The sequence below is a fragment of the Hydrogenophaga sp. NH-16 genome, from assembly GCF_004006415.1.
Lineage (GTDB): Bacteria > Pseudomonadota > Gammaproteobacteria > Burkholderiales > Burkholderiaceae_C > Hydrogenophaga > Hydrogenophaga pseudoflava.
In genome coordinates this window covers 3,196,234-3,250,934 of the sequence record NZ_CP029344.1, presented here as the reverse complement: position 1 = coordinate 3,250,934, position 54,701 = coordinate 3,196,234, and the positions used below count along the sequence as shown (strand labels likewise).

At 67.3% G+C, this 54,701-nt stretch carries 57 protein-coding genes and 1 riboswitch (2 of these 58 only partly in view); of the genes, 16 read left to right on the top strand and 41 right to left on the bottom strand.

Annotated features, from left to right (window positions below):
- Positions 1–67 carry the 3' portion of a 3'-5' exonuclease gene (locus tag DD542_RS15675; protein ID WP_127806275.1) on the top strand. It extends 536 nt beyond the left edge of the window, so the window shows 67 of its 603 coding nt (coding positions 537–603); its start codon lies off the left edge, out of view; it ends in the stop codon at positions 65–67.
- Here the strand turns inward: DD542_RS15675 and DD542_RS15670 are convergent.
- Together DD542_RS15670 and DD542_RS15665 are read right to left on the bottom strand one after the other, a co-directional pair.
- Positions 48–284 carry a DUF3820 family protein gene (locus tag DD542_RS15670; RefSeq protein ID WP_127806274.1) on the bottom strand — a complete coding sequence of 79 codons (237 nt, stop codon included), beginning with the start codon at positions 282–284 and terminating at the stop codon, positions 48–50. The two genes, DD542_RS15675 and DD542_RS15670, sit on opposite strands and share 20 nt — an antisense overlap.
- Complete coding sequence (locus DD542_RS15665) at positions 281–1,105, bottom strand: alpha/beta hydrolase (RefSeq protein WP_127806273.1); 825 nt, start codon at positions 1,103–1,105, stop codon at positions 281–283. Before DD542_RS15665 ends, DD542_RS15670 begins: the two co-directional genes overlap by 4 nt.
- 92 nt (positions 1,106–1,197) lie before the next feature.
- On the opposite strand from DD542_RS15665, the gene DD542_RS15660 reads away from it, so the two are divergent.
- Complete coding sequence (locus DD542_RS15660) at positions 1,198–1,788, top strand: lysophospholipid acyltransferase family protein (RefSeq protein WP_127806272.1); 591 nt, start codon at positions 1,198–1,200, stop codon at positions 1,786–1,788.
- 143 nt (positions 1,789–1,931) lie between these two features.
- On the top strand, positions 1,932–2,243 hold the full coding sequence (locus tag DD542_RS15655; protein WP_127806271.1) for a hypothetical protein: 312 nt from the start codon (positions 1,932–1,934) through the stop codon (positions 2,241–2,243).
- 45 nt (positions 2,244–2,288) lie between these two features.
- On the opposite strand, the gene DD542_RS15650 is transcribed toward DD542_RS15655, so the two are convergent.
- A complete protein-coding gene (locus DD542_RS15650; RefSeq protein WP_127807412.1) occupies positions 2,289–3,479 on the bottom strand; it encodes a PLP-dependent aminotransferase family protein in 1,191 nt (396 codons plus the stop codon).
- Between the two features lie 83 nt (positions 3,480–3,562).
- Between DD542_RS15650 and nth the strand changes: the two genes are divergently transcribed.
- The gene (nth, locus tag DD542_RS15645; RefSeq protein WP_127806270.1) at positions 3,563–4,198 is read left to right on the top strand and encodes an endonuclease III; all 636 of its coding nucleotides are present in this window, start codon (positions 3,563–3,565) and stop codon (positions 4,196–4,198) included.
- 25 nt (positions 4,199–4,223) lie between these two features.
- Here the strand turns inward: nth and DD542_RS15640 are convergent, their stop codons facing one another.
- The 16 genes from DD542_RS15640 to DD542_RS15565 form a co-directional block, all read right to left on the bottom strand.
- On the bottom strand, positions 4,224–5,486 hold the full coding sequence (locus DD542_RS15640; RefSeq protein ID WP_127806269.1) for a DUF445 domain-containing protein: 1,263 nt from the start codon (positions 5,484–5,486) through the stop codon (positions 4,224–4,226).
- Between the two features lie 36 nt (positions 5,487–5,522).
- Complete coding sequence (locus DD542_RS15635) at positions 5,523–6,083, bottom strand: histidine phosphatase family protein (RefSeq protein WP_127806268.1); 561 nt, start codon at positions 6,081–6,083, stop codon at positions 5,523–5,525.
- Complete coding sequence (gene cobS / locus DD542_RS15630) at positions 6,080–6,895, bottom strand: adenosylcobinamide-GDP ribazoletransferase (RefSeq protein ID WP_127806267.1); 816 nt, start codon at positions 6,893–6,895, stop codon at positions 6,080–6,082. Before cobS ends, DD542_RS15635 begins: the two co-directional genes overlap by 4 nt.
- A gap of 4 nt (positions 6,896–6,899) precedes the next feature.
- Positions 6,900–7,958, bottom strand: coding sequence for a nicotinate-nucleotide--dimethylbenzimidazole phosphoribosyltransferase (gene cobT / locus DD542_RS15625; RefSeq protein ID WP_066154451.1), 1,059 nt, complete (start codon positions 7,956–7,958; stop codon positions 6,900–6,902).
- A gap of 3 nt (positions 7,959–7,961) precedes the next feature.
- The gene (locus DD542_RS15620) at positions 7,962–9,428 is read right to left on the bottom strand and encodes a cobyric acid synthase (protein WP_127806266.1); all 1,467 of its coding nucleotides are present in this window, start codon (positions 9,426–9,428) and stop codon (positions 7,962–7,964) included.
- Positions 9,425–10,423, bottom strand: coding sequence for an aminotransferase class I/II-fold pyridoxal phosphate-dependent enzyme (locus DD542_RS15615; RefSeq protein ID WP_127806265.1), 999 nt, complete (start codon positions 10,421–10,423; stop codon positions 9,425–9,427). The genes DD542_RS15620 and DD542_RS15615 overlap by 4 nt, the downstream gene beginning before the upstream one ends.
- A complete protein-coding gene (gene cbiB, locus DD542_RS15610) occupies positions 10,420–11,394 on the bottom strand; it encodes an adenosylcobinamide-phosphate synthase CbiB (RefSeq protein ID WP_206610680.1) in 975 nt (324 codons plus the stop codon). Before cbiB ends, DD542_RS15615 begins: the two co-directional genes overlap by 4 nt.
- 7 nt (positions 11,395–11,401) lie before the next feature.
- The gene (gene bioB / locus DD542_RS15605) at positions 11,402–12,409 is read right to left on the bottom strand and encodes a biotin synthase BioB (protein WP_127806263.1); all 1,008 of its coding nucleotides are present in this window, start codon (positions 12,407–12,409) and stop codon (positions 11,402–11,404) included.
- Positions 12,410–12,533: 124 nt separating this feature from the next.
- Entirely contained in the window at positions 12,534–13,103 is a 570-nt protein-coding gene (cobO, locus tag DD542_RS15600; protein WP_127806262.1) for a cob(I)yrinic acid a,c-diamide adenosyltransferase, read from the bottom strand.
- The gene (locus DD542_RS15595) at positions 13,093–13,887 is read right to left on the bottom strand and encodes an ABC transporter ATP-binding protein (protein WP_066154463.1); all 795 of its coding nucleotides are present in this window, start codon (positions 13,885–13,887) and stop codon (positions 13,093–13,095) included. Before DD542_RS15595 ends, cobO begins: the two co-directional genes overlap by 11 nt.
- Positions 13,884–14,963 carry an iron ABC transporter permease gene (locus DD542_RS15590; RefSeq protein ID WP_127806261.1) on the bottom strand — a complete coding sequence of 360 codons (1,080 nt, stop codon included), beginning with the start codon at positions 14,961–14,963 and terminating at the stop codon, positions 13,884–13,886. Before DD542_RS15590 ends, DD542_RS15595 begins: the two co-directional genes overlap by 4 nt.
- Positions 14,960–15,856, bottom strand: a complete 897-nt coding sequence (locus tag DD542_RS15585; RefSeq protein ID WP_127806260.1) for a helical backbone metal receptor — start codon at positions 15,854–15,856, stop codon at positions 14,960–14,962. The genes DD542_RS15590 and DD542_RS15585 overlap by 4 nt, the downstream gene beginning before the upstream one ends.
- Complete coding sequence (gene cobU / locus DD542_RS15580; RefSeq protein WP_066154468.1) at positions 15,853–16,428, bottom strand: bifunctional adenosylcobinamide kinase/adenosylcobinamide-phosphate guanylyltransferase; 576 nt, start codon at positions 16,426–16,428, stop codon at positions 15,853–15,855. The genes DD542_RS15585 and cobU overlap by 4 nt, the downstream gene beginning before the upstream one ends.
- Positions 16,421–17,242: a cobalamin-binding protein gene (locus tag DD542_RS15575; RefSeq protein WP_066154471.1), complete on the bottom strand. Its 822-nt coding sequence runs from the start codon at positions 17,240–17,242 to the stop codon at positions 16,421–16,423. The genes cobU and DD542_RS15575 overlap by 8 nt, the downstream gene beginning before the upstream one ends.
- Positions 17,239–18,588 carry a cobyrinate a,c-diamide synthase gene (locus tag DD542_RS15570; protein ID WP_127806259.1) on the bottom strand — a complete coding sequence of 450 codons (1,350 nt, stop codon included), beginning with the start codon at positions 18,586–18,588 and terminating at the stop codon, positions 17,239–17,241. Before DD542_RS15570 ends, DD542_RS15575 begins: the two co-directional genes overlap by 4 nt.
- A gap of 11 nt (positions 18,589–18,599) precedes the next feature.
- Complete coding sequence (locus tag DD542_RS15565; RefSeq protein WP_127806258.1) at positions 18,600–20,426, bottom strand: TonB-dependent receptor; 1,827 nt, start codon at positions 20,424–20,426, stop codon at positions 18,600–18,602.
- A 78-nt stretch (positions 20,427–20,504) separates the two neighbouring features.
- Positions 20,505–20,757, bottom strand: a riboswitch (cobalamin riboswitch).
- A gap of 50 nt (positions 20,758–20,807) precedes the next feature.
- Here DD542_RS15565 and DD542_RS15560 point away from each other — a divergent pair.
- From DD542_RS15560 to DD542_RS15550, 3 genes are all read left to right on the top strand, one after another.
- On the top strand, positions 20,808–21,038 hold the full coding sequence (locus DD542_RS15560; protein WP_066154477.1) for a hypothetical protein: 231 nt from the start codon (positions 20,808–20,810) through the stop codon (positions 21,036–21,038).
- Positions 21,035–21,412: a cell division protein ZapA gene (locus DD542_RS15555; RefSeq protein ID WP_127806257.1), complete on the top strand. Its 378-nt coding sequence runs from the start codon at positions 21,035–21,037 to the stop codon at positions 21,410–21,412. The genes DD542_RS15560 and DD542_RS15555 overlap by 4 nt, the downstream gene beginning before the upstream one ends.
- 320 nt (positions 21,413–21,732) lie before the next feature.
- A complete protein-coding gene (locus DD542_RS15550) occupies positions 21,733–22,548 on the top strand; it encodes a sulfite exporter TauE/SafE family protein (RefSeq protein WP_079366108.1) in 816 nt (271 codons plus the stop codon).
- 6 nt (positions 22,549–22,554) lie between these two features.
- On the opposite strand, the gene rraA is transcribed toward DD542_RS15550, so the two are convergent.
- Positions 22,555–23,067, bottom strand: coding sequence for a ribonuclease E activity regulator RraA (gene rraA / locus DD542_RS15545; RefSeq protein ID WP_066154486.1), 513 nt, complete (start codon positions 23,065–23,067; stop codon positions 22,555–22,557).
- Positions 23,068–23,322: 255 nt separating this feature from the next.
- On the opposite strand from rraA, the gene DD542_RS15540 reads away from it, so the two are divergent.
- From DD542_RS15540 to DD542_RS15525, 4 genes are all read left to right on the top strand, one after another.
- On the top strand, positions 23,323–23,760 hold the full coding sequence (locus tag DD542_RS15540; RefSeq protein WP_066154489.1) for an SWIB/MDM2 domain-containing protein: 438 nt from the start codon (positions 23,323–23,325) through the stop codon (positions 23,758–23,760).
- 161 nt (positions 23,761–23,921) lie between these two features.
- Positions 23,922–25,727 (top strand): adenylate/guanylate cyclase domain-containing protein, encoded by a 1,806-nt coding sequence (locus DD542_RS15535; RefSeq protein WP_164868412.1) that lies wholly within the window; start codon positions 23,922–23,924, stop codon positions 25,725–25,727.
- Between the two features lie 97 nt (positions 25,728–25,824).
- Positions 25,825–26,805, top strand: a complete 981-nt coding sequence (locus DD542_RS15530; RefSeq protein WP_164868411.1) for a phosphatase PAP2 family protein — start codon at positions 25,825–25,827, stop codon at positions 26,803–26,805.
- Positions 26,802–28,799: a hypothetical protein gene (locus DD542_RS15525; protein ID WP_127806254.1), complete on the top strand. Its 1,998-nt coding sequence runs from the start codon at positions 26,802–26,804 to the stop codon at positions 28,797–28,799. Before DD542_RS15530 ends, DD542_RS15525 begins: the two co-directional genes overlap by 4 nt.
- A gap of 9 nt (positions 28,800–28,808) precedes the next feature.
- On the opposite strand, the gene DD542_RS15520 is transcribed toward DD542_RS15525, so the two are convergent.
- From DD542_RS15520 to DD542_RS15505, 4 genes are all read right to left on the bottom strand, one after another.
- Complete coding sequence (locus DD542_RS15520; protein ID WP_127806253.1) at positions 28,809–29,456, bottom strand: cyclic nucleotide-binding domain-containing protein; 648 nt, start codon at positions 29,454–29,456, stop codon at positions 28,809–28,811.
- A gap of 6 nt (positions 29,457–29,462) precedes the next feature.
- A complete protein-coding gene (locus DD542_RS15515) occupies positions 29,463–30,176 on the bottom strand; it encodes a LuxR C-terminal-related transcriptional regulator (protein ID WP_164868410.1) in 714 nt (237 codons plus the stop codon).
- Between the two features lie 131 nt (positions 30,177–30,307).
- Entirely contained in the window at positions 30,308–32,005 is a 1,698-nt protein-coding gene (locus DD542_RS15510) for a thiamine pyrophosphate-binding protein (RefSeq protein WP_127806251.1), read from the bottom strand.
- Positions 32,006–32,024: 19 nt separating this feature from the next.
- Positions 32,025–33,248, bottom strand: coding sequence for an MFS transporter (locus tag DD542_RS15505; protein ID WP_241559571.1), 1,224 nt, complete (start codon positions 33,246–33,248; stop codon positions 32,025–32,027).
- 86 nt (positions 33,249–33,334) lie between these two features.
- Between DD542_RS15505 and DD542_RS15500 the strand changes: the two genes are divergently transcribed.
- Positions 33,335–34,183: a helix-turn-helix transcriptional regulator gene (locus tag DD542_RS15500; RefSeq protein ID WP_127806249.1), complete on the top strand. Its 849-nt coding sequence runs from the start codon at positions 33,335–33,337 to the stop codon at positions 34,181–34,183.
- On the opposite strand, the gene arsC is transcribed toward DD542_RS15500, so the two are convergent.
- The gene (gene arsC / locus DD542_RS15495; protein WP_066154524.1) at positions 34,184–34,540 is read right to left on the bottom strand and encodes an arsenate reductase (glutaredoxin); all 357 of its coding nucleotides are present in this window, start codon (positions 34,538–34,540) and stop codon (positions 34,184–34,186) included.
- A 131-nt stretch (positions 34,541–34,671) separates the two neighbouring features.
- Here arsC and DD542_RS15490 point away from each other — a divergent pair, with 131 nt between their 5' ends.
- On the top strand, positions 34,672–34,908 hold the full coding sequence (locus DD542_RS15490; protein ID WP_066154527.1) for a hypothetical protein: 237 nt from the start codon (positions 34,672–34,674) through the stop codon (positions 34,906–34,908).
- A 10-nt stretch (positions 34,909–34,918) separates the two neighbouring features.
- Here DD542_RS15490 and DD542_RS15485 read toward each other — a convergent pair whose 3' ends face one another.
- From DD542_RS15485 to DD542_RS15440, 10 genes are all read right to left on the bottom strand, one after another.
- Positions 34,919–36,331 (bottom strand): aldehyde dehydrogenase family protein, encoded by a 1,413-nt coding sequence (locus DD542_RS15485; RefSeq protein ID WP_079366229.1) that lies wholly within the window; start codon positions 36,329–36,331, stop codon positions 34,919–34,921.
- A gap of 83 nt (positions 36,332–36,414) precedes the next feature.
- Entirely contained in the window at positions 36,415–39,021 is a 2,607-nt protein-coding gene (gene clpB, locus DD542_RS15480; protein ID WP_127806248.1) for an ATP-dependent chaperone ClpB, read from the bottom strand.
- A gap of 143 nt (positions 39,022–39,164) precedes the next feature.
- On the bottom strand, positions 39,165–39,914 hold the full coding sequence (locus tag DD542_RS15475) for a GNAT family N-acetyltransferase (protein WP_127806247.1): 750 nt from the start codon (positions 39,912–39,914) through the stop codon (positions 39,165–39,167).
- An 18-nt stretch (positions 39,915–39,932) separates the two neighbouring features.
- On the bottom strand, positions 39,933–40,406 hold the full coding sequence (moaE, locus tag DD542_RS15470; protein WP_127806246.1) for a molybdopterin synthase catalytic subunit MoaE: 474 nt from the start codon (positions 40,404–40,406) through the stop codon (positions 39,933–39,935).
- A gap of 2 nt (positions 40,407–40,408) precedes the next feature.
- Positions 40,409–40,660, bottom strand: coding sequence for a molybdopterin converting factor subunit 1 (gene moaD, locus DD542_RS15465; RefSeq protein ID WP_127806245.1), 252 nt, complete (start codon positions 40,658–40,660; stop codon positions 40,409–40,411).
- Positions 40,657–41,946 carry a gephyrin-like molybdotransferase Glp gene (gene glp, locus DD542_RS15460; protein WP_127806244.1) on the bottom strand — a complete coding sequence of 430 codons (1,290 nt, stop codon included), beginning with the start codon at positions 41,944–41,946 and terminating at the stop codon, positions 40,657–40,659. The genes moaD and glp overlap by 4 nt, the downstream gene beginning before the upstream one ends.
- A 46-nt stretch (positions 41,947–41,992) precedes the next feature.
- Positions 41,993–42,526 carry a molybdopterin-guanine dinucleotide biosynthesis protein B gene (gene mobB / locus DD542_RS15455; RefSeq protein ID WP_079366097.1) on the bottom strand — a complete coding sequence of 178 codons (534 nt, stop codon included), beginning with the start codon at positions 42,524–42,526 and terminating at the stop codon, positions 41,993–41,995.
- Positions 42,527–42,546: 20 nt separating this feature from the next.
- Complete coding sequence (gene thrC, locus DD542_RS15450; RefSeq protein WP_127806243.1) at positions 42,547–43,977, bottom strand: threonine synthase; 1,431 nt, start codon at positions 43,975–43,977, stop codon at positions 42,547–42,549.
- A 1-nt stretch (position 43,978) separates the two neighbouring features.
- Positions 43,979–45,301 (bottom strand): homoserine dehydrogenase, encoded by a 1,323-nt coding sequence (locus tag DD542_RS15445; protein WP_079366095.1) that lies wholly within the window; start codon positions 45,299–45,301, stop codon positions 43,979–43,981.
- 101 nt (positions 45,302–45,402) lie between these two features.
- The gene (locus tag DD542_RS15440; RefSeq protein ID WP_127806242.1) at positions 45,403–46,635 is read right to left on the bottom strand and encodes a pyridoxal phosphate-dependent aminotransferase; all 1,233 of its coding nucleotides are present in this window, start codon (positions 46,633–46,635) and stop codon (positions 45,403–45,405) included.
- Positions 46,636–46,773: 138 nt separating this feature from the next.
- On the opposite strand from DD542_RS15440, the gene DD542_RS15435 reads away from it, so the two are divergent.
- From DD542_RS15435 to DD542_RS15425, 3 genes are all read left to right on the top strand, one after another.
- Complete coding sequence (locus tag DD542_RS15435; protein ID WP_066154745.1) at positions 46,774–47,154, top strand: Mth938-like domain-containing protein; 381 nt, start codon at positions 46,774–46,776, stop codon at positions 47,152–47,154.
- A gap of 130 nt (positions 47,155–47,284) precedes the next feature.
- Positions 47,285–47,761 carry a peroxiredoxin gene (locus tag DD542_RS15430; protein ID WP_066154557.1) on the top strand — a complete coding sequence of 159 codons (477 nt, stop codon included), beginning with the start codon at positions 47,285–47,287 and terminating at the stop codon, positions 47,759–47,761.
- A gap of 159 nt (positions 47,762–47,920) precedes the next feature.
- Entirely contained in the window at positions 47,921–49,660 is a 1,740-nt protein-coding gene (locus tag DD542_RS15425; RefSeq protein WP_079366094.1) for a PhoH family protein, read from the top strand.
- A 71-nt stretch (positions 49,661–49,731) separates the two neighbouring features.
- Here the strand turns inward: DD542_RS15425 and dnaB are convergent, their stop codons facing one another.
- The 6 genes from dnaB to DD542_RS15395 form a co-directional block, all read right to left on the bottom strand.
- The gene (gene dnaB, locus DD542_RS15420; RefSeq protein WP_174545240.1) at positions 49,732–51,174 is read right to left on the bottom strand and encodes a replicative DNA helicase; all 1,443 of its coding nucleotides are present in this window, start codon (positions 51,172–51,174) and stop codon (positions 49,732–49,734) included.
- Positions 51,175–51,348: 174 nt separating this feature from the next.
- A complete protein-coding gene (gene rplI / locus DD542_RS15415) occupies positions 51,349–51,801 on the bottom strand; it encodes a 50S ribosomal protein L9 (protein WP_066154565.1) in 453 nt (150 codons plus the stop codon).
- A gap of 13 nt (positions 51,802–51,814) precedes the next feature.
- Entirely contained in the window at positions 51,815–52,096 is a 282-nt protein-coding gene (rpsR, locus tag DD542_RS15410; protein ID WP_066154570.1) for a 30S ribosomal protein S18, read from the bottom strand.
- 12 nt (positions 52,097–52,108) lie between these two features.
- Positions 52,109–52,414 (bottom strand): primosomal replication protein N, encoded by a 306-nt coding sequence (priB, locus tag DD542_RS15405; protein WP_066154572.1) that lies wholly within the window; start codon positions 52,412–52,414, stop codon positions 52,109–52,111.
- Between the two features lie 9 nt (positions 52,415–52,423).
- Positions 52,424–52,813, bottom strand: coding sequence for a 30S ribosomal protein S6 (gene rpsF, locus DD542_RS15400; protein WP_066154575.1), 390 nt, complete (start codon positions 52,811–52,813; stop codon positions 52,424–52,426).
- A gap of 152 nt (positions 52,814–52,965) precedes the next feature.
- Positions 52,966–54,701, bottom strand: the 3' portion of a protein-coding gene (locus DD542_RS15395; RefSeq protein WP_066154577.1) for a sodium:solute symporter family protein. 376 nt of this gene lie beyond the right edge of the window; the window shows 1,736 of its 2,112 coding nt (coding positions 377–2,112); its start codon lies beyond the right edge, outside the window; it ends in the stop codon at positions 52,966–52,968.

The window sequence follows — 54,701 nt, the reverse complement described above, 5'->3', positions numbered from 1 at the left end:
CTACGCGGCCAACGACGCCTGGGCCGCGGCCGTGGTGCACGAGGCGCTCAGGACCCGCGCGCCTTAGGCGGCCGGCTGTGGCGCAGCGGCGTGAGCAGCTCATCCAGGCCGTTGTGGTCGATTTCGTGCATCAGGGCGATCAAGCGCCCCAGCTCGCCCTTCGGGAAGCCCTCGCGCGCGAACCAGTTGAGGTACTGCCCCGGCACGTCGGCAATCGCCCGGCCCTTGTACTTGCCATAGGGCATCTCTACGGTCAGCAAGCGCTCCAGCTCGGTCGGGTTCATGTCGCGGCGTGCGCACGGTCCAGCCAGTCGCGCACCGTGCGGTTGAACTGTTCGGGCTTCTGCTTCATGAGCCAGTGCCCGGCGTCCAGGCCATGGGCCGCGCTGCCCGGCGTGGTGGCGAGTTGCGCCAGCCAGCGCGCGGAATGGAACATGAACGGCTTGCGCTTGCCGAAGAAGAACAGCGTGGGCAGCGTCGGGCCGAACACCTTGTCGACCCGCGCCACGCCGCGCAGGCCACCCAGCGTGCCAAACCACTGCATCGCGTAGGGGTAGTTCATCTGCCAGGCGATTTCGGCCGCAGGGGTGCGACAGCCGATGGTGCGAGCCATCCAGCGCGTCATGCGGTTGGCCAGACCAGGCAGCAGTGGCCCTAGCTTCCAGGCGACGGCCAGCCAGAGCTGGTAGCCCGCGATCATGGCCTTTTCTTTGGCGGTCAACGACTTCAGGTAAGCGCCGGTGTTGGTGTCGCCGATGTCGGCGGCCACCACCCGGGACACCCGGTCCGTGTGCCGCGCGGCATATTCATAGCCAAAGAAGCAGCCCCAGTCGTGCAGCATCAGGGTCACCTTCTGATCGGGGCTGACCTCATCGACGATGGCCGCCACCAGTTGGCACATCTGATCCACCGACACCGGGCGCGGCGGCCGGCCCAGGTCGTAGCCCGGCAGCGCGAAGCGCACGCAGCGGTAGCCGTCCCGGAGCGCTGCCACCGACTCGTCCCACAGCGCGGGCGAATCGGGCCAGCCGTGCAGCATGACCACGGTCGGTCCTTGGCCGTCGATCAGGACCTCGATATCCTGCACGGTCAGCGTCTGCGTCATGTCGCGATCTCCTCGGGTGATTCGAGCGGGCGATGGTAGCTTGGCGCAGATCAAGGGCGGTCGCGCCCGCGTCACCGACAATAGCGCCCGCCATGCACCGCACCATCTTCACCACCCCGGTGGTCGCTCCCCTGCTGCGAGCGATGTCGACCGGCTTCCTGCGGCTCACCGGCTGGACCGTCGAAGGCCACCTGCCGCCCAGTGCCGCCAAGAGCGTCTTCATCGCCGCCCCGCACACCAGCAACTGGGACCTGCCCTACACCCTGATGGTCGCGTTCGCGCTGCGCCTGAACCCCTACTGGATGGGCAAGGCCAGCATCTTCCGTTTCCCGTTCGGTGGTCTGATGCGCTGGCTCGGCGGTATCGCGGTCGACCGCTCGAAGTCCAACAACCTGGTCGTCGCCTCGGCCCAGGCAATCCAGGACGCCGACGGCCCGCTGCAGCTGATCGTGCCGCCCGAGGGCACGCGCAGCAAGACGCGCTACTGGAAGACCGGCTTCTACTACATCGCCACCACCGCCCGGGTGCCCATCATCCTGGCCTACATGGACTACGCGACCAAACGCAGCGGCCTGGGCCCGGTGTTCGAGCCGACGGGCGACATCGACGCCGACATGGTGCGCATCAAGGCCTTCTACCAGCCGTTCCAGGGCAAGAACGCCACCCAGTTCACCGGCGACTGAGCCGCCCGATCTGTAACACGACTACAAAAGGTTTCATGAGAATAGGCGAAACCTTCCCGCAAATTGGGTAATCTGGCCGGGTGAGCCGCCAGCATTCCGTCTTCCAAGGGCCTCTATCCACCCTCTCGACCCTGTCAAGCACCTTGCGCGAAGGCCTGGGGTCGCTGCTGGGCGTCGAGAAGGTCCGCCACAACGACGCCGACGTGGCGCGCATCCGCCTTGCCATGCTGCGCCTGCATGGTGAGGACGGGCGCCTGAACAACCCCCGGCTGCACCAGCGGCTGCAACACACCCGCGATGCGGAAGGCCTTTGGTATGCACGGGCCGAGCTGTACGCCGATCTCTGCCAGCGCCACAACGAATCGCACGCGATCCGCGCGCTGGAATCGCTGCGCCCCATGTTCCGGGGCACCCTGCCCGACAGCCTGCTCCGGTCCCGGATGCCCGGGGCCTGAGCCCGCCGGCGGCAGACCCCGCGGCCTATCCGCCGGCAATCAGGCTCAGACGGCAGAACCCAGCCGGCCCACGCCTTCTTCGATCTTGTCCAGCCCCACCGTCGCAAACGACAGGCGCAGGGTCGCGTGGTCGGGGTTGTTCGCGTAGAAGGGCGCACCCGGCACAAAGGCCACGCCCTTTTCGATGGCGCGTTTGGCGAGTTCACCGCCATCGGCCACCTTGCCGCCCGCGCCCGTGAGGCGGGCCCAGACGAACAGACCACCCTGTGGCTGCACGAACTCAATCGCGTCGCCCAGTTCGCGGCGCAGGGCGTTGCCCATGGTGGCGGCGCGCTCGGCGTAGACCGCGCGCACCTTGGCCAGGGTGGCGGGCATGCGGCCGGCCTTGAGGTACTGCGCCGCCGTGGCCTGGGCGAAGGTGCTGGTGTGGGCGTCGCTGAACTGCTTGCACATGGTGGCCTTGGCCAGCAGTTCGGCCGGGCCGACCATCCAGCCCACGCGCAGGCCGGGGCTCAGCACCTTGGACAGCGAGCCGCAGTGCACCAGGCGCTCGCGGCTGCCGGGCACGCTGGCGCTCAGGGCCAGCAGGCTGGGCGGTGGCACATCGCCGAAGTACAGGTCGCCGTAGGGGTCGTCTTCCACCACCAGCACGTTGTGCTGCACCGCCAGTTCCAGCACGCGCTTGCGGCGCTCCAGGCTGAGCATGGCGCCGCTGGGGTTGCCGAAGGTGGGAATCAGGTAGATGAATCTGGGCTTGTGCTCCACGATGAGCTGTTCGAGTCGGTCGGTGTCCACGCCCTGCCCGTCCACCGGTGCCGTCACGAGTTGGGCGCCGTACAGGCGGAAGCACTGGATGGTGGCCAGGAAGGTCGGGCCTTCGACGATCACCTTGTCGCCGGGGGAAATGAGGGTCTTGCCCAGCAGATCCAGCGCCTGCTGGCTGCCGGTGGTGACGATCAGGTCGTTCGCCGTCACGCCCTGGCTGCCCTTGCTGGTCATGAAGGCGGCGAGCTGTTCGCGCAGCGGGTTGTAGCCCTCGGTCGCGCCGTACTGCAGGGCGCCCCCGGCTTCTTCGGTCAGCGCAGCATTGACGGCTTCGCGGATGCCGTCCACATCGAACATGGCGCTGTCGGGAAAGCCCCCGGCAAAGCTGATGATGCCGGGCTTGCCCAGCAGCTTGAAAAGTTCGCGGATGGCGGAGGTTTCGACGTTGTTCAGGCGGTCGGCAAACGGGATGGCAAAGCTCATGCGGATGTCTCTGAAGAGGAATTGAAAGGTGTCGAAATGGTAGCGCCCAGCCCGGAACTACACTGCGCGGCATGACACCCGCGCAGATCGAAACCTTCTTCGCCACCCTCCAGGCCGCCAACCCGCAGCCCGTCACCGAACTCGAATACACCAGCGTGTTCGAGCTGCTGGCCGCCGTTCTGCTCTCGGCCCAGGCCACCGACGTGGGCGTCAACAAGGCCACACGCCGGCTGTTCCCGGTGGCGCACACGCCGCAGCAGATCCTGGACCTGGGCCTTGAAGGGCTGGAGTCGTACATCAAGACCATCGGCCTGTACCGCAGCAAGGCCAAGCACCTGATGGAAACCTGCCGCATCCTGGTGGAGCGCCACGGCGGACGGGTGCCGCGCACCCGCGAGGCGCTCGAAGCCCTGCCCGGCGTGGGCCGCAAGACCGCCAACGTGGTGCTCAACGTGGCCTTCGGCGAACCGACCATGGCGGTGGACACGCACATCTTCCGCGTCGGCAACCGCACCGGTCTGGCGCCGGGCACAACGCCGCTGGCGGTGGAGCAGCAGCTGCTGCAACGCATCCCGGCTAGGTACCTGGTGGACGCCCACCACTGGCTGATCCTGCACGGGCGCTATGTCTGCCAGGCGCGCAAGCCGCTGTGCCACCAGTGCGCCGTGTCGGCCTGCTGCGACTTCAGACCCAAGACGACGGGCTGAGGCCCGCCTGCCCAGGTACCGGCGCTCACAGCAGTGCCTGCGTGAGCGCGTGCAGCAGCAGCCCCACCAGCGCGCCCACCAGGGTGCCGTTGATGCGGATGAACTGCAGGTCGCGCCCGATGTGCTCTTCCAGCACGCGGCTCATGTCCTGCGCATCCCAGACCTGCACGCGCTGCGCCACGAAGCCGACGATGGCTTCGCGGCTGGCCTCCAGCACGCGCAGCAGCACCTGGTGCGCCTGCGTGTTGAGCCAGTCGCGCAAGGAATCATCGGCCAGCAGTTGCCGGCCCGCCGCGTGCGCCACCTGCGCGCAGCGGGCTCCCAGGTCGGACTCGGGCCGGGCCGCTTCCTCGCGCAGGCGCTTCAACACCTCGTGCCACCAGGCCTCGATCGGCTGACTCCACTGCGGCTGGTCCAGCCAGGCATCGCGCCAGACCGCCACCCGCTGTTGCCAGTCGGCATCGGTCTGCAGGCGCTCGATGGCGTCGGCCATCCAGTCGTCGAAACGGCGGCGCAACTCGTGCTCCGGGTCGGCCGCCACGTCGGAGAGCGTGTGCGTGAGCGCGGCCACCAGCTTGCGCGTGGCCAGGCGGGCGGCCATCTGGTCCAGTCCGACGTATTTGAGTTCCTTGAGCTCCCGCGCGATGCGATCGGTGAGCTGCTCCTGCACCGACGCCTGCTCCGCCCATCGCGCCATCTGCTGCAGCAGACCGTCCAACCACTGCTGGTGATGCCCGTCGCGGGTGAGCGCCGCCAGCGCCTGGCCGCCCAGCGTGGCCACGTCCACCTGCCTCAACAGACGCTGCGCCAGGCCGGCGATCCATTGCCGGACATCGCTCTGGTCCAGCGCGCCGAGCACAGCGGGGATGGACTGCTGCATCCACCGTCCCACCCGCTGGGCCGATTCGGGCTGTTCCAGCCACTGCCCCAGCTCCTGCGCCAGGTCCCAGCGCGCCAGCATGGGCTGCACATGCTCGGCGGTGAGGAAGTGCGTGCCGAGAAACCGCGCCAGCTGCGCGCCCAGACGGTCCTTGTTGGACACGATGATCGCCGTGTGCGGAATGGGCAGTCCCAGTGGATGGCGGAACAGCGCGACAACCGCAAACCAGTCGGCCAGCGCCCCCACCATCGCGGCCTCGGCCGCTGCCGCGACATAGCCCCATGCGACATGGCGCGGCTCCATCAGCGTGGCGCCCACGTACACCCCGGCCGCCAGCAGCAGCAAACCCAGCGCCAGGGCCTTCATGCGGTCAACCGGGCTGAACGACGCGAAACGGGAACCATCCATAGACCCGAGTGTGCCCTCTCGCGGCCGACCTGCGCCTCAGACCTCGAGCACCATCCACTCGCCCGTCTGGGGTGCGTCACGCGGCCATTCCCTGGCGGATGCGATGGGGCGGCGCTCGTGCTGCGCGAGATGCATCGCCGAGCGGATCACGCCCGCGTGGGTGATCCACAGCGCCTCGCCGCCCTCGCCAACAGTCGCGCGGGTGTCGTCCAGCGCGTCGGCCACCCGGTCCATCAGCTCGTGCACGCTCTCGGCGCCGCCGAAGCGGTGCAGGGCGAAGTCGGCCATCCAGGTGTCGAACGCAGTGCGGGGCACGGCGTCCCAGGCGATCTGCTCCCAGGTGCCGAAGTCCATCTCGCGGATGCGAGGGTCGGTCTGTGCCACGCCCAGGTCGGGGCGGTGCGCCCGCAAGGCCTGGTGCAGCTGCTGCGCCCGCCCCAGGTCCGACACCCGCACCGGCAGGCCGATCGGCAGCAGCGGTGCGATGGCCTGCGCCGCCTCGGCGGTCAGGGCTTCGTCGGCCGGCACGTCGCTGGCGCCGTAGCACAGGCCCGGCGGCAGCACCACCCGCGCATGGCGCAGCAGCCAGAGCTTCATGGCACTGCGGCGGGCAGGGACAGCGACAGTGCGAACAGGAACGCGATCTCGCTGACCTGCTGCGTGGCACCCAGGCCGTCACCCGTGAAGCCCTGCAACCGTCGGCGCAGCAGCCGGCCCATCCACAGCAGCCCCAGCAGCGCGCCTAGCACCGCCTGCGCCCAGCGCACCGACGGCAGCAGCGCCACCGCCAGTGCCATGGCCAGCGCCCACCAGAGCACGCCCACCGCCAGCGCGCCGCGCCCGATGCTCTCGGCCAGCGGCTTGGATTTGGAGTTGGGCGTGTCGCCCACGTGCTGCATCGTGTGGATGACGAACAGCGGCATCAGGCGCGAGGTGACGTGGCCGGCGAACAGCGCCACCGCGGCCAGCAGCGCCCCGCCCGACTGCGCGATCAGGGCCAGCACCGCCACCTTCGAGAACAGCGCCAGCACCAGCGCAATCGCCCCGAAGCTGCCGATGCGCGAGTCTTTCATGATCTCCAGCGCGCGCTCGCGGTTCGACGAACCGCCCAGGCCATCGGCGAGGTCGGCCAGCCCGTCCTCGTGGAACGCACCGGTCAGCAGCACGCTGAACACGGTGCTCAGCAGCGCCGCCACCCAGGGCGCGGCAGGCTGCGCCGGCAGCCACCACCAGACCGCGGCAAACACCACCGCAGTGGGCAGCCCCACCACCCAGCCCACGCCGGGGAAATGCGCCGCGCTGGCGCGCAGCATGGCCGGCGAAAAACCCACCCAGTCCGCCAGCCGCCCGGTGACCGGGATGCGGGTGAAGAACTGGACGGCAATGAGGAAATGACGGATGAAGGCCATGCCCTCAGCGTACCGCCGTTTCGGCGCTGTCCTGCCGCGACACGCCGGCCGAATCGAAGCTGGCCATCTCGCGCAGGATGGCGCAGGCGCTCATCAGCAGCGGCCAGGCCAGCGCGGCGCCGGAACCTTCGCCCAGGCGCAGGCCCAGGTCCAGCAGCGGCTCGGCCTTGAGGTGCGCCAGCATCAGCGCGTGACCACGCTCGCCCGACTGGTGGGCGAACACGCAGCGCTGCAGTACGGCCGGCTGAAGCGCGCTGGCCACCAGCACGGCCGAACTGGCGATGAAGCCGTCCACCACGATCACGCGCCGCTCGGCCGCGGCCTGCAGCACCGAGCCGACCATGGTGGCGATCTCGAAACCACCGAAAGCGGTCAGTGCGTCCAGCGGGGCTTTCGCATCCGGGTGGCGCGCCAGCACCTGGCGCAGGATGCCGATCTTGCGCTGCACCGCGGGAGCGTCCAGCCCGGTGCCCGCGCCCGTGCAGTCCACGATGTCGAGCCCGGCCAGGCGGCTCATCAGCAGTGAGGCCGCCGAGGTGTTGCCGATGCCCATCTCGCCCAGCAGCAGCGCGTTGCCCGGCAGGTCCTTCACCAGCGCGGCGCCGCTGGCGATCGCGACATTGCACTGGGCGGCGCTCATCGCCGGGCCCTCCAGCGCGTCGGCGGTGCCGGGCGCCACCTTGTTGATGACCAGGCCGGGTCGCGGCGCAAAGTCGTGCCGCACACCGCAGTCGACCACCGTGAGGCCGATGCCGTTCTGGCGGGCCAGCACGCTCACCGCCGCGCCGCCGGCCAGGAAGTTCTCGACCATCTGCCAGGTCACGTCGCTCGGGTAGGCCGAGACGCCGCGTGCGGCCAGGCCGTGGTCACCCGCGAACACCACCAGCTGCGGGTCCCGCAGCTCGGGCGCCTCGCTGCCCAGGATGAGGCCGATGCGCTGCGCCAGGCGCTCGATCTGGCCCAGGGAGCCGACCGGCTTGGTCTTGTTGTCCAGCAGGTGCTGCAGGCGCGCGGCCAGCTCGGTCTGGGTGACGTCGTCGAGGACGGGGATTGGGAAATGCATGGTTCAGTCCTTGTGAATGAGGGCATCGAGCACACCGGGCTCGACATGTTGTTCAAGAAAATCAGCCAGCCCGTCGAACACGGTGTCCAGCGTGGGCACACGGGCGCCGAACAGCGCGCGCAGCACCGCCGGGTTTTCGAACAGGCCGTGCAGGTAGCAGCCCAGCACGTTGCCCGCCGCGTTCTGCCAGGCCAGGCCGGGCATCACTTCGCGGGCGATGTCGCCCTTGGCGGCCATGGCCGGGTGCTGCGCGGTCTGCCCGTGGTGGATTTCGTAGCCGGCGGCGGTGACACCCGAGAGCGCCTGCCACGCGCCACCAAGTTCACCGAACGCCGCCGTCGTCCGGCGCACGGTTTTCTCGGCGTCGAAGGCCGTCACCAGCGGCAGCAGGCCCAGGCCGGGTGCGTTGCCGTCGATGCCATGGGTGTCGATCAGCGCCTCGCCCAGCACCTGCAGCCCGCCGCAGATGCCCAGCACCGCCCGGCCCTGTGCCGCGTGATGGGCCACGGCCTGGTCCAGCCCCTGCGCGCGCAGCCAGGCCAGGTCGGCCGCGGTCGATTTGGAACCGGGCAGCACGATCCAGTCCGCGCCCGCGCAGTCGGCCGGCGTGCGCGCCCAGACCAGGCGCACGCCCGGCACGTTCTTGAGCGGCTGGAACTCGTCGAGGTTGCTGATGCGCGGCCAGGCAATCACAGCGATGGTGGTCTGCACCGCACCCGCCGCGCGTGTCTTGTCATCGAAGACGCCATCTTCCTCGGGCAGGCCGTGCTGCCACCACATGGGCAGCGTTGCCACCACCGGCACGCCGGTCAGGTCTTGCAGCATCTGCGGCGCGGGCGCCAGCAGGCTGGCGTCGCCCCGGAACTTGTTGAGCACGAAGCCTTTGATGAGTGCGCGCTCGTCCTCGGGCAGCAGGGCCCAGGTGCCGTAGAGGTGGGCGAAGGCGCCGCCGCGGTCGATGTCGGTCACCAGCAGGCAGCGCGCGTCGGCGTGGCGCGCGACGCGCATGTTCACGATGTCGCTGGCGTGCAGGTTGATCTCGGCCGGCGATCCCGCGCCTTCGATCACTACCACGTCGTTTTCTTCGCGCAGCGCGTCCAGCGCCGCCGCGATGTGCGGCCAGACGGTCTCGCTGCGGCCGCGCCAGGGCATGTCGCTGAGTGCGCGGTGCACCTCGCCCATCAGCACCACCTGGCTGCGCGTGTCGGCCTCTGGCTTGAGCAGCAGCGGGTTCATGCGGACGTCTGGGTCGGCTTTCGCGGCGAGCGACTGGAAGTACTGGGCGCTTCCTATCTCGCCTTGTGCACCCGCCACCCCGGCCACCACCCGCGCGTTGTTGCTCATGTTCTGCGCCTTGAAGGGCGCCACCTTGAGGCCTTGGCGGGCGTAGTGGCGGCACAGCGCCGTCGTCAGCCAGCTCTTGCCGGCGCCGCTGGTCGTGCCCAGCACCATCACACACACCGCGGTCATTCCGAGGTCTCCACGTTCGTTTCAAGCGCACATAAGGCCGCTTCCAAAGCGGCCAGCGCGTCGGGGCGCTGCGCGCTCAGCCGCCACCAGCCCGGCAGGCCGAACGAGGTGGCGTCGCGCAGCTTGATGCCCCGCTCACGCAAGGCGGCGGCCTCAATGGGTTGCGGCGGCCTGGCACTGCCGTAGGCGGTGTCGCTGGGCGTGCAGGTCCAACCGTGTGCCGCCAGCATGGCGCGCAGGGCACCCGCCCAGTCGGCCAGCGTGTGGCGGCTCGCGGCCACCCAGTCTTGCACCCCGGACGTGGTCCAGGCCAGCAGCATGGCCTCACCGTGCGCACCGATGGGCCAGGACGCAGCGAGCGCGTCCAGTTCGGCGACGTCGGCGTGCGCACCCAGCGGCGCAATGGCGTAGGCAGCGCGCACACCCGTCATGCCCAGGGCCTTGTTGGGCGACCAGAGCTGCCACACGCGGTCGAGTTGCGCAGCATCCAGCGCACTGTGCCCCCGCAGCCGCAGCGGTGCGTAGGCACGGTCCAGCACCACCGTGCGCGGCGTGTGGTTCAACAGGGCCCGCACCACCTCGGCCGATTCGCCCTGCCCCAGCGGGCTGCCGGGGTCGCAGAGCCAGGCCAGCGGTGCCTGCCCGGGATCGTTCACCCGTTCCAGCCCCCAGGCCGACGCCGCATGGGCGTAGTCGCCGTAGGCATGCGGCGGCGTCCAGAAACGGCGGTCGCCCAGGCGCCAGCGCCAGGCTGTCAGGCGCTGAACGCATTCGCTGGCGCTGGCGGCCAGCAGCACGCGCCAGGGCGCCACGCCGTGCAGGTCTGCCAGCGCGGCGCGCAGCCGGGTGTAGGCCGGGTCGGGGTAGTGCACGGCATCCGCGCGTTGCACCGCCTGCAGCGCCATCGGGCACGGCCCGCAGGCGTTGGCGTTGCTGGAAAAGTCCCAGCGCGCGACGCCCTGGGCGTCCGGCCCACCGTGGAAGCGCGCCGTCATGGCTGGCCCCCCAGCGACAAAGCCAACACACCGCCCGCCAGCAGCGCCAGCACCGCCACCACCTGTCCACAGCGTCGCAGCGCGCGCGCCGTGTCGGTGGCCAGCGGCGCCCTGCCCTGGCCGTTGAGTTCGTACACGTCGGGTTTGGCCAGCCGGATGCCCAGGCCCACGGCCAGCGCGCCCATGGGCCAGCCGCCGTTGGGCGACGGCGTGAGGCCGGCGTTGGCCACCACGGCCGACCAGCCGCGGCCCACGGTCGGCAGCGCGATCAGCAGCGCGGTGAGGCGCGCCGGCAGCCAGGACAGCGCGTCGTCCACCCGCGCGGCCCACTTGCCCGCCCAGGTCCAGTCGCGGCCTCCGCGTTCGCCCCGGTAGCCCCACATGGCGTCGGCGGTGTTGGCGAAGCGGTAGAGCGCCGCACCCGGCAGGCCGGCGATGGCGAACCAGAACAGCGGCGCGACCACCGAGTCGTTGAGGTTTTCGGCCAGCGTGGACACCGCCGCCTCACGCACCTGCGGTTCGCTCAGGGCGGTGACGTCGCGGCTGACGAGCCAGCCCACGCGATGGCGCCCGGCGGCCAGCGATTCGGCCAGGGCCGCTTCCACCGCCCGCACCTCGTCGCGCAGCATGCGCCAGGACAGCATGGGTTTGAGCAGCACACCCAGCAGGGCCACCTGCGCCAGCGGATGCAGCTCTTCCATCGCCCACCCGGCGGCGAACGCCAGCGCCACCACCAGCACCGCACCGGCACACCAGCCCAGCGCACCGCCCCAGAACTCCACCATCGGCCGCGCAGGGGCACCGGCCGCACGCGACACCCGCCGCCCGACCGCACCCAGGAAGTGCCCCATGGCCACCACCGGGTGCAGCCGCACCGGTGGTTCGCCGAACAACCGGTCCAGCGCCAGCGCGACCAGCACCGCGCCAGCCAGCACAGCGGCATCGGGGGTGGGCAGGCCGGCGAAGTCCATCAGAAGATCAGGCGTGGGCGCGGGTGGTGTGCATGCCCATGCGCTTGAGCAGATCCTGGTCCGCCTCCACATCGGCGTTGCCGGTCACCAGCAGCTTGTCGCCGTAGAAGATGGAATTGGCACCGGCCAGGAAGCACAGCGCCTGGGTCGATTCGGCCATCTGCCGGCGGCCGGCCGACAGGCGCACCTTGGCCTTGGGCATGGTGATGCGGGCCACGGCGACAGTGCGCACGAATTCGAGCGGGTCCAGATCGGGCTCGTCCGCCAGCGGCGTGCCCGGCACCTTGACCAGGTGGTTGATCGGCACCGACTCGGGGTACGGCGCCAGGTTGGCCAGCTGCGCGATCAGGCCCGCGCGGCCGGCGCGCGATTCGCCCATGCCCACGATGCCGCCGCTGCAGACATGGATGCCGGCCTCGCGCACATGGCCCAGGGTGTCCAGGCGGTCCTGGTAGTCGCGCGTGCTGATGACGTCGCCGTACAGCTCGGGCGCGGTGTCCAGATTGTGGTTGTAGTAGTCCAGGCCCGCGTCCTTCAGGCGCTGCGCCTGGTCACCGGAGAGCATGCCCAGGGTGCAGCAGGCCTCCAGGCCTTCGTCCTTGACCACGCGCACCAGCTCCTCGACCTTCTCAAGGTCGCGGTCATTCGGCGCGCGCCAGGCCGCGCCCATGCAGAAGCGCGACGCACCGGCCGCCTTGGCGCCCAACACGGCTTCGCGCACGTCCTCGGCGGTCATCATCTTGCTGGCCGCCACACCGGTTTCGTAGTGCACCGACTGCGGGCAGTAGCCGCAGTCCTCAGGGCAGCCACCGGTCTTGATCGACAGCAGCGTCGCCAGCTCCATGTGGGTCGGGTCGTGGTGCTCGCGGTGCACGGTCTGCGCGCGGTGCATCAGCTCGGGCAATGGCAGGTCCAGCAGGGCCTGCACGTCGGCCACGGACCAGCGGCCTTCGGTGGCCGGCACGGCCTTGGCCGGGCGGTGCAGGGTCACGGGGGATTCAACAACGTTGTTCATGAGTTCTTCGCTCCAAAAAGGTCCATCTTGATCGCCGTGTCTGGGTCAGCACACGCCGTGGAACCGGCTTTGCCGGGCCACTGGCGTGGTCCCCTGGGGGAAGACGCGAAGCGGCGCAGGGGGGTCAATCTTCTATGCCGCGCTGCGCCGGGATGCCGGCGTTGAACGCGTGCTTGATTTTGGTCATTTCTGTCACGGTGTCGGCCAGCTCGACGATCTCGGGCGGGCAGCGGCGGCCCGTCAGGCAGACGTGCACATGGCTGGGCCGTTCGCGCAGGGTCTGCAGCACACCGTCCAGCGGCAGCCAGCCGTAGATCAGCGGGTAGGTGATCTCGTCCAGCACGACGAGGAAGTGCTCGCCGCCCATGATCGTGGCGCGCGCCTTCTCCCAGCCGTCGCGCGCCAGCTGGGCCGAGTGCTCCAGGTCCTGGCTCTTCCAGCTGAAGCCGTCGCCCAGCCCCTCGATCGGGATGCCAATCTGTTCGAACATGCGGTGCTCACCGAAGCGCGCCGTCGGCACCTTCATGAACTGGTAGATCTTGACGGCCTTGCCGCGGCCATGGGCGCGCAGCGCCAGGCCGAAGGCGGCGGTGCTCTTGCCCTTGCCGTCGCCGGTGTTGACGATCACGATGCCGCGGCGTTCGCCCTCGGCTTTCTCGTAGGGTTTTTCGCTCGGCGGGGTTTCAATCTGCATGGTGTGAAGTCTTCAAGGGGTTGATCCGCGGCAGCGCCACCCACTGCCCTTGCAGCGCGTGCACCTCGATGCGGTGGTCAAAAACGGCCTCCAGCGCGCGGTGCGTGGCGGCGTCGGCACACGGTCCCTGGTGCGTGACGCGGCCTTGCGCCATCACCACCAGTTCGTCGGCGTGCAGGGCCATGCCCACCTCGTGCAGCACGCTGACCACTGTCTTGCCACCCTGCACCAGCGCCTGCACCAGTTCCAGCCAGTCGGCCTGGTGCGGCGGGTCCAGGTTGGCCAGGGGTTCATCCATCAGCAGCACCTGGGCCTCTACGGCCAGTGCGCGGGCCAGCAGCACGCGCTGGCGCTCGCCGCCCGAGAGCTGGCCCAGCGCTCGGGCGCGCCAGTCCCAGGCCTGGGTGGCGCGCAGCGCGCGCTCCACCGCGGCGCGGTCTTGTGCGCTGGGCGGGCTGAGCCAGGCCTGGTGCGGCAGGCGGCCGAGCATGGCCACGTCCCACACCGTCAGGTCGTCGGCACTGGCCTCGTTCTGCCCCAGCCACGACAGCTGGCGGGCGCGCTGGCGGTGCGGCCAGTCGGCCAGCGGCCTGCCCAGCAGGGCCACCGCACCGCTGTGCGGCAGCAGGCCTGCCAGACACCGCAGCAGCGTGGATTTGCCCGCGCCGTTGGGGCCGACGATGCTGGTCCAGCGCCCATGGGGCAGGTTCAGCGAGATGCGGTGCAGGATCGGCTCGTCGCCCAGGCGGGCGCTCAGGTCGCAGGTCTGGATGGCGAGGCTCACAGCCCACCTCCGCGCGAGATGCGCGTGTTGCGCTGCATCAGCCACAGCAGGTAACCACCACCCAGCACCGCGGTGAGCACGCCCACCGGCAGTTCCTGCGGCGCGATCAGCCAGCGCGCCAGCGTGTCGGCCGCCATCAGCAGCGCGCCGCCCATGCAGCTGGCCAGCAGCATCAGGCGGGCGCTGGTGGTCTTGACCAGCGAGCGCACCAGGTGCGGTGCGGCCAGCCCCACAAACGCGATCAGCCCGGTCTGCGCCACCGCGGTGCCGGTGGCCAGGGCCAGCACGGCCACCAGCGCGGCGCGCATGGGGCCCAGTGGCAGGCCCAGGCTGCGCGCGGTGGCGTCGCCCAGGCTCAGGCCATCAAGCACGCGCGCCAGCAGCCATGCCGCCAGCGTGCACAGCACCCACACACCGGCCATCAGCACGCAGGCGGTCCAGCCCACGAAGCTGGTCGAGCCGAGCATGAAGGCCTGCATGGCCTGCAGCGATTCGGGCGAAAACAGCAGCACCAGGTGCGTCATGGCGCCCAGCACCACGCCCACCACTACGCCGGCCAGCAGCAGGCGCAGCGTGTGTTGCACGCCGCGCGAGAGCACCAGGGTGATCAGCACCGCCAGCACCGCGCCACAGAAGGCCGCGCCGGTCAGGCCCAGGCGCACCAGCGCGCTGCTGGAGAACACGCTGACCGCGACGCCGCCGTTCATCATGCTGCCGCCCAGCATGCCGGCGCCGCCGCCCATGGCCGCGAGTGCCAGCGCCACACCGAGGGACGCGCCCGAGGCGCTGCCGAGCAGGAAAGGGTCGGCCAGCGGGTTGCGGAACAGGCCCTGCGCCACCGCACCGGCAAGGCCCAGCAATGCGCCTGCGGCCCAGGCCCCCAGGGTGCGCGGCAGGCGGATCTCCCACACGATCTGCTGCGCCATGGCGGTGGCGGCCGGGTCGGCCTGCGGGTCCAGCAGCGGGCCGACCAGGTTCTCGAAGCCGGCGCTGCCCACACACACGCCGAGCGCGGCCAGCGCCGCAGCCGCCAGCAGAAGGGCCGCCACCAGCCAGGACGCCCGGCGAGCGTTCACGAACGCGCCCCCGCTTTCTTCGCCGCCTTGTCGGCCAGGCAACGCGCCATCAGGCGGGCGCCCTCGGCCATGCGCGGCCCGGGGCGCACCAGGGTGTCGGACTCGTCGGTGGTGAACACGCACAGGCGCTGCTCGCGCATCGCGCGCATGCTCATCCAACCCGGGCGCTGGGCCATGCCGTCCACGCTGCGCTGGCCGATCATGATCAGGTCCGGGTCGGCGCGCACGATGTACTCGGGGTTGAGCTTGGGGAACGGACCGAGCGAGGCCGGCACGATGTTCCTGGCGCCCAAACGGGTGAGTGTCTCGCCGATGAACGAGCCCTCGCCCGCCGCGTACGGCCCGGGGTTGACCTCGAAATACACCCGCATGCCGCGCGCACCGGCCGGCAGCGACTGGGCCGCCGCCATCACCGCGGCATCGATGGCGCGCCAGATGCGCTGCGGGTCGGGCACCTCCAGCAGCTGACCGATCTTGAGCATCACCCGCTGTACGTCGGCGTGGGTCTTGGGCTCCAGGGCCACCACCTTGATGCCCAGCGCGCGCAGGCGATCCCCGGCGCGGGACGAGGTGGCCATCAGCACCGCGTCGGGCCGCAGCGCCACGATCATCTCGATGTTCGGGTCCAGCCCGCCGCCCACCTGGGGCAGCTTCGTCAGGCTGGCCGGGTAGGTGGAATAGCGGTCCACGCCCACCAGGCGCTGGCACTGGCCCAGCTCGCACACGGTCTCGGCCAGCGAGGGCAGCAGGCTCACGATGCGCTGCGGCGAGCGCTCGAAAGTCACCACCACGCCGTTGTCGTCGGTGATCTGCAGGGCCGCCTGTGCGGTGCCGCTGATCAAGACCATCAAGGCCCCCAGCAGCGCGAGCCATGCGTTGCGCATCCGGTTCATGTCCTGTCCTTCAAAGTCAGCGGCAGCCCTGCCGCCATGAGCGTCACGCGCTCGCAGGCCGCGGCCACCTGCTGGTTCAGCCGGCCCAGCGCGTCCACAAATGCGCGTACCTCGCGCCCCATCGGAATGACTCCCAGCCCGATCTCGTTGCCCACCAGCACCAGCGGCCCGGGCGCCGCGGCAATGGCCGCACACAGGTCTTCGCCCGCCGCGATCACGGCCGCTTCGGGGAGCGCCTGCGCCGGGTCGGCCGGCATCGTCAGGTTCGTCAGCCACAGCGTCAGGCAGTCGACCACAATGAGCGTGTTCGCGTCGCTGTGCCGCGTCAACGCCTCGGCCAGCGCCAGCGGCTCCTCCACCGTCGCCATGCCCGGCACGCGCAGCGCTCGGTCGGCCTTGTGGCGTTCGATGCGCTCGCGCATCTCATCGTCCCAAGCCTGGCCGGTGGCGATCATCACCGCGCGGTGCGCGGGCGACACGTCCAGCCACTGCCGCGCGAGCGTCTCGGCGCGGCGCGACTTGCCGCTGCGCTGGCCGCCGAGGATGAACGTGCTGCGCGCCACGTCAACCATGGGCCACCATCCAGGCCTTGACGATGCGGTGCATCTGCTCCACCCCGTCGGTCAGCGCCGCCGGGCCGGGCTGCAGGATGTCGGCCGACTTGATCTCGAACAGCTGGCCGTTCTTCACCGCGGGCACGTTCTGCCAGCCGGGGCGTGCGGCCACCTTCTCGGCGCGGAACTTCTTGCCGCACCAGGAGCCGATCACGATGTCCGGCGCGCGCGCCACGATCTCCATGCCGTCCGCGATGATGCGGTGCTTGCCCAGCGACTGCACCGCCAGTTCGGGGAACACGTCGTCGCCACCAGCAATGCCCAGCAGCTCCGACACCCAGCGGATGCCGCTGATGTGCGGCTCGTCCCACTCTTCGAAGAACACGCGTGGCCGGCGCTTGCCAGAGGCGACCAACGCAGCGACTTCGGCAAGGATCATGTCCAGCCGCTGACGCATGGCCGCTATCCGCGCCAGACCTTCGTCGGCGCAGCCCACCATGGCGGCGACCTGGAACAGCATCGAAAAAATTTCGTCCACGCTGCGCTGGTTGAACACCGTCACCTGCACGCCAGCGCGGATCAGCGCAGCGGCGATGTCGGCCTGCAGGTCGGAGAAACCGAACACGCAGTCGGGCCGCAGTTCGAGGATCTTGTCGATCTTGGCGTTGAGGAAGGCACTGACCTTGGGCTTCTCGTCGCGCGCCCGGCGCGGCCGCACGGTGTAGCCGCTGATGCCGACGACGCGCGCCTCCTGCCCCAGCAGGTACAGCCACTCGGTCGTCTCTTCGGTCAGGCAGACGATGCGTTGCGGTCCGGGCAGCACGGTCTTCATGCGGTCTCCGCCAGAAACAGTTGTGCCGTGGCCTCGGGGTTGGAAGCAAACCATGCGTGGAAATAGCTCGCACGCACCGGGCCCTGGCCGTACACGGCCTCGGGTCGACCGAACCTGCCGCCCGGCACGGTGTGGGCCACGGGCGCCAGCGGCGACGTGGTCAGCGAGTAGTGGAAGGTGTGCCCCCGCAGCTCGCCGAGCGCCGTGTCCCAGCGCTGCGGGCCGAGGGCGGCCAGGCGCGGCTGCATCGCCACCTCGCCAGGCAGAAGGCCCCACATCGGCACCCGCGAGCCATCGGCCAGCGTCAGCCCCTCGAACAGCGGCATCATGCCGCCGCACTCGGCCCAGACCGGCTTGCCGGCGGCGACATGCGCGGCCAGCGCGGCGCGGCAACGCGTGCCCTTCCCCAGCGCGTCGGCGTGCAGTTCGGGGTAGCCGCCGGGCAGCCAGACCGCGTCGCAGTCGGGCACCGCCTCGTCGGCCACCGGCGAGAAGAACACCACGTTGGCCCCCAGCGCGCGCAGCGTGTCGAGGTTGGCCGGGTAGGTGAAACAGAAGGCCGCGTCGCGCGCCACGGCCACGGTGCGCCCGCGCAGCAGCGGCGCCACCGGACACTCGGCTTGCGCGTCAAAGGGCACGGCCCAGCGCTGCCAGCCGGCCACATCGAGCTGGCCCAGCGGGGTGGCTGCCATGGCGTCGGCCAGCGCGTCCAGCCGCGCCATCGCGTCAGGAAGTTCGGACGCCACGGTCAGGCCGAGATGACGCTCGGGCAGCGAAATGCCCGCGTCGCGCCGCAACCCACCCAGCCAGCCGGCGTCGATGCCGCCCGGCGCCGCGCCCAGGTCATCGCCGCGCACCGAGGCCTGCAGCATCTTCTCGTGGCCCTCACTGGCCATGCGGTTGGCCAGCACCCCGGCCCAGGGCAGGCCCGGTCGGTAGTGCCGCAGGCCGTGCACCAGCGCCCCGAAGGTGCCGGCCATGGAGCCGGCGTCGATCACCGCCAGCACCGGAATGCCCAGCTTCACCGCCAGATCGGCCGCACTCGGATCGCCATCGAACAGCCCCATCACCCCTTCGATCAGGATCAGGTCGCTGTTCGCCGCGGCCTCGTGCAGCCGGGCACGCAGGTCGGCCTCGCCGTTGAGCCAGAGGTCCAGGTTGTGCACCGGGTGGCCGCTGGCCAGCTGGTGCCAATGCGGGTCCAGAAAGTCCGGCCCACACTTGAACACCCGCACCCGCCGCCCGGCCCGCGCGTGCAACCGCGCCAGCGCGGCCGTGACCGTGGTCTTGCCCTGACCGGAGGCCGGCGCGGCGATCAGCAGGGCGGGACAGCGGGCGGTCGTCATCGCACCGGCACTCAACGGGGCGACCAGCTCAGGCCCAGGTAGAAGCTGCGGCCCGCCGTGGCATAGCCCAGCACCGACTCGTAGTCCTTGTCGGTAGCGTTGTCCACACGCGCCAGCAGCCGCCAGTCGCGGGCGATGTCGGTGCTGGCCGTGAGGTTCAGCAACGTGTGGGCCGCCAAGGGCTTGGTGTTGGCTTCGTCGTCGTAGCGCTTGCCCAGGTGCTGCACCTCTGCGCCCAGGCGCCAGCTGCCCACGGGCGTGTCTGCGGTCAGCGTGGCCTGCGTTTCGGCACGGCGCGCCAGCAGCTTGCCTGTTTCGGCGTTCTTCGGACGCATCAGGTCCAGCGAAGCGCCCAGGGCCACTTCGCCGAGCGTCGTGCCGCCGGCCAGCGTCACGCCGGTGTAGGTGGCGCGGCCGGTGTTGCCGTAGCAGCCGGCGAAATCGCCCACGCCGTTGACACAACTGCCCGGACCGGCCAGGTAGTCGATCAGGTCTTTGACGCGGTTGCGGTAGACCACCACGGAGGCGCGGCTCGCAGCCTCCTGCCAGCGCAGCCCCGCTTCCATGTTGCGCGCGGTTTCGGCCTTGAGGTCGGGCGTGCCGTAGATGCTGAAGCGCTGGAACAGCGTGGGGGCACGGAAGGCCGTTCCCACCGAGCCGGTGAGCTGCAAGGTCTTGGACAACGCGTAGCCGTAGGCCAGAGAGCCGGTGGTGTGGGCGCCAAACTCGCTGTCGTCGTCGCGCCGGGCATTGAGCTGCAGCGTGTGGTCGCCGGCATGCAGGCCGTACCCCAGAGCGAGGGCATTCTGGTGCCGCTCGGTGTCGACCGGCGTGGTGCTGGCATTTTCCAGCTGGTCCTTCCGCCGCTCCAGGTCCACCGTGAGCTGGCCCGGCCCCACGCGCATCTCGTTGCGCAGCAGCCAGCTGTCCACCGTGGTGTCCGTCAGGTAGGTCGAGGGGGCAGTCTCGTAGCGGTCGGTTCCGCGGCTGACCCCCACGCGGGTGCTCCACACCTCGCTCCAGCGGCTGTTCCAGTTCACGCCCACAGTCTGCAGGCGCTGCCTGGCCTGGTCGTCCTGCCCCGGCATGTAACCGTCGTAGCCGGCCTTCTGGCGGTTGTCCAGCAGCGTGGCCTCCAGCTTCTGCCCCTCGGAAAGCTTCCATCCCAGGCGACCTGAGAACGACTCGTTGCGATACCCGTCGCGGTCGGGGTTGCCGGAGGGCTTGGCGTTGAAGCCATCGCTGCGTTCGGTGCCCAGACCGAAGGCGTAGTCGACCACACCATCGCCACCGCGCAGCGCGGCGTTCAGTTCGTAGGTGCTGTTCGACCCCACGCCGATGCGCAGCGAAGGGAAGAAACCCTTCTCCCCGTGCCGCGTGAAGATCTGCACGACACCAGCCATCGCATCCGAGCCATACACCGCAGCCGCCGGCCCGCGCAGCACCTCGATGCGGTCTACCTGGGACAACGGGATCGCATTCCAGGTGGCCCCGCCCGTGGATTGGGAGTCGATGCGCACGCCGTCGACGAACACCGCCGTGAAGCGGCCCTCGGCGCCTCGCACATACACACCCGTGGTGGACGCGGGACCGCCGTTGCGGTTGACGGTCATGCCCGGCAGACGCTCCAGCACGTCGGAGACCGACGCGGCACCCAGGCGGTCAATGGCGCCGCGGTCGACCAGGGTCACGTCCGCCACCACATCTGTGATGGGCAGCTCGGACCGGGTCGCAGACACCACGACGGTAGGCAGGGAGGACTGTGCGAGAACAGGAAAAGCGATGGCGCATGCCATGGGCAGCGCGACCAGGCGCACCGGAGCAGAACGGAAAGACATGAATGAAAACAAACGATGGTTGCCCTCGCCGTCTTCCCCGACAGCGCATGGGCGTCACGGCAACGGACCTGGTTCAGGACACGTCACCACCGTGTTGGCCGGTATCCGGGCTGGCAGAACGACCTCCACCGCCTTCCCGGAGCGCCGGTCGAAACCGGTTGTCCAGTGGCTGTGGGGTGAAGGCAGGGACCGGGCGAAAGCCCGGATCCCGTCTGCTTACCGTTGCGGGGGCAGCGCAGGTTAGGTCGGTCGGCGTGGACTTCCCCTCCTGCTTCCCGTTGAACTGCAGCATGTGAACCACACCGCGAGCACCAACGGAATCCATTGTAAGCCCGTGCTCCTTGCGGCAACCCTACAATGAGTGTCTTACCAGTTGTCACCATGGCCGATCCCAAGCAAATTGACCTGATCGCCGAGCGCGTGGAACGCCTGCTCCTTCGCCATGAAGAACTGCAGCGCACCAACGCCCTGCTGATGGAGCAGGTGGCCTCGCTCAAGGCAGAACGTGACTCCATCAAGTCGCGTCTGAACGCTGCGCGTTCCCGCATCGACGCGCTGCTGGACCGGTTGCCGGTTGGAATCGAGCCCCCCTCCCACAAGGACTCCGAATGAACAAGCCGGCCTCCAAGCAGATCGAGGTTCAGATCATGGGCCAGAGCTATCTGCTGGCCTGTCCGGCGGGGGGCGAGCAATCTCTGCTGGACGCCGTGGAGCGTGTGGACACCGCCATGTGCCGCATCCGGGACGCCGGCAAGGTCAAGGCCCGCGACCGCATCGCCGTGCTCGCATCCCTCAACCTGGCGTTCGAACTGTCCCAGAAGGAAGCCGAGGGGTTTTCTTCCTCGTCCTTTCTCCCTCCAGAGCCGACACCCTTGCCGGGCTCCAATCCCCAGGGCGAGTTGCCCGACGCTGCTGCGCTGGCGCGCGCGGAGGAACTGGTGCGGCGCCTCGACCAGGCGCTGGGCAGTGACGGCCAGTTGATCTGAATCAGGAACCGGCCCTCAACTTTTCCGACGGGCGAGCCCATCCATAGGGCCGCCAGCCCCTACAATTTGCCCTGTCTGCAGTGCGTGCCGGGCTTTATATTTCCTTGAACCAATGCTCCATGAGCCCGGGCTTGGTACATAACGTGGCTGGTGTGAGCGTCTCGCGTCAGATGAACCCGAAGCCCCGTTGCCCTCGCCCACCTGAACCCCCGGTTCAGGATGACGGTCCGGTGGCACTTGCAGACACCTAATTCCCTTCGCTGCGGCCCCACGGATGTTTCCTGGGGCCGCACTCTTTTCTGCCCTCCGGATTTCCGCCCATGAGCCTTGAACCCCTGCTGATCGTCGAACTGGCCCTTCTGGGGGTGTTCACCGGGTTTCTGGCCGGCCTGCTGGGCATCGGCGGCGGCATGATCATGGTGCCGTTCATCAGCGCCATCCTCGCCCACCGTGGCGTCGCGCCCGGCCTGGCGGTGAAGATGGCCATCGCCACCTCCATGGCCACCATCATCTTCACCTCGATCTCCAGCGTTCGCGCGCACCACAAGCGCGGCGCCGTGCGGTGGGACATCGTGCGGCGTCTCGCACCGGGCATCGTTATCGGTGCCGCGGTCGCGAGCCTCGGGGTCTTTGCGGTCCTCAAGGGCGGGGCTCTGGCCTTGCTGTTCGCGCTGTTTGTGGGCTTCTCCGCCACCCAGATGCTGCTGGACAAGAAGCCGCAGGCCTCGCGCACCTTGCCGGGAACGGCCGGCCAGCTGGGTGCCGGGGGGGTGATCGGTTTTCTGTCGGGACTGGTGGGTGCCGGGGGCGGCTTCGTCAGCGTCCCGTTCATGACCTGGTGCAACGTTGCCATCCACAATGCCGTTGCCACCAGCGCAGCGCTCGGTTTTCCCATCGCACTGGCGAACGCCGCCGGGTACGTCATCTCGGGCCAGGGTGTGGCCGACCTTCCGGCGGGTTCGCTGGGCTACGTGTACCTGCCGGCACTAACGGTGATCGCCATGACCAGCGTGCTGATGGCGCCGCTCGGTGTGAAGGCCGCACACGCGCTGCCGGTGAAGTCGCTCAAGCGGGCCTTCGCGCTGATTCTCTACGTGCTCTCGGCGTACATGCTCTACAAGGGTCTGACGGCCTGAAGCCCGTCAGACGCCACGGTGCAATGGCCGGTCGGCAATCACGGTGCCATCCTCGTCGGCGTACAGCCATTCACCCGGACGCACGGTGACGCCCTGAATCTTCACCGCCACGTCGCGCAGCCCCTGGTTGCGCCGCTCGGTCGGCAGCGGCATCGAGGCCAGCGCGCGAATGCCGGTCTCGCACACCGCCAGTTCGGCCACGTCGCGGACGCACCCGTCCACCACCACGCCGGTCCACCCGTTGCGCGCGGCGGCGGCACCCAGGTTGCCGCCCAGCAAGGCGCGCCGCAGCGAAGCCCCGCCGTCGACCACCAGCACACGCCCATCTCCCGGTCCTTCGACGAGGGCCTTCACCTGGCTGTTGTCATCCAGGCACTGCACGGTCACGACCGGTCCGGCGAAGCGGCGATGGGCACCAAAGTCACGGAACACCGGCGGCAGCACACGGAAGGCGCCGCTGACGTCGCCCTTGTGTTCGTCGCACAGATCGCAGGTCGAAAAATCGATGGAAGAAGTCATGGTGAGCCACTCTCGAAAACAGGTTTTTCGGAGCCGAAATTGGAGCACGCTCTTTGTCGCTGGTTGGGGTGCGGCATGCAATACCGGGCGCAGTGTTGTTTTCGGGGCCAAAAAACCCCATTTTCCCTCTTGCGCAGCACAAAAATACCGCACCTCCACCTTGGAAGGACCATGCATCTCCATTAGCATGCGAGTCACCAGTGAGAGAGCGCGTTCTCCTCTGGCGTCAAACCACTTCTAGAAGGAATCCTCAACATGGCAACTGCAAAGAAAGCTCCTGCGAAGAAGGCCGCTCCGGCCAAGAAGGCCGCCGCTCCTGCAAAGAAGGCTGCACCCGCGAAGAAGGCCGCCGCTCCTGCGAAGAAGGCCGCCGCTCCTGCAAAGAAGGCTGCACCCGCGAAGAAGGCCGCCGCTCCTGCAAAGAAGGCCGCACCAGCCAAGAAGCGCACCCCCAACGCAGCCTTCATGAAGGCCATGACCCCCAGCGCCGCACTGGCCGCCATCGTTGGCAACAGCCCGCTGCCCCGCACGGAAGTGACCAAGAAGGTCTGGGAATACATCAAGAAGAACAAGCTGCAGGACGCTGTCAACAAGCGCATGATCAACGCTGACGCCAAGCTGAAGGAGATCTTCAAGAAGGCCCAGGCCTCGATGTTCGAAATGACCAAGATGATCAACGAACACCTGAAGTGATCAGGACGCAAAGGGGCCCAGGTGCTCCTTGCACGGAGAGCCGGCGCTGCCGGCTCTTTTTTTTGACCCTGGCCGGTCCGTACCCGGCCCTTTCAGATGTGAGAAACTGAAACAGCACTTCCCCTTTTCGAGGTATGACAAGCCAGCCGCACCCCAGCACCATGGGCTCTCACGGCGATTCGGCTCCGTCTCATGAGGTGCCGCCTCTGCCGCTGATGCAGAACAAGGTGGTGCTGGTGATGGACCTGGTGGAATCCGTGAGGCTGATGGCATCGAACGAAGCGTCCGTGGTCCACCAGTGGCGCGGGTTTCTCCAGCACGCCCGTGAAGAGGTTCTGCCAAGACATGGCGGTCGCCTGGTCAAAAGCCTGGGCGACGGCATCCTGGTGGAGTTCGACGAACCGTCTCAGGCTGTCAAGGCCACCCTGCGCCTGCACCGCTATTTCGACGACGCCAATCGCGGGCGCGATGACGACAGCAAGTTCTGGCTCCGCGCAGGGCTGAACGCCACCCACCTGTACATCGACGACCACGACGTGTTCGGCCATGGAGTCAACCTGGCCGCCCGCGTGGCGGGGCTCGCAGGCCCCGGGGAAACTGTCATCACGGCCAATGTGCACGACACCCTGGTGGACGGCGTCGATGGTGACATGGAAGACATGGGGGAGTGCTACCTCAAGCACTGGCCGGAGCCCGTCAGGACCTGGACGCTCTCCCCGCCCTCAGGAACAGGTGTCACCCTCAAACCGCCCGCCCCTGCCGCCAGACCGGAGGACTTCCGGGCCACCATTGCCGTGTTGCCTTTCCTGTCGCGGAGCAATGCCCCCGAACACTTTGTGATCGGCGACCTGCTGGCTGACGGTGTCATCGTCCTCCTCTCGCGCAGCCAGCACCTGCGCGTCATCTCGCGGCTGTCAACCGCCGTGCTCAGAGGCCGGGACGATGTCAACCAGACCGCAAGCCAGCAGCTGGACGCCCACTTCGTTCTGTCCGGCAGCTACGTCTCGCTGGGCGACCGTGTGCTGGTGACCGCGCAGTTGAGCGACACCCGGCACAACGAGGTGATCTGGGCCGACCGGCTCACCGGCGACGTGATGGACGTGGTGCAGCAGGAAAGCGAGCTGATCAACTCGCTGGCGTCCACCTGCGCCGACCAGCTGCTGCACTCGGAAGTGCAACGCACCCTCACGCAAGCCCTGCCCCGGCTGGACAGCAGTGCCCTGATGCTGGGTGCCATCAACCTGATGCACCGATCCACCCGCCGGGATCTGGAGCGCAGCCAGCAGCTGCTGGAGGCCCTGGTGGACCGTCACAAGCGCTCGGTGGCTCCCTGGGCATGGCTGGCCAAGTGGCACATCATGCAGGTGGTGCAGGGCATGGCTGCAGACCCGCATGCGTCGTTCCAGCGTGCGATCGACATTGCCGACCGCGCACTGGACCTGGTGCCCGACAGCGGACTTGCGCTCGCGGTCAAGGGGCACGCGATGTGCCATCTGGGCAATGACGTCGATGGATCGAACCATCTTCTGCTGGAGGCCACGCACGCGAACCCCAACGACCCGATGGCATGGCTCTACCGAAGCGTCTGGTCCACCATGTGGGGCACCCCCAAGGAATCCGTCACACAGGCTGAAAACGCACTGCGACTGTCGCCGCTTGATCCGCAGAAGTACTACTTCGAAATGATGCTGGCCGGCTGCCACCTATCCACCAGCGACTTGAATCAGGCCATCCACTACAGCCGCTCCTCGCTCAACAAAAACCGGTATCACCTGCCCAATCTGAGGATCCTGCTGACCGCGCAGTTCGAATCCGGACAGACTGAGGAAGCAAAAGAGACGTTTGCTCTGCTTCGATCACAGCAACCGGACCTTACGGTGACCCAGTATCTGTCTTCCGGAAGTCTCAGCCCGCTGCGACAACGCACGGCGCGCGTTCTCGAGTCGCTGGGCCTACCCAAAAACTGAATCGAACCAATGAGGAGATGACATGAGTGCAGGAGTGAGTGCAGGTGTAAGTGCCGGGGTCAGTGCAGGAGTCAGTGCAGGAGTCTCCGGGGTAGGCGTGGTCTCTGCCGATGCATTGACCATCAGCCGCGCCGCCATCGCCGGACCGTTCGCCGGCGCGGTGCTCCACCCCACCATTCCCGGCTTCAACCAGGACCAGAACCTGCGTCTCTGGGCCGATGGTCCGCGGATGACCACCTGCTTCGAAGAACTGGTCGAAGGTCTTTCCATCGCCGCCTCGGCGAGCACGAAGCAGGCCGACCTGAAGTTCGCCAACCTCGGCGCGACCACGATCAAGAACCGGACGCTGGTGCAGCTGCAGGGGCCCTCCAAGAACCTGCTCAAGCAGCAGCTGGATCTGGTTGCGGCCTACGCAGACCTGCGCGGTGACCGGGCCGCCGAGGTGCTGGACCAGCTCACCGCCCCGGTCGGCTACTGGTCCGCCGTGCTGGGGCTGACGGCCCACCGGCACAAGAAGACGCTGCAGCTGATCGAGATCGCGCTCGGACTGTGCGTGCATGTCGAGATGCGCCTCAAGCACATCTTTGCAACACTGCGGCCGGTGGAGTTGTCCCCACAGATCCAGCCCATGATCCCCACCCCGGGGCACGGCAGCTGGCCCAGCGGCCATTCGACAGAAGCGTTCGCGGTGGCCACCCTGCTGGAGTCGTTCATGGACCAGACCCGCCCGGGCAAGAACGATGGTCAGAACAGCCGGACGCAACTGCAGCGCCTGGCGGCGCGCATCGCGGTCAACCGCACCGTGGCCGGGGTGCACTACCCGGTGGACAGCGCCGTCGGCCGTCTGTTGGGCACCAGCCTCGGCGAGTTCTTCGTCGCCCGCGCCACCGGTGGCAGCGTTCGACTGCGAGGCTTCGACAGCGACAAGTTCGTCGAGGTGGATGGCGCTCCCAAGGACTTCAAGCTCAGCGATCCCATGGACGCGGGCGCCTACAGCGTGGGTGGTCCGGCGATCCCGCTGCCCCAGGCCGATGCCCTGGGCTGGCTGTGGCAGGAGGCCCTGAAGGAGTGGTCATGAGCGGGGCGCGCGCTCCCCAGCCCTGGCAGCCGCTGCCCAAAGGCGAGGTCACCGGCACAGACTGGTCTCTGCCCGGCAGCATCGAGGGCGCCGACCCCTACCTCGCGTGGGCGGAAGCTGACCATTTTGAAGGCTACCGGCTGGGCGAAGGCCTGGCGGCCCAGCCCAGGTGGCTGCCGATCATCATCGAACTCCACTCCGGTTTCGGCATCCAGGACCTGCTGCAGGCGTCCGACATCAAGTGGCTGCAGGTGCCCAAGGCCTACCTGCTGCTGCCCGGGCTTCGTTTCTGCACGGCACGCGCACGCAAAGGCTTTTTCAAAGAGATGCGCAAGCGCTCAGACCTGGCCGACATCGTTCGGCGCTACGAGCTCGGCCTTCCCGTAGAGGAGCACACCGGGCCGCTGACCGACCCGGCCTTGCCAGGCGACGCAGTGCCCCCATGTCCGGATCGCGTCGGAGGAAAGGTGATCGGCATCATCGACGGCGGTCTTGCAATGGCCAACGCCGCCTTTCTGAAACCCGACGGACAGCCGAGGGTGCGCCACTTCTGGCGCCAGGACGAATTCGACGGCCCGCACGGACCGGGCATGGGCCGCCACCTGCGCAGCCGCCTGGACCCGCGGCGTGCCGGCCCGACGCCATCCGTCATGGGCTACGGCCATGAGCTGACGGCGGCCGACATCCGCGCAGCCATGGACCAGTTCACGCGCAATGGTGCAGTGGACGAGGACGACCTGTACGACTACCTGCAGTGCTGGGACCTGAAGCATCCGGTCAATCACGGCACGGTGGTGGCCAGCCTGGCCGCCGGCCCCTGGCTGGCCACCGCCCGCATGAGCAGTGCGGCCCACACCCCGGACATGACTCCGTCCCCCGACGAGGCCAGCCGCGCGCCCCTGATCGCGGTGCAGCTGGACTGGTCCAACGTCATCGACACCTCGGGTGGGGCGATGAACGTCAGCGTGCTGGACGCTCTGATGTTCATCCTGAACCGGGTGACCGCCGACGCCAAGCTGGTGGTCAACATCAGCTGGGGCACGCTGGCCGGCCCCCACGACGGCACCTCGGTGCTGGAAGCGGCCATCGATCATCTGCTGGCGCTGTGCACGCCCGAGCGGCTGCAGGTCTTCATTCCCGCGGGCAACGGCTACCAGGACCGCACCCATGTGAACCAGACGCTGCTGCCAGGGGGTGCGCCCGCCGAACTGCACTGGCACATCCAGCCCGACGACCGCACCCAGAGTTTTCTCGAGTTGTGGCTGGGCGACCCTGACCTGCCCGAGGAGGCGCTGCAGGACATCAGCATTGAGGTCACGCTGCCCGGCGGGCAGGTGCTCGGGCCCATGACCGTCGGCAACGCGGGTTGCTGGCCCTCGACCACCTCACCCCAGCTGGCGCTGGTGTTTCCAAGAAAGACCGCATTGGGTCGGCACGGCACCTGCGCCCTGCTCGCCCTGTGCCCGACGGCCTCGCTCTACCCCGAGAACCGACTGGCCCCGGCTGGTGTCTGGCAGGTAACGGTACGCAATGGCGGGTTCAACCCCGTCGTACTGGATGCTTACGTGGAACGGGACGACGTGGCACAGGGCACCTACACCGGCGCCCGCCAGTCCGCCATGCTGGACCGGTTCTACGACACCAGTGGCAACGTCGACAGCTTCGTCGATCACCCCGACAACCCGACGCCGATCCGGCGCAGCGGGGTGTTCAACAGCATCGGAACGGGGCAGCGATCCGTCTCTGTTGGCGGCGTCCGCTTCGCCAGCAGCGCCTTCGATCCTGCCGCGCGCTACAGCCCCAGGCTGCCAGACCCGGACGCCAGCCGCCTGCCCCAGCGCCACGGGGTGAAGAAGGTGCCGGACGAACTGGCTGTGAGCGACGAGAGCACAGCGTTGTGGGGGGTGCTGGGTGCTGGCAGCCGCAGCGGCTCATCGGTGCGCATGTATGGCACCAGCTGTGCGGCGCCCCAGATCGCCAGAAAGCGGCTCTGATTCTGGTCGTCACCAGCGCGCCGGCAAGGCCTTGAGCAGCCAGATCCAGCGCTCGCGAACGGCGATGTAGCCGCCGGTTTCCAGGTCCTTGAGCAGGCGGGACACCATTTCGCGCGAACACGCGAGGTGTTGCGCCAGCTCCTGGTGGGTCAGGCGCTCCGCAAGCCGGCGCTCGCCAGAGACTTCGGGCTCCTGAGCCAGCTGATTGAGCAGTCGCACCAGGCGTCCATAAACGTCAATGAGGGCCACATTGCCAGCACTCTCGGTCGCCAGCCGAGCGCGGCGGATCAGCCGGGCCATGAGTTCCAGTGCGAACTCGGGGTGCTGGGCAATGTAGTTCAGCAGCACGGCGCGGGAGATCACGGAACAGGTGGTTGCATCGACCGCCTCCACGTTGGCCGAGCGCGGGCCACCGTCGAGCGACATTTCGCCCACATATTCCAGAGGGCCGTAGAAGCCCAGGGTCAGTTCCTTGCCGTTGCCGTCACCGAGGAAGGCCCGCAGACGCCCCTGCAGGACGATGTAGATCGTGTCCCCGGACTCACCTTCCTGGATCAGCAGCGCGCCGTTGCGGTAGCGCCGCTGCACGCCCAATGCCGCCAGTGCCTGGATGTGGGAGGAAGGCTCTGTGCTGGCAGGTAGGAAGGCGGCGGACATCCGGGCTCATGGTTGGGCAAACTCCATGGCATTGTGCGGCATCGCGGAGATCACCCGCAAGGCGGGGACCATGGGCGGCAGGCTGTGCACCTTCTGCATCAGGGCGCGGATGCTGCCGCAGCCGGTCTTTTCGCGCAGCGCCTTGATCTGGCTGCGCACGGTGGATTCGGCCACCTTGTGGTCGGACGCGATCTCGGGAATCGAGGCACCGCGGCACAGGGCCAGGAGCACCGCCTCTTCGCTGGGGCTCAGATTCTGCGAGCGGGCGAACATGCGCAGCGCCAGGTTGTCGCAGGCGTTCTTGCGAGAGAGCAGCACCAGAACGGTGGGCGCGTCGAACTCCAGCGGGTGGCTCAGCGGCACGAAGGCCAGCGACAGCTCGTGTTCGCCCTGCTTGAGTTGCAACAGGCGGCGCTGGCCGCGCAGCGCGTGTTCCAGGGCGCTCTGGATCTGGGTGGTGAGCTCGGTGTTGCGCCCCAGCAGGGAGCGCGCATGGGTGACGATCACCCGACCGGTCGACATTTCGTGCCGCGCCAGGTGGTTGGCATGGCGGATGTGGCCCTGGGCGTCGATCACCAGCAGGCCGTAGTCGACTTCGTCCAGCACCCGCAACAGCAGGTCTTGCCCCAGGCTGTCCGGCACCGGCTGCGTTCGCTCGGCGCGGAAGTACAGGTCGCTGGTGGTGCGGTCCATCAGGTGGCGTTGGGCGGTGGTTTCCATGGCGCTTTCCTCGTGTGTTGCAGATGGAGAAAGCTTAGAAACCGGCACCCGTCTTGAGGCGTGTGCCATTGCCCACCGGCCTGTGACCTATTCACAAATCTTGTTGCCAAAAAGCAACCAATGCACCCCTCTCAGCGGGATTTGTTCCGGATCGCCGAGAGGGTTCCTCGGGTGGTGATGACCTCCGGATCGAGCATGACTTCGATCAGGGAGCCGCCGTCGGCAGCCAGTACCCGCAGCAGGGCCGCCTCGAACTCTGCCGTGTGGGTGATGCGTTCGGCCGCGTAGCCATAGGCCCGCGCGAGCGCGCAGAAGTCGGGGTTCCTCAGGTCCGAGCCACTCACGCGCGCCGGGTACTCACGCTCCTGGTGCATGCGGATGGTGCCGTAGGTGCCGTTGTTGAGCAGCAGCACGACCGACTTCGCACCGTGTTGCACCGCCGTGGCCAGCTCCTGCCCGTTCATGAGGAAGTCGCCGTCGCCCGCAATGGTGAAGGCGGTGCGGCCGGTGAGGATGGCGGCGCCGATGCCCGCGGGCACGCCGTAGCCCATGGCGCCATTGGTCGGTGCCAGCTGCGTCTTGTGCCCCTTGGCCAGACCGTGGTAGCGGTAGAAGCGGTGCAGCCAGCTGGCGAAATTGCCTGCGCCATTGGTCAGCACCGCGTCGGCCGGCAGGTGCTTTTGCAGCGTGTGGATGAGGGCGGGCATGTCGATGCTGCCGGGCAGCACGATGCCGCCGTTGGTCACCTCCACGTTGGCCTCGTAGTCGGCGTGGCAGTCGGCCGTCCAGGCCAACCAAGGCAGGCTGGGCGGTGCGGTCAGCACCTCCAGCGAACGCGCCGCCGCGTTCATCGTGGCCTGGATCGCGAGCGTGGGCTGGTAGACCCGGCCCAGCTCCTCGCCGCTGGCATGGATGTGCACCAGCTTCTGCGTTGGCACAGGCGCTTCCAGCAGGGTGTAGCCGCCGGTGGTCGCCTCGCCCAGGCGCGGACCGATGGCTAGGACGAGGTCGCTCTCGCGGATGCGCCGGGCCAGCGCCGGGTTGATACCCAGGCCGACATCGCCCGCGTACAGCGGGTGGTGGTTGTCGAAGCAGTCCTGGAAGCGGAAGGCGTTGGCCACCGGCAGCTGCCAGTTCTCGGCAAAGCGCTGCAGCGCGGCGGCGGACTGCGGCGTCCAGCCCCCGCCGCCGGCGATCACCAGCGGACGCTCGGACGCCAGCAGCAGCGTGCGCAGCTCGCGCAGCGCACCGGGGTCGGCCCAGGCCTGCACCGGCTCCACGCGCGGCAGCGGGTTAGCGTCCACCGTCTGCGTCAGCATGTCCTCGGGCAGCACCAGCACCACCGGGCCGGGCCGGCCGTTCATGGCGGTGGCGAAGGCGCGCGCCACGTATTCGGGGATGCGTCGCGGATCGTCGATGCGCTCGACGCGCTTGGCCATGCCTTTCGTGCTCGGGCCGAAGAAGGCGTTGTAGTCCACCTCCTGGAAGGCCTCGCGGTCGCGCGCGTCGCTGGCCACGTCGCCCACGAACAGCACCATCGGCGTCGAGTCCTGGAACGCGGTGTGCAGGCCGATGGAGGCGTTGGTCGCGCCCGGCCCTCGTGTCACGAAACACACGCCCGGCCGGCCGGTCAGCTTGCCCTGGGCCTCGGCCATGAAGGCCGCCCCACCCTCCTGGCGGTTGATCACGAAGCGGATGCGGTCGGCGCGGTCGTGAAAGCCGTCGAGCACGGCGAGATAGCTTTCGCCCGGCACGCCGAACGCGTGGGTCACGCCCTGGGCGATGAGGCAGTCGACGAGCAGGTGTCCGGCAAGTTTTGGTGTGGTCATGCCGGAATTGTGCACAGACTCAGCGGCCTGTCCGGCGGCCCACGCCGATGGCGGCATAGACGGACACCAGCAGCACCAGCGCCGCGCCCGCCAGCGTCAGCGCGTACCAGCCCCGGTCCATGAACACGCCAAAGATCATCGGAGAGACCGCGAAACCGACGTCCAGCCCCGAGTACACCGTGCCATAGACGCGCCCGGTCGCGCCCTTGGGCGTCGCCTTCTTGATCATCATGTCCCGGCTGGGGCCGCCCACGCCGATTGCAAAACCGGTGGCCGCCAGGACCACCATGGTGCCGGTGCCATTGAGCCAGCCGGTGGCACAGACCAGCAGCAGCAAGGCGCCGGCGGTCATCGCCCAGGCCACGACGCGATCGCTGTGTTTCGAGGTGGCGGCCACAAAGCCGCCGACGAACATGCCCACCGCGCCGCACAGCATGTAGGCGCTGACAGTGAGCGTGGCCGCCTCGACGCTGACCCCGTGCAACTGCTTGAGGATGGACGGCGCATAGCTCTGCACCACCGCCAGCGTCATGGTGGACAGCAGGAAGAAGGCGAAGCACCACCAGACCACGGGCAGCTTCATGAACGCAAGGTCGGAGCCCTTGGGTGCATCAGCATGGCGCACATGCACCTCGGTGCGCAGCCGGGCGCGCTGCCAGAACAGCAGCGCCAGCACCGCCACATAGAGCAGGGCCGCGCAGCGGTAGGCGGTGCGCCAGTCGCTCAGCGCCGTGATACCCACAAGAAAAGCCGGCGCCAGCGCCCAGCCCAGGTTGCCGGTCAGGCCGTGGGCGCTGAAGGCGTAGCCCAGCCGCGGCGCCGAGACGCGCTGGTTCAGGATGGTGAAGTCGGCCGGGTGGAATGGCGCGTTGCCCAGGCCCGCCAGCACCGCCACCATCACCAGACCGGCGTAGCCGGTGGCCATGGACGCTGCCAGCGAGGCCAGCAGGAAGCAGCCGATGGCGGCAAACAGCACTGGGCGCGCGCCGATGCGGTCGACCACGAAGCCGGACATCGCCTGGCCGGAACCTGAGATCACGAAGAAGATGCTCATCAGCAAGCCGACGTCGGAGTAGCTCAGGCCGAAGTCGCGCATGAAGATCGGGAACAACGGCGCCAGCAGCAGGTGCGAGAAGTGGGAGGTGCCGTGCGCCAGACCGACCAGGCCGATGACGGCGGCGTCGTGCTTCAGGGGAACGGGGTTGGCCGGCGGGGGCACGGCGTCGAGAGTGGCGGTGTTCATGCGGGGCATGGTACGGGCTGACGCAGCGGCCGATATGCGATAGAAAGACAACCATCATCGAATTTCAGCCAAATCCGGGAGCCCCCATGAACAGACGCGAGCGCCGCGCCGTGCCCGTCGGCGACACCGACCCGTTCCGCCCTTCGCCGGAGCGGCCGGTGCGCTGCAGGGCCAGGGCCATGGGCCACGACACCCAGTTCGAACCGCACCACCACCCCTGGGGTCAGCTGGCCTACTGCGCCAGCGGCCTGTTGCAGGTCACGGTGGCCGACGCCGCGCCGAACCAGACCAGCGGGCTGGAGACCACCACCATCGTCCCGCCGTCGCGCGCCGTCTGGATCCCGCCGGGCGCCCGCCACGCGGTCAGCATGCTGGAGTCGTCGCAGCTCTACACGCTCTACATTGATCCGTCGGTGGTGACCGCCGAGTGGCGCCGCTCCCGGGTGCTGGTGGTCTCGGCCCTGCTGCGCGAACTGGTGCTGGGCATGGAGTTGCCGCACCACGCCGGAGACGAATTGCGGCAGCGCGCGTTGTCCACCCTGGTGCTGGCCGAACTGGCGCACGCGCCGACCCAGCCGCTGGGCGTACCGATGCCCGACCCGCAGCGCGGTGACAGGCGCCTGCGCGCCTTGTGCGAGGCGGTGCTCAACGCGCCGGCGCAACACGCGACGCTGGCCGGCTGGGCCGCCCACAGCGGCGCCAGCGAGCGCACTCTGGCGCGCCTGTTCCGGGACGAGCTGGGCATGGGCTTTCAGCGCTGGCGGCAGCAGGTGCTGCTGGCGCACGCGCTGCCGATGCTGGCCAGGGGCACGCCGGTGAGCCAGGTGGCCGCCGCCGCTGGCTACGCCAGCGACAGCGCCTTCAGCGCCATGTTCCGCGCCGCACTGGGCCAGCCGCCGTCGCGCTTTGGCCCGATGACGGCGGGACCCGCCTGATCAGAGCACCTCTTGCAGCCGTTCCTTCGGGCGGCAGAGCACGGTGCCGCGCGGCGTCACGACGATGGGCCGCTCGACCAGCACGGGGTGCTGCACCATCAGGTCCAGCCATTCGGCGTCGCTGCGTTCGGGGTTGGCTTCGGCCAGCCCGGCATAGAGGTCGCCCTTGCGGCGCAGCAGTTCGCCAGCGCTCATGCCCATGGCCTTGAGCAGCGCGGTCAGCTGCTCCCGGGTGTAGGGCTGCTTGAGGTAGTCGATCACCTCTGGCTCGACCCCGGTCTCGCGGATCGCGGCCAGCACGTTGCGCGAGGTGCTGCACTGGGGGTTGTGGAAGATGGTGATGGAAGAAGGCTTCATCGCGGTGCTCCGTGCGTTTCGCGGCCGAGCATAACGCCCGGTGGCGGTGCAGCGGCGGGCGTCACACCCCTGTCATCTCGGGCCCGTATCTTGCTCGACGCACACACAAAACGCGCCAGCAGGGGAAGACGATGAACGCACCACAACGCATTGCCAAGACACCGAAGGCCTGGGAGGCGCTGTCACGCCCCGACCTGGTCGGCCGCCGCGCCCACAGCCTGCTGCTCATGGCCAACGGCCGCCGCAGCGAACGCGAGCTGTCGGCACTGCTGGGTGGCGATGTCAGCGATCTGGCCGCGGGTCTGCTGCAGCAGGGCTACCTGCAGCCAGTGCCGCTGATGCTCTACGGAGACAACGACAGCGCCTGAGCGGCGCCACTCAAAGCCAGCGTTTGAGCAGCCCCATCACGCGATCGAACGTGGCGCCGTAGGGTGGGTAGAACAGGCTGGCCGCCGCCCAGCGCGACTGCACCAGCACCGGCTTCTGCTGCGTGAACCGCAGGAAGCCCGTCTCGCCGTGGTAGGCACCCCAGCCGCTCTCCCCCACCCCGCCAAACGGCAGGTTTTCGTGGGCAATGTGCAGCAGCGTGTCGTTCACCGTGACGCCGCCGCTGACCGTGCCGCGCAGCACCCGGTCGCGCGCGGCACCGTCCTGGCCGAACCAGTACAGCGCCAGAGGCCTGGGACCGGCGTTGACCGTGGCGATCGCCTGGCCCAGATCCGTATAGCTGAGCACCGGCAGCACCGGGCCGAAGATTTCCTCGCGCATCAGGCGGGCCTCGGCGGGTGGCTGAAACACCAGCACCGGTGCCATCTGGCGCTCATGGCCCGAACCGCTGCGCTGGGCCACCTCGACCACACGGGCGCCCTGGGACTGCGCCTCCTTGACCATCGCCAGCAGCCGCGCGTGGTGCCGCTCGCTGATGATGCTGGCGTAGTCCGGGTGCGCGGCCCCACAGGGGAACAGCCGCGTCACGGCGGCGGCAAAGGCGCGCTCGAACTCGGCTTCGCGCCCCTGGGGCAGCAGCACGTAGTCGGGCGCGATGCAGGTCTGGCCGCCGTTGAGCAGCTTGCCGTGCGCGATCTTGATGGCCACCGCGTCCAGATCGGCCGAGGCGTCCACGATGCAGGGCGACTTGCCGCCCAGCTCCAGCGTGGTCGGCGTCAGGTTGGCCGCGGCGGCGGCGGCCACCTTGCGCCCCACGGCGGTGGAGCCGGTGAAGAACAGGTGGTCGAACGGCAGGCTGGCGAACTCGTGCGCCACGTCCGGCCCGCCCAGCGCCACACACACCTCGTCGGCGGAAAACGCCTGGTGCAGCAGGGTCGCGAGCAGCGCCGAGGTGTGCGGTGTGAGCTCGCTGGGCTTGAGCATCACGCGGTTGCCCGCGGCCAGCGCAGTGGCGGTCGGCCCGAGCGTCAGCTGTAGCGGGTAGTTCCAGGGACCGATGACACCGACCACACCCAGCGGCTGGCGCTGAATCTGGCCGCTGGCGGGTTGCAGGTAGATGGGTGTGCGCACGCGGCGCGTTTTCATCCAGGCGCCGGTGTGGCGATCCAGATCGCCCAGCAGCGAGCGCAGCACGAAGAAGTCCGCGACTTCGGTGAGCCGGATCGAGCGCACGCCGAAATCGGCCTGCACCGCCTCGGCCAGCGCCGCGCCGTGCGTGTCGATCAGGGCCCGCATGCGGCGCAGGCGGTCCAGGCGAAGCGCCAGCGGCACGTCGATCTGCGCGCGGCTGGCCTGGAACTGCGCGTCGAACAGCGCACGCAACGGAAGGTCGGGGGGCGTCAGGGTCATCGGGTCATCATAGGAGCGCGCCCCGAGCGGCGGTAGAGGCGGCGCCCCATGCCGGGGCACCGCCTGTCGCCTGGGGCTCAGTCGTAGGCGATCGCGTCCGAGAACTCGAACACCCCGGGGTTGCGCACCGGGTCCACACCCACCGGAATCACCGATTTCGGCGGGTACCTGCCCTCCAGCAACAGCTTCGAGAGCGGGTTCTCGATGCGCTGCTGGATCGCGCGCTTGAGCGGCCGGGCACCGAACACCGGATCGAAACCGACCTTGGCCAGCTCGCCCAGCGCAGCGGGCGACACATCCAGCCGCAGGTCCATCTTCTGCAGGCGTGCCTGCAGTGCCTTGAGCTGGATGCCCGCGATGGCCTCGATGTGCTTGGCGTCCAGACCGTGGAACACCACCGTCTCGTCGATGCGGTTGAGGAACTCGGGCCGGAAGTGGTTCTTGAGCTCGCCCCAGACCGCGTCCTTGATGTCCTCGTAGCTGTCGCCCACCATGGCCTGGATGAGGTGTGAGCCGATGTTGCTGGTCATCACGATGACCGTGTTCTTGAAGTCCACGGTGCGGCCCTGGCCGTCGGTCAGGCGACCGTCGTCCAGCACCTGCAGCAGCACGTTGAACACGTCCGGGTGAGCCTTTTCCACCTCGTCGAGCAGCAGCACGGAGTACGGCTTGCGGCGCACGGCTTCCGTCAGGTAACCGCCCTCCTCGTAGCCCACGTATCCGGGCGGCGCGCCGATCAGGCGGGCGACCGAGTGCTTCTCCATGAACTCGCTCATGTCGATGCGCACCAGGTGCTCCTCACTGTCGAACAGGAAACCCGCCAGCGCCTTGCACAGCTCGGTCTTGCCCACGCCGGTGGGGCCCAGGAACAGGAAGGAACCGGTCGGGCGGTTCGGGTCGGACAGGCCCGAGCGCGAGCGGCGGATGGCATTGGCCACCGCGCTGATCGCTTCGTCCTGGCCCACCACGCGCTCGTGCAGCTTGGTCTCCATCTGCAGCAGCTTGTCGCGCTCGCCCTGCATCATCTTGGACACTGGAATACCGGTTGCGCGGCTGACCACCTCGGCGATCTCTTCCGCGCCCACCTGGGTGCGCAGCAGCTGGCGCGCCTGGTTTTCGCCTTTGCCGGCCTCATGGGCCTGGGCTTCCTTGAGCTGCTTCTCCAGCTCCGGCAGCTTGCCGTACTGCAGCTCGGCGACCTTGTTGAAGTCGCCCTTGCGCTTGAGTTCCTCGATCTGCAGCTTGACGCGCTCGATTTCCTCGCGCACGTGGGCACTGCCCTGCGCCTGGGCCTTTTCGGCCTTCCAGATCTCTTCCAGGTCGGCGGCTTCCTTCTGCAGTTCGACGATTTCTTCGTCGATCAGCGCCAGGCGTTTCTGCGAGGCCTCGTCGGTCTCTTTCTTCATCGCCTCGCGCTCGATCTTGAGCTGGATCAGCCGACGGTCCAGCTTGTCCATCACTTCGGGCTTGGAGTCGATCTCGATCTTGATCTTGGCCGCCGCCTCGTCGATCAGGTCAATGGCCTTGTCGGGCAGGAAACGGTCGGTGATGTAGCGGTGGGACAGTTCGGCCGCGGCCACGATGGCCGGATCGGTGATGTCCACGCCGTGGTGAACCTCATACTTTTCCTGCAGACCGCGCAGGATGGCAATCGTCTGCTCCACGGTCGGCTCATCGACCAGCACCTTCTGGAAGCGGCGCTCCAGCGCGGCGTCCTTCTCAATGTACTTGCGGTACTCGTCCAGTGTGGTCGCGCCGATGCAGTGCAGTTCGCCGCGCGCCAGCGCCGGCTTGAGCATGTTGCCCGCGTCGATGGCGCCTTCGGCCTTGCCGGCCCCCACCATGGTGTGGATTTCGTCGATGAACAGAATGATGCGGCCCTCGTCCTGCGCCACTTCCTTGAGCACGGACTTCAGGCGCTCCTCGAACTCGCCGCGGTACTTGGCGCCGGCCAACAGGCCCGCCATGTCCAGCACCAGCACGCGCTTCTCGCGCAGGGTTTCGGGCACCTCGCCGTTGACGATGCGCTGCGCCAGGCCTTCGACGATGGCCGTCTTGCCCACGCCGGGCTCGCCAATCAGCACAGGGTTGTTCTTGCTGCGGCGCTGCAGCACCTGAATGGCGCGGCGGATTTCGTCGTCACGGCCGATCACCGGGTCCAGCTTGCCAGCGCGGGCGCGCTCGGTCAGGTCCAGGGTGTACTTCTTGAGCGCCTCGCGCTGGCTCTCGCCTTCGGGCGAATCCATCTTCTGGCCGCCACGCACGGCTTCGATGGCCGCTTCCAGGCTCTTGCGCGAGAGGCCGTTCTCGTTGGCGATGCGGCCGATCTCACCCTTCTGGTCGGCCACGGCGAGCAGGAACAGCTCGCTGGCGATGAAGGCGTCACCACGCTTGATGGCTTCCTTTTCGGTCGCCTGGAGCAACTTGATCAGGTCCGGTCCAGGTTGCACCTGTTCCTGGCCCTGCACCTCGGGCAGGCGGTTGACCGCCTCCTCGGTGGCCTTGGTCAGACCCGGCACATTGACGCCCGCGCGCTGCAGCAGCGACTTCGGCCCATCGGCCTGGCGCAGCATGGCCAGCAGCAGATGGGCCGGTTCGATGTAGGCGTGGTCCTTGCCCAGGGCCAGGCTCTGGGCTTCGCCCAGGGCTTCCTGGAACTTGGTGGTGAGTTTGTCGAGACGCATGTTGTGATGCTCCGAAATGCTTGAACTGACGGGCATGTGGCGCTGACCGCCATCATTTCAAGACCTTGCGCCGGTCGGGGTCAAGCGGCATTGACCCGCATCAAAGCCCCGCTGCGCCCCGTGCAGCGGGGGCGCGAGGGGGCTTACCCTGCTCTCCAGTAGGCGTAAGACCAGGCGGTGGCCATGCCGGCGCGGCGGTAGAGCGCCAAGGCGGGCTCGTTGGAAGCGTCCACCTGCAGAAAGGCCCGGGTGATGCCCCGCCGCTGTGCCTGCAGCGCCATCGCGTGGATCATCCGCCCCGCCAGCCCCCGGCCCCTCTGGCGGGCGGCCGTGCGCAGGCCGTGCATGCTCAGCCAGCCCTGGGCATAACAGGCGGCGCCGCAGGCCAGGGTTTCGCAGCCCTGTCGCAGGCTGGCGAACAGCGTGCCCTCGGCGCGGGACAGCGCCTTCGAGCGGCTCGCGCCGTCCACCGGGTCCATGCCCTCGCCCAGAAACATGGCCATCCAGGCCGCATCAGGTCGCGGGTCCAGCGACACCCCGTCGGCGTTCGGCGCCAGCGCCAGCAGGCCATCCAGCACACCGGTCTGGGTCAGGGTGGGTTGTTCGCGCCGGAAGCCCTGGGCCCTGAGCTCGGGCCACCAGGGCTCAAACGCCGGCACCTCGGGCAGGCGCAACACCGGCCGCAAGCCGGCATCCCGGTAACGCTGCGCGATGGTGCCGATCAGCGCCGGGGGGTGGGCGCCATGGTGCAGTGGCACCGCGCTGTGGGCCCGGCCGACCGTGCCGGGGTCCATGGGTAGCAGCCAGCCGTCGATGGCATCGACCTGCTCGGGCGCCACCGCCGTGAGCGTGGCGCGTTCGATGGATTCGATGTCGGCTGCGGTCAGCGGCATGGACACCTTCACAGCCCGTCAGGCGTTGTTCAAGGCGATGCCCCACTTGGCCAGTGCGGCGTCGTCGCTGACCCGCGCGTCGACCCAGCGCGCGCCCTCGGGCGTCTGTTCCTTCTTCCAGAACGGCGCCTGGGTCTTGAGGTAGTCCATCAGGAACTCGCAGGCCTGGAAGCTTTCGCCGCGGTGGGCCGAGGTCACGGCCACCAGCACGATCTGGTCCAGCGGCTGCAGCAGGCCGACACGGTGAATCACCCGGGCGCACAGGATGTCAAAGCGCTTGAAGGCCTCGTCGATCATCTGCTCGATGGCTTTCTCCGTCATGCCAGGGTAATGCTCCAGCTCCAGGGTGCTGACGCTCTGGCCGTCGTTGCGATCCCGCACGGTGCCCACAAACGTGCAAACCGCACCGACGCCTTTGTGGTCGGCCCGCAGCCGGGCGACCTCGGCGGACAGGTCGAAGTCTTCAGTCTGGATGCTGACCCTGGCGTTCATGCTCAGCCTCCGGTGACGGGTGGGAAGAAGGCCACCTCGGCGCCGTCGGTCAAGGCGGCCGACTCGTCGGCCATGGTCTGGTTGACCGACACGCGCACCGCACGGCCTCGCCCCAGCACCTCGGCGTGCGCACCGCCACGTGCAATCAGTTCGTCGCGCAGCGCGGACAGCGTGGCCGCAGCGGTTTCGACGGATTCGCTGCCGGAGCCAATGGCCTCGCGGATGGAGGCGAAATAACGCAGCTGGATCTTCATGCGAGCAGGTCCGAAAGAGAGATGTAGTTCACGAGGTCGCCACGGGCGATGGTGCTGCCGGCCGGGTTGTCCACCAGGCCATCACCCCACACAGTCGAGGTCAGCACGCCCGAGCTCTGGTTGGGGAACAGGTCCAGGCCACCGTCGGCATTGCGGCGCACCCGCAGGAATTCGCGGCGCTTGTCGGCGCGCGGCAGGTCGAAATCGGCGCGCAGCTTCACGGTCTTGAAGGGCGGCTGGTATTCGGATCCCGCAGCCCCCTGCAGCTTGAGCAGGAAGGGCCGCACCAGCAGCAGGAAGGTGACGTAGCTCGACACCGGGTTGCCGGGCAGGCCGATGAAGTGGCAGTGGCCTTGAGCGTCTGCGCCGGCCCCTGCGTCGCGCCGCACTGTGCCGTACGCAAACGGCTTGCCCGGCTTCATGGCGATCTGCCACAGGTCCAGGCTGCCCAGTTGTTGCACAGCGGGCTTGATGTGGTCTTCTTCGCCCACCGACACCCCGCCGCTGGTGAGGATCAGGTCGTGGTGGTCGGCCGCAGTCTTGAGGGCTGCCAGCGTGGCCTCTCGCCGGTCGGGCACGATGCCCAAATCACTGACCTCGCAGCCCAGCCGTTCCAGCAGCACGCGCAGGAAGAAGCGGTTGCTGTTGTATATGGCGCCCGGTTTCATCTGTTCGGGCGGCACCTCGCCGGGCATGACCAGTTCATCACCGGTCGAAAACAGCGCCACCCGCGGCTTGGCGGTCACCCGCAGCTGCGCCGCACCGATGCCAGCGGCCAGGCCCAGGCTTGCTGCCGACAGGCGCGTGCCGCGCGGCAGCACCACGGCACCTCGTGTCACGTCTTCGCCGGCGCGGCGGATCCACTGGCCGGGCTCGGGGATGGCGTCGATGTGCACGGCATGGAAATCGCCGCCGACCTCACGCGTGTCTTCCTGCATCACGATGGCGTCCGCGCCAGGGGGTACCGGCGCGCCCGTGAAGATCCGGGCACAGGTGCGGGGCTCCAGCGGCTGCGCCGCGTGGCCGGCGGGGATTCTCTGGCTGACCGGCAGCACAACACCTTTTTCGGTGATGTCGGCCACGCACACGGCGTACCCGTCCATGGACGAGTTGTCCTGCGGCGGCACGTGCAGCGCCGACACCAGGTCCTCGGCCAGCACACGCCGGTCGGCCAGCACGGTGGCCAGGGTTTCGGTGGCTGCGAGCGGTGTCGCGCGAGAAAGCAGGTCGGCCAGCGCGGCGTCCAGCGCCATCAGGGGTTTGCGGGCAGGTTGGGAAGCGTTCATGGTCTTGGAGGCACCGCCCCGGCCGATAGGGTCAACGCAGTGGCGATCAAACGTAGGCTTCGGGGTCGTAGTCGAAACGGTCCCCATTGTCGACCAGCCAGGCCGCCACCGCATCGGGGTCGTCCAGATCCAGCCGCGGACGCAGGGTGTCCTCGGGCAAAGCATCGGCCAATGGCAGGGCGATGGCCGCCACGAAGGGGTCGTCCGGGTACCGGACCGGTTGGGCGGTGGCTTCGCGCCAGACCTCGATCTTGAGCAGGTTGCTGTCGCGCCAGCCCTCGACCAGCACCCAGTCCACCCCGGGGTGCAGCGCCGGGATCAGGTCGTGCACCGAGCGCTCCTGGGGCCGTTCGAAGCTGCGCTGCAGCACCAGCCGCTCGGGCGATGCAGCCAGCACCTCGTAGGCGCCTGCCTCGCGGTGGCGCCAGGTGTCCTTGCCGGGCTGGTCGGTTTCCAGCCCGCAGTGCGCGTGCTTCATGACCGACACGCGCAGACCCCGCGCCTTGAGGGCCGGGATCAGGCGTTCGATCAGCGTGGTCTTGCCTGCACCCGACGTTCCTGCGAAACCGACGACCCTCATGGGACCTTCCGGGCGGCCCGTCAGACCGGGCAGTGGTCGGTGATGTAGCGCTTGACCGCGACCGCGTCCGCACCCATCACCTGCACGCGCTTGGGCAGGGCTTCGATGCCGTCGAACTTCGCCGGCCGCTCGGGGTCGCGGCCCAGGGCCTCGCGGATGGTCTCGGCGAACTTGATCGGCAGCGCCGTCTCCAGCACCACCACGTTCTCGCCCGTCTGGCGCAATTCGCGCGCCACCTTCACGCCGTCGGCGGTGTGGGTGTCGATCATCACACCGTATTGCTCGAAGGTGCCCTTGATGGTGGCCAGGCGGTTGGCGTGCGTGCTCTTGCCGCTGGCAAAGCCGTAGCGGCTGGCGGCCTGGGCGAACAGCGGGTCGCGGCCCAGGTCGAAGCGGCCATGCAGGCGCAGCTCGTCGTCGAACAGCTGCTTGGTGCGCGCGGCGTCACGCCCCAGCAGGTCAAACACGAAACGCTCGAAGTTGCTGGCCTTGGAAATGTCCATGGACGGGCTGGACGTTTCGTAGGTGTCGGCGCTGCCGCGCACGCGGTAGGTGCCGGTGCGGAAGAACTCGTCAAGCACGTCGTTCTCATTGGTCGCGACGAACAGGCGACCGATCGGCAGGCCCATCTGGCGCGCGACATGGCCGGCGCAGACGTTGCCGAAGTTGCCAGAGGGCACGGCAAAGCTCACCTTTTGTTCGTTGGACCTCGTCGCGTAGAAGTAGCCGGCAAAGTAGTAGACCACCTGGGCCAGCAACCGCGCCCAGTTGATCGAGTTGACCGTGCCGATCTTGTACTTGCGCTTGAAGTCCAGGTCGTTGGACACGGCTTTGACGATGTCCTGGCAGTCGTCGAACACGCCTTCCACCGCGATGTTGTGGATGTTCGGGTCCATCAGGCTGAACATCTGCGCCTGCTGAAAAGCGCTCATGCGGCCGTGCGGGCTGAGCATGAACACGCGCACGCCCTGTTTGCCGCGCATCGCGTACTCGGCCGCGCTGCCGGTGTCGCCCGAGGTCGCGCCCAGGATGTTGAGCTGCTCGCCGCGGCGCGCCAGTTCGTACTCGAACAGGTTGCCCAGCAGCTGCATGGCCATGTCCTTGAAGGCCAGCGTGGGGCCATTGGACAGGGCTTCGAGCTGCAGACCGTCTTCCAGCGTTGTCAGCGGCACGATCTCCTCGGTGCCGAACACCTCAGCCGTGTAGGTCTTCTCGCACAGCGCCTTCAGGTCGGCGGCGGGAATGTCGTCGATGTAGAGCGACAGCACCTCGAAGGCCAGAGCGGCATAGCCTTGCTCGGCCAGCACGGCGCGCCAGCGGGTCAGTGTGGCGGCGTCGACCTGCGGGTAGGCCTCGGGCAGGTAGAGGCCACCGTCGGGCGCCAGGCCTTCGAGCAGGATTTCGCAGAAGCGCTTGCGGTCCGGGTGGCCGCGGGTCGACAGGTACAGCATCTCAGTTCAGCTCTTCCTTGCGGATGCGGGTGATGGGCGCCAGCACGCTGGGCAGGCCCTGCATTTGCGCGATCACATCGTTCATGGTGCCTTCGCGCGTGTCGTGCGTCAGGATGATCAGGTCGGTCGAGGTCGCCCCCTCTCCACCCACTTCGTCGGCCTCGCGCTGCAGCACCGCGTCGATGCTCACACCGGCGCCGGCCAGCAAGCCGGTCACCTGAGCCAGCACGCCGGCCTGATCGGCCACGCGCAGACGCAGGTAGTAACTAGTCACGACCTCGCTCATGGGCAGCACGACGGCATCACTCATGGCATCGGGCTGGAAGGCCAGGTGCGGCACGCGATTGAGCGGATCGGCGGTGTGCAGGCGGGTGATGTCCACCAGGTCGGCGATCACGGCCGAGGCGGTCGGTTCGCTGCCGGCACCCTTGCCGTAGTACAGAGTGGTACCCACGGCATCGCCGTTCACCACCACCGCGTTCATCGCACCCTCCACGTTGGCAATCAGCCGTTTCGCCGGCACCAGACTGGGGTGCACGCGCAGTTCCACGCCCTTGTCGGTGCGCTTGGTGATGCCCAGCAGCTTGATGCGGTAGCCCAGCTGCTCGGCATAACGGATGTCGGCCGCACCCAGCTTGGTGATGCCTTCCACGTAGGCCTTGTCGAACTGGACCGGAATACCGAAGGCGATGGCGCTCATCAGCGTCGCCTTGTGGGCGGCGTCGACCCCTTCGATGTCGAAGGTCGGGTCGGCTTCGGCATAGCCCAGGCGCTGGGCTTCTTTCAGCACCACGTCGAAGTCCAGGCCCTTGTCACGCATCTCGGACAGGATGAAGTTCGTCGTGCCGTTGATGATGCCAGCGATCCACTGGATGCGGTTGGCTGTCAGGCCTTCGCGCAGCGCCTTGATGATGGGGATGCCACCTGCCACGGCCGCCTCGAAGGCCACCATCACGCCCTTGGCCGACGCAGCCGCAAAGATCTCGGTGCCGTGCACGGCCAGCAGCGCCTTGTTGGCGGTGACCACGTGCTTGCCGGCGGCAATCGCTTCGAGCACCAGGGCCTTGGCGATGCCATAGCCGCCGATCAACTCGATGACGATGTCGATGTCGGGGTTGGCGATCACGGCGCGGGCGTCGTTCACCACCTTGACGTCCGGACCCACGATGGACTGTGCACGCGCCACGTCCAGGTCCGCCACCATGGTGATCTCAATGCCACGACCGGCACGGCGCTGAATCTCTTCCTGGTTGCGCTGAAGCACATTGAACGTGCCGCTGCCCACGGTGCCGATGCCCAGCAGGCCTACTTGGATGGGTTTCATGCTTGACTCATTTCCAACAAAAACTCGGGCGCTGTCCGCCCTGTCCGATAGTGACAGCCGGTCGCTCGGGCATTGATGACATTGCCCGGCACCATTGATGATCAGTCGTCTGTGCCGTGGCGATGGCGCCACTGTTCCAGGAACTTGGCCAGGCGGTCGATGGCCTCGCGCAAATCGTCTTCGTGCGGCAGGAACACGATGCGGAAATGCTGGTTGTCCGGGTAGTTGAAGCCCGACCCCTGCACCAGCATCACGCGGGTCGCCCGCAGCACTTCCATGAAAAACTGCCGGTCGTCCTCGATCGGATAGACCTTGGGATCGAGCCGGGGAAACATGTACAGCGCCGCCTGCGGCTTGACGCATGTCACGCCCGGGATCGCGGTGATCAGTTCGTAGGCCAGATCGCGCTGGCGACGCAGGCGCCCGCCTTCCTTGACCAGGTCGTTGATGCTCTGATATCCACCGAGAGCCGTCTGGATCGCCCACTGCCCCGGCACGTTGGAGCCGAGCTTGAGGTTGGCCAGCATGTTCAGGCCTTCGATGAAGTCCTTGGCGATCTCCTTCGGACCCGACAACACCATCCAGCCGGCGCGATATCCGCAGGACCTGTAGGCCTTGGACAGCGAATTGAACGTCAGGGTCAGCACATCAGTGGACAGACTCGCCATCGCGGTGTGCTTCACACCTTCGTACAGCACCTTGTCGTACACCTCGTCGGCCAGCAGCACCAGACCGAACTCACGGGCCAGCGCCACGATGCCCTTGAGCAGCTCGTCGCTGTAGAGCACACCGGTGGGGTTGTTCGGGTTGATGACCACGATTCCCTTCGTGCGCGGCGTGATCTTGGCACGCATGTCCGCCAGGTCCGGCTGCCAGCCGTTGTTTTCGTCGCAGCGGTAGTGCACCGGTGTGCCTCCGGAGAGGCTGGTTGCTGCCGTCCACAGGGGGTAGTCGGGCGACGGCACCAGCAGTTCATCGCCGTTGTCCAGCAGCGCATTGGCCGCCATCACAATCAGTTCGCTGGCACCATTCCCAAGGTAGATGTCGTCCAGCGTCACGCCCTGCACACCCTGCTGCTGGGTGTAGTGCATCACCGCCTTGCGCGCGGCGAAGATACCCTTGCTGTCCGAGTAACCCGCCGAGTTCGGCAGATTTCGGATCATGTCCTGCTGGATTTCCTCGGGGGCGTCAAAACCGAACGGCGCCAGGTTGCCGATGTTCAGCTTGATGATTTTCTGGCCCTCGTCCTCCATCTGCTTGGCCGCGTCGACGATCGGGCCCCGAACGTCGTAGAGCACATTGGCCAGCTTGGCGGATTTCTGGATCGGTTTCAAAGTCCCTCCGGACAGATGAGGCAAGGTGTGGACGGTTACGGGCAGGCGCACGCTAAGATCGCGACCTCTTCGGGGAAAACCCATAATTTGACCACAGTTCTCCTGCGCACCTCGTCCCCGACAGACGCCACCGACCCGATGAAACTTCATGCAGACAAGCCTGACCAGTTGTCAGTCACCGCCCATGGCGACGGATGGATCGCGGTCAATGGCGAGCGGTACAGCTCCAGCGTGGTGCTGCTGGCTTCGGGAACCGTTCGCCCCTGGGGCGTGGCACGCCTTGATGAACTCACTGCCGAGCATTTTTCGGAACTCATAGGGGGCGATGGCCCTCCTCCTGAATTGGTGCTGCTCGGGTCCGGCACCAGACTTCGTTTTGTGGCTCCCGCCCTGCTGCGGCCGCTCATTGAACAACGCATTGGCGTGGAAACCATGGACACCCCGGCCGCCTGCCGAACCTTCAACATCCTCGCAGGCGAAGGCCGGCGCGTGGTGGCGGCCCTGCTGATCGAAGCCTGACGCCCGAACCCGCGTTCGGGGTAAAATAGCCGATTGTTTTCCCACCGCTGCCAGAGAGCGGCTGTCGCCCAGGGAGGGCGACGGGAAGACCAACGCATCTCCACCAACCTACGTCAGGGGTCCACGCAGCATGGCAGTCGTTGTCAACAAACCCATTCCCGAATTTGAAGCCATGGCCACCGGCGGCATCAAGGTCAGCAACCAGTCGCATGTGGGCCAGACGGTGGTTCTGTATTTTTACCCCAAGGACAACACGCCTGGTTGTACCACCGAGGCCATGCAGTTCCGCGACAAGTACAAGGATTTCGTCAAGGCGGGTGCACAGGTGTTTGGTGTTTCCCGAGACAACATGAAGTCGCACGACGACTTCAAGGCCAAACTGGAACTTCCGTTCGAGCTGATTGCCGACACGGAAGAAAAGATGTGCCACATGTTCGGCGTGGTCAAGAACAAGATCATGTACGGCAAGAAGGTCAAGGGCATTGAGCGCAGCACCTTCCTGATCGGCGCCGATGGCGTACTCAAGCAGGAATGGCGTGGCCTGAAGGTTCCGGGCCATGTGGAAGAAGTGCTGAAGGCTGTCAAGACCCTTAAGAAGGCCGCCTGAACGCGATTCGGGAACGTCATTTCAGTCGTGCATAATGGGTTCATGACCCAGGTCAGACCGATTGAACATACGCCTCTTCGATTGCCTTGCGTCACGCAAAGCCGCCCGGTTTTCCTGGCGGCTTTTTCGTTTTCCGGTCCGCGCTGAACCCTCGCCCACATGCCACTGCCCCCCGCTCCATCCAAACGTGCCGCCTTGCTTGCTCCTGAGGCCTACAACCTGAAAGCCGGCGAGGACAGCTTCGACGAATTCCCAGCCTCTGCGCCTGCCGTGCCTCCACATCAGGAGTCTCGCCAGGCCAAGGCTTCGCCCCCCTCTGCCCCAGCAGACGCAAAAAAGAAGCCGAAAGCCGCGGCGCCCAGCACTCGCACAGCATCTGTGCCCTCCATTGTTGAGAAGGTGGTCGCAGCTACACCGTCGACACTGAGTACAGACAGACAGCCGACGGCGGCAGAAGTCTCGGCCGAACCGGTGCGCCGCCGTGCGGCCAAAACAACGGCGTCCAGCGGCCCGGCCCGGCTGTTTGTGCTAGACACCAACGTTCTGTTGCATGACCCGATGAGCCTGTTCCGGTTTGAGGAACACGACATCTTCCTGCCGATGATCGTGCTCGAAGAGCTCGATGGTCACAAGAAAGGCATGACCGAAGTCGCGCGCAATGGCCGCCAGACCAGCCGCACGCTCGACGCACTCGCAGCCCAGACCGGCGGCGACATGACCAAAGGCCTGAAGCTCTCGGCCACCGGCAATGCCTCCGCTCGTGGCCTGCTCTTCTTCCAGACGGAACCTCTGGACACACAACTGCCGACCAGCCTGCCCCAGGGCAAGGCAGACAACCAGATTCTGGGTGTGGTGCAGGCGCTGCGCGACAAGCACCCGCAGCGCGAAGTCATTCTGGTGTCCAAAGACATCAACATGCGGGTCAAGGCCCGCGCCCTCGGTCTCGCCGCGGACGACTACCAGAACGACAAGACGCTGGACGATGGCGAGCTGCTGTACTCGGGCGCTCTGGCGCTGCCGCAGGACTTTTGGACCCGCCAGAGCAAGACCATCGAAAGCTGGCAGAGTGGTAGCCATACTTTCTACCGAGTGAGCGGGCCGGCGGTCACACAGTTCCACATCAACCAGTTTGTCTATTTTGAAGCGCCGGGCGAGCCCTCCCTCTACGCGCGAGTGACCGAGATCCGCGACAAGACAGCCGTTCTCAAGACCCTCAAGGACTACACGCACCTCAAGAATGCGGTCTGGGGCGTCACCAGCCGAAACCGCGAGCAGAACTTCGCACTCAACCTGCTGATGGACCCGGAGATCGACTTCGTCACCCTGGCCGGCACCGCCGGGACCGGCAAAACGCTGATGGCCCTAGCCAGCGGCCTCACCCAGGTACTGGACGATCGCCGCTACACTGAGATCATCATGACCCGTGCCACCGTCAGCGTGGGTGAGGACATCGGTTTTCTGCCTGGGACCGAGGAAGAGAAGATGGGCCCCTGGATGGGGGCACTGGACGACAACCTCGAATTTCTGGCCAAGGGCGATGCCGGTGGCGCTGGCGAATGGGGACGAGCCGCCACCAACGAACTGATCCGCAGCCGCATCAAGGTCAAGAGCATGAACTTCATGCGCGGCCGCACCTTCATGAACAAGTACGTCATCATCGACGAGGCGCAGAACCTGACGCCCAAGCAGATGAAGACCCTGATCACCCGCGCCGGCCCGGGCACCAAAATCATCTGCATGGGCAATCTGGCCCAGATCGACACGCCCTACCTGACCGAAGGTTCGTCGGGCCTGACCTACGCGGTGGACCGCTTCAAGGGTTGGCCGCACGGGGGGCACATCACCCTGGCGCGCGGCGAGCGCTCGCGACTGGCCGACTTCGCCTCCGAGGTCTTGTAAGGAGGCCGGCACACACATGAAAAAAGCCCGACTCTGTCGGGCTTTTTTCATGAATGCGTGGGCATTCGCTATCAGTAGTCGTCCCCTCCCATGCCACTTCCCGCCAGCGTCTCGAAGCGGGTGAGCATGTTCAGGAAGGCGAGCTTCACTGTCCCCGTCGGGCCATTGCGCTGCTTGCCAATGATGATCTCGGCCACGCCCGGCTCCTTGCAGGTTTCGCGGTTGTAGTACTCATCACGGTAGATGAACATGATGATGTCCGCATCCTGTTCGATGGCCCCGGATTCGCGCAGGTCGGACATCATGGGACGTTTGTCGGTTCGCTGCTCCACCGAGCGGTTGAGCTGGGACAACGCAATCACCGGACACTGCAGCTCCTTGGCCAGCATCTTCAGGCCCCGCGAGATTTCACCGAGTTCGGTTGCCCGGTTGTCACCGCCCGAGGTACTGGAGCCGCTCATCAGCTGAAGGTAGTCGACCACGATCAACCCGAGCTTGCCGCATTGGCGTGCCAGACGTCTTGCGTTGGCGCGCAACTCGCTGGGCGTGAGGCCCGGGGTTTCGTCGATGTGCAGCGACACATTGCGCAGCTTCTCGATCGCCTCGGTCAGACGCGGCCACTCGTCGTCGGTCAGCTTGCCTGTGCGCAGATGCCCCTGGTTGATGCGGCCTATGGAACCAACGATACGAACCGCCAGCTGGGATGCGCCCATTTCCATGGAGAACACCGCCACCGGCAGTCCTTCATTGAGCGCCACGTGCTCGGCGATATTGATGGCGAATGCGGTCTTGCCCATGGATGGCCGTGCCGCCAGCACCACCAGATCGCCGGCCTGCAAACCCGAGGTCATGCGGTCTAGGTCGATGAAGCCGGTGGGTACGCCTGTGATGTCGTTGGGGTTGTCAGCCATCTCCTGCACACGGTCCAGCAGGTCCACCACCAGGGTGTCCATGCCCTGGAAGCCCTCCTTCATCCGCGAGCCTTCCTCGCCGATCTTGAAGATCTTCTGCTCCGCCTCGTCCAGGATCTTGGCGACCGGCCGGCCCTGCGGGTTGAACGCGTTGGTGGCAATCTCGTCGCTGGCTGCAACCAGTTTGCGCAGGATGGCGCGCTCGCGAACGATCTCGGCGTAGCGCCGGATGTTGGCCGCGCTGGGCACGTACTGCGCGAGCGAATTGAGGTAAGCCAGACCACCCGCCTCGTCGGCCTTACCCAGGTTCTGCAGGTGCTCGTACACCGTCACCACGTCGGCGGGCTTGCTGGCGTTGACCAGTGCCGCAATGGCCGAAAACGTCAGGCGATGCTCGTAGCGGTAGAAGTCCGAGTCGTTGATCAGGTCGGCCACGCGGTCCCAGGCGCCGTTGTCCAGCAGAAGCCCACCCAGAACACTGGACTCCGCCTCGATGGAGTGCGGGGGCACCCGCAGCTGGGCCAGTTGCTGGTCTGGGGCGAAACTCACTTCGTCCAGTCCAGCGTCAAAAGAAGAAAACGGAGTGGAAAAGACGTCTGCCATGGCGATCCTGTGAATCTTGAAATGGTACGCCCGACCCACCACGCTGTCATGGGACAAGTCTGTGGACAAAGCGTGCAAAGTCTGGGGATGGCGCAGGAAAACCCCGCGCAAGAAAAAAAGGCCGCTGACCCGAAGGCAGCGGCCTTTGCGGGACGGCGGCAGCCGTCCGGAAGATCAGGCGGTTTCGCCCAGCACCGTGACGGCCACGTCGACCGTGACGTCGGTGTGGAGGTTCACGCTGACGGTGTACTCGCCCACGGTCTTGAGCGGACCATTGGGCATGCGCACCTGGGACTTCGCCACGGCAAAGCCCTGCTTGTTCAGTTCTTCGGACACGTCGTGGTTGGTGACGGAACCGAACAGGCGGCCGTCCACGCCGGCCTTCTGGCTCAGCTTCAGGTTCACGCCGGCGATCTTCTCACCCAGGGCCTGGGCTTCGGCGAGCTTGGCGGCGGCGGCCTTCTCCAGATCGGCGCGGCGGGCCTCGAACTCGGCCACGGCGGCTTGCGTGGCGCGGCGTGCACGACCGGCGGGGATCAGGAAGTTGCGGGCATAGCCGTCCTTGACCTTGACCACATCGCCCAGGGCGCCGAGGTTGACAACTTTGTCGAGCAGAATGATTTGCATGTGAATCTCCCTATCAGACGCGATGCTGGTCGCTGTACGGCAGCATGGCCAGGAAGCGGGCGCGCTTGATGGCGGTGGTCACCTGGCGCTGGTAGATCGCGCGGGTGCCGGTCAGGCGGGCGGGAATGATCTTGCCGTTTTCAGAGATGAAGTCGCGCAGGACGTCCACGTCCTTGTAGTCGACTTCTTCCACACCGGCGACGGTGAAGCGGCAGAAGCGCTTGCGCTTGAACAGCAGCGATTGGGTGTTGCGCTTGGGGCGCTTGTCTTTGTTGAAACGTTTCGGTGCAGCCATGATGGGCCTTTCCTATGTCTTGCTGAAATCTTGGATATGGAACACAACGCCTTTGCCGTTGCGCGAGTTGGCCATGAAGCCCTGAAACCTGCCTACCATCTCAAGGCTTTGCCTTGAGAGCGTCTCGGCCAACGCACCGAATGCGACAGCCTTGAGTTGCAGCTTCACGCTTCGCGGGACATCCAATTCGGTGACCGTGGACTCATGCTCCAGCACGAGATTGACGGCGGGTATGCCAGCTGGTGTGTAGCGCAGGCTCTGGACCTGCACCACGGTGGCCGACAGTTCAAACCGGTTGATGTCCGTTGGCGACGTCACGCTCCGGAATCAGGCCTCGGCGCGCTGTTCGCGGCCTTCGCGCTGCTCGGGCGCGGCCAGCTTGCGGGCTTCCTCGCGCTCGACCGCCTTCATCATGCTGGAAGGACCAGTTTCGGCCTTCTTCTTCTGCACGGTCAGGTGGCGCAGCACGGCGTCGTTGAACTTGAACGCGTGTTCCAGCTCGCTCATCACGGCCTGGTCAGCCTCGATGTTGACGCACAGGTAGTGTGCCTTGGACAGCTTGTTGATCTGGTAGGCCAGTTGGCGGCGACCCCAGTCTTCAACGCGATGGATCTTGCCACCACCGGTGGTGATCATGCCCTTGTAGCGCTCCAGCATGGCCGGAACTTGTTCGCTTTGATCCGGGTGGATCAGCAAAACGATTTCGTAATGACGCATGGACTCTCCTTGTGGATGAAAAACAGCCGCCCCCGGCGTCAACACGGGGTGCGGCAAGGCGAAGCCCATGATTCTAACAAAAAAGGCGGGCCGCAAGTGCGACCCGCCCTGGCCCCCTCGCGCCGGGCATGCCGGCGGGAGGGTGAGAACGATCAGCCGAGCTTCAGATTCGGATAGCGAACGTGCTCCACCAGCTCCTGAATCTTTCGACTCGGCGCCGGCGTGATCAGGCTGACCACAATGATCACCAGGAAACCTACCGGCACCCCGAAGACGCCAGCCGAGATCGGCTGGATGCCATACCAGAGCTCAACCGGCGAGGTCACACCGAAGATCCCGCGAAGCCAAGGCTGGGTGGTCATCATGTAGTAGAAAGTGATACCGAGACCCGCCACCATACCCAGCGAGGCCGCAATGCCCGTGGCGCGCTTCCAGAAGATGCCGAGGACCAGGGCCGGGAAGAACGCTGCGGCAGCGAACGAAAAGGCCGCAGACACCAGGAACAGGATGTCCGCCGGTTTCTGCGCCGCGACGTAGGCTGCCGCCAGCGCGACGATCAGCAGCAGCATCTTCGAGATGGTCACCCGACGGGCCGTCGAAGCGTTCGGGTCGATCATCTTGTAGTACAGGTCGTGCGACAGCGCGTTGGCGATCGTCAGCAGCAGGCCATCAGCCGTCGACAGCGCAGCGGCCAGACCACCCGCCGCCACCAGGCCCGAGATCACGTATGGCAGGCCACCGATTTCGGGGGTTGCCAGCACCACGATGTCGCCGCCGATGTTCATCTCGTTGAGCTGCAGGATGTTGTCCTTATTGACGTCAGCAACAGACAACAAGGATGGATCCACCTTGTTCCACGCGGCCACCCACTGCGGCAACTGGTCGAATGGCGTTCCCACCAACACATGGAACACCTCGTATTTGACCAGCACCGCGAGCGCCGGCGCCGTGAAGTACAGCAGGAAGATGAAGAACAGCGACCAGGTCACCGACTGGCGGGCCTCCTTCACGCTGGGGACCGTGTAGTACCGCATGAGGATGTGGGGCAAGGCGGCCGTACCGATCATCAGGCAGAAGATCAGAGCCAGGAAGTTGCGTCGGGACTCGTCGTACGCCTTCTGGGCTTTCTCGTCGCCGTTTGGATCGCCCGAGAACTGTGCGGCGTGGGCAGGCATACCGTTGAGCGGTTTGGCCTTGTTTTCAGCGGCCGTCTTCGCGGCGGTCCAGGCCTTCTTGGCAGCCGCTTCGTCCTTGGGCACCCCAGCCAGGGCCTTCTCGGCCGCACCAATGTCGGCGGCGGGGGCATTGGCAGCACGCAGCTCGGCCAGCTTGGCCTCGGCAGCGGCCTTGTCCGCGGCCAGCGCGTTGGCGGGATCCTTGAGCTTGGCATCCAGATCGGCGGCGCGCTTCTTGTAGATCTCGCGCACCTCGAGTTCCTTGGCATCGTTGATCAGCAGCTTTTCCTTGGCCGTGACCTTCTCCAGCTGGAAGCCATAGATCGCCTGCGGCACGGGCACGCTGGTCTGTTTCACCGACAGCCAGACGACAGGGATCATGTACGCAATGATCAGGATGATGTACTGGGCCACCTGGGTCCAGGTCACCGCACGCATGCCACCCAGGAACGAGCACACCAGAATGCCGCCGAGACCCAGGAAGACCCCGAGTTCGAAGGCCACACCCGTGAGGCGCGAGGTGATGATGCCCACGCCGTAGATCTGTGCCACCACGTAGGTGAAGGAGCAGAGGATGGCGGCGAAGATGCCCAGGAAACGCGGCAGGTTGCCGCCGTAGCGTTCACCCAGGAAGTCTGGAATGGTGAACTGCCCGAACTTGCGCAGATACGGCGCCAGAAACAGCGCCACCAGGCAGTAGCCGCCCGTCCAGC

Excerpts from the sequence above, each read along its gene's own strand:
- DD542_RS15670 (WP_127806274.1), bottom strand. The coding sequence starts at position 284 with ATGAACCCGACCGAGCTGGAGCGCTTGCTGACCGTAGAGATGCCCTAT.
- DD542_RS15665 (WP_127806273.1), bottom strand. The coding sequence starts at position 1,105 with ATGACGCAGACGCTGACCGTGCAGGATATCGAGGTCCTGATCGACGGC.
- DD542_RS15660 (WP_127806272.1), top strand. The coding sequence starts at position 1,198 with ATGCACCGCACCATCTTCACCACCCCGGTGGTCGCTCCCCTGCTGCGA.
- nth (WP_127806270.1), top strand. The coding sequence starts at position 3,563 with ATGACACCCGCGCAGATCGAAACCTTCTTCGCCACCCTCCAGGCCGCC.
- DD542_RS15640 (WP_127806269.1), bottom strand. The coding sequence starts at position 5,486 with ATGGATGGTTCCCGTTTCGCGTCGTTCAGCCCGGTTGACCGCATGAAG.
- DD542_RS15635 (WP_127806268.1), bottom strand. The coding sequence starts at position 6,083 with ATGAAGCTCTGGCTGCTGCGCCATGCGCGGGTGGTGCTGCCGCCGGGC.
- cobS (WP_127806267.1), bottom strand. The coding sequence starts at position 6,895 with ATGGCCTTCATCCGTCATTTCCTCATTGCCGTCCAGTTCTTCACCCGC.
- cobT (WP_066154451.1), bottom strand. The coding sequence starts at position 7,958 with ATGCATTTCCCAATCCCCGTCCTCGACGACGTCACCCAGACCGAGCTG.
- DD542_RS15620 (WP_127806266.1), bottom strand. The coding sequence starts at position 9,428 with ATGACCGCGGTGTGTGTGATGGTGCTGGGCACGACCAGCGGCGCCGGC.
- DD542_RS15615 (WP_127806265.1), bottom strand. The coding sequence starts at position 10,423 with ATGACGGCGCGCTTCCACGGTGGGCCGGACGCCCAGGGCGTCGCGCGC.
- cbiB (WP_206610680.1), bottom strand. The coding sequence starts at position 11,394 with ATGGACTTCGCCGGCCTGCCCACCCCCGATGCCGCTGTGCTGGCTGGC.
- bioB (WP_127806263.1), bottom strand. The coding sequence starts at position 12,409 with ATGAACAACGTTGTTGAATCCCCCGTGACCCTGCACCGCCCGGCCAAG.
- cobO (WP_127806262.1), bottom strand. The coding sequence starts at position 13,103 with ATGCAGATTGAAACCCCGCCGAGCGAAAAACCCTACGAGAAAGCCGAG.
- DD542_RS15585 (WP_127806260.1), bottom strand. The coding sequence starts at position 15,856 with ATGAACCGGATGCGCAACGCATGGCTCGCGCTGCTGGGGGCCTTGATG.
- cobU (WP_066154468.1), bottom strand. The coding sequence starts at position 16,428 with ATGGTTGACGTGGCGCGCAGCACGTTCATCCTCGGCGGCCAGCGCAGC.
- DD542_RS15575 (WP_066154471.1), bottom strand. The coding sequence starts at position 17,242 with ATGAAGACCGTGCTGCCCGGACCGCAACGCATCGTCTGCCTGACCGAA.
- DD542_RS15570 (WP_127806259.1), bottom strand. The coding sequence starts at position 18,588 with ATGACGACCGCCCGCTGTCCCGCCCTGCTGATCGCCGCGCCGGCCTCC.
- DD542_RS15565 (WP_127806258.1), bottom strand. The coding sequence starts at position 20,426 with ATGTCTTTCCGTTCTGCTCCGGTGCGCCTGGTCGCGCTGCCCATGGCA.
- DD542_RS15560 (WP_066154477.1), top strand. The coding sequence starts at position 20,808 with ATGGCCGATCCCAAGCAAATTGACCTGATCGCCGAGCGCGTGGAACGC.
- DD542_RS15555 (WP_127806257.1), top strand. The coding sequence starts at position 21,035 with ATGAACAAGCCGGCCTCCAAGCAGATCGAGGTTCAGATCATGGGCCAG.
- DD542_RS15550 (WP_079366108.1), top strand. The coding sequence starts at position 21,733 with ATGAGCCTTGAACCCCTGCTGATCGTCGAACTGGCCCTTCTGGGGGTG.
- rraA (WP_066154486.1), bottom strand. The coding sequence starts at position 23,067 with ATGACTTCTTCCATCGATTTTTCGACCTGCGATCTGTGCGACGAACAC.
- DD542_RS15540 (WP_066154489.1), top strand. The coding sequence starts at position 23,323 with ATGGCAACTGCAAAGAAAGCTCCTGCGAAGAAGGCCGCTCCGGCCAAG.
- DD542_RS15535 (WP_164868412.1), top strand. The coding sequence starts at position 23,922 with ATGGGCTCTCACGGCGATTCGGCTCCGTCTCATGAGGTGCCGCCTCTG.
- DD542_RS15525 (WP_127806254.1), top strand. The coding sequence starts at position 26,802 with ATGAGCGGGGCGCGCGCTCCCCAGCCCTGGCAGCCGCTGCCCAAAGGC.
- DD542_RS15520 (WP_127806253.1), bottom strand. The coding sequence starts at position 29,456 with ATGTCCGCCGCCTTCCTACCTGCCAGCACAGAGCCTTCCTCCCACATC.
- DD542_RS15515 (WP_164868410.1), bottom strand. The coding sequence starts at position 30,176 with ATGGAAACCACCGCCCAACGCCACCTGATGGACCGCACCACCAGCGAC.
- DD542_RS15510 (WP_127806251.1), bottom strand. The coding sequence starts at position 32,005 with ATGACCACACCAAAACTTGCCGGACACCTGCTCGTCGACTGCCTCATC.
- DD542_RS15505 (WP_241559571.1), bottom strand. The coding sequence starts at position 33,248 with ATGAACACCGCCACTCTCGACGCCGTGCCCCCGCCGGCCAACCCCGTT.
- DD542_RS15500 (WP_127806249.1), top strand. The coding sequence starts at position 33,335 with ATGAACAGACGCGAGCGCCGCGCCGTGCCCGTCGGCGACACCGACCCG.
- arsC (WP_066154524.1), bottom strand. The coding sequence starts at position 34,540 with ATGAAGCCTTCTTCCATCACCATCTTCCACAACCCCCAGTGCAGCACC.
- DD542_RS15490 (WP_066154527.1), top strand. The coding sequence starts at position 34,672 with ATGAACGCACCACAACGCATTGCCAAGACACCGAAGGCCTGGGAGGCG.
- clpB (WP_127806248.1), bottom strand. The coding sequence starts at position 39,021 with ATGCGTCTCGACAAACTCACCACCAAGTTCCAGGAAGCCCTGGGCGAA.
- DD542_RS15475 (WP_127806247.1), bottom strand. The coding sequence starts at position 39,914 with ATGCCGCTGACCGCAGCCGACATCGAATCCATCGAACGCGCCACGCTC.
- moaE (WP_127806246.1), bottom strand. The coding sequence starts at position 40,406 with ATGAACGCCAGGGTCAGCATCCAGACTGAAGACTTCGACCTGTCCGCC.
- moaD (WP_127806245.1), bottom strand. The coding sequence starts at position 40,660 with ATGAAGATCCAGCTGCGTTATTTCGCCTCCATCCGCGAGGCCATTGGC.
- glp (WP_127806244.1), bottom strand. The coding sequence starts at position 41,946 with ATGAACGCTTCCCAACCTGCCCGCAAACCCCTGATGGCGCTGGACGCC.
- mobB (WP_079366097.1), bottom strand. The coding sequence starts at position 42,526 with ATGAGGGTCGTCGGTTTCGCAGGAACGTCGGGTGCAGGCAAGACCACG.
- thrC (WP_127806243.1), bottom strand. The coding sequence starts at position 43,977 with ATGCTGTACCTGTCGACCCGCGGCCACCCGGACCGCAAGCGCTTCTGC.
- DD542_RS15445 (WP_079366095.1), bottom strand. The coding sequence starts at position 45,301 with ATGAAACCCATCCAAGTAGGCCTGCTGGGCATCGGCACCGTGGGCAGC.
- DD542_RS15435 (WP_066154745.1), top strand. The coding sequence starts at position 46,774 with ATGAAACTTCATGCAGACAAGCCTGACCAGTTGTCAGTCACCGCCCAT.
- DD542_RS15430 (WP_066154557.1), top strand. The coding sequence starts at position 47,285 with ATGGCAGTCGTTGTCAACAAACCCATTCCCGAATTTGAAGCCATGGCC.
- DD542_RS15425 (WP_079366094.1), top strand. The coding sequence starts at position 47,921 with ATGCCACTGCCCCCCGCTCCATCCAAACGTGCCGCCTTGCTTGCTCCT.
- dnaB (WP_174545240.1), bottom strand. The coding sequence starts at position 51,174 with ATGGCAGACGTCTTTTCCACTCCGTTTTCTTCTTTTGACGCTGGACTG.
- rplI (WP_066154565.1), bottom strand. The coding sequence starts at position 51,801 with ATGCAAATCATTCTGCTCGACAAAGTTGTCAACCTCGGCGCCCTGGGC.
- rpsR (WP_066154570.1), bottom strand. The coding sequence starts at position 52,096 with ATGGCTGCACCGAAACGTTTCAACAAAGACAAGCGCCCCAAGCGCAAC.
- rpsF (WP_066154575.1), bottom strand. The coding sequence starts at position 52,813 with ATGCGTCATTACGAAATCGTTTTGCTGATCCACCCGGATCAAAGCGAA.